Annotated in this window: 50 protein-coding genes, 4 tRNA genes and 1 pseudogene (1 of these 55 running past the window's edge); 47 read left to right on the forward strand and 8 right to left on the reverse strand. The window is 64.5% G+C overall.

All coding sequences use genetic code 11. The annotated features are described in order from the left end of the window. Positions 1-1,172 precede the first annotated feature (1,172 nt). From ACYCAX_RS05130 to ACYCAX_RS05225, 20 genes are all read left to right on the forward strand, one after another. On the forward strand, positions 1,173-1,952 hold the full coding sequence (locus ACYCAX_RS05130; protein WP_015476459.1) for an ABC transporter substrate-binding protein: 780 nt from the start codon (positions 1,173-1,175) through the stop codon (positions 1,950-1,952). Positions 1,953-2,092: 140 nt separating this feature from the next. Further along, entirely contained in the window at positions 2,093-2,782 is a 690-nt protein-coding gene (locus tag ACYCAX_RS05135; RefSeq protein ID WP_015476460.1) for an ABC transporter permease, read from the forward strand. Between the two features lie 16 nt (positions 2,783-2,798). After that, positions 2,799-3,497, forward strand: coding sequence for an ABC transporter permease (locus ACYCAX_RS05140; protein ID WP_015476461.1), 699 nt, complete (start codon positions 2,799-2,801; stop codon positions 3,495-3,497). 10 nt (positions 3,498-3,507) lie between these two features. Further along, positions 3,508-4,620, forward strand: a complete 1,113-nt coding sequence (locus tag ACYCAX_RS05145; protein ID WP_294977936.1) for a succinylglutamate desuccinylase/aspartoacylase family protein — start codon at positions 3,508-3,510, stop codon at positions 4,618-4,620. 17 nt (positions 4,621-4,637) lie between these two features. Next, on the forward strand, positions 4,638-5,402 hold the full coding sequence (gene aotP, locus ACYCAX_RS05150) for an arginine/ornithine transport ATP-binding protein AotP (RefSeq protein WP_015476463.1): 765 nt from the start codon (positions 4,638-4,640) through the stop codon (positions 5,400-5,402). 34 nt (positions 5,403-5,436) lie between these two features. After that, positions 5,437-6,420: a transcriptional regulator ArgR gene (argR, locus tag ACYCAX_RS05155; protein ID WP_015476464.1), complete on the forward strand. Its 984-nt coding sequence runs from the start codon at positions 5,437-5,439 to the stop codon at positions 6,418-6,420. 342 nt (positions 6,421-6,762) lie between these two features. Beyond that, complete coding sequence (locus ACYCAX_RS05160) at positions 6,763-7,983, forward strand: aspartate aminotransferase family protein (protein ID WP_460247527.1); 1,221 nt, start codon at positions 6,763-6,765, stop codon at positions 7,981-7,983. A gap of 155 nt (positions 7,984-8,138) precedes the next feature. Further along, entirely contained in the window at positions 8,139-9,155 is a 1,017-nt protein-coding gene (gene aruF / locus ACYCAX_RS05165) for an arginine/ornithine succinyltransferase subunit alpha (RefSeq protein WP_015476466.1), read from the forward strand. Positions 9,156-9,166: 11 nt separating this feature from the next. Continuing rightward, a complete protein-coding gene (gene astA / locus ACYCAX_RS05170) occupies positions 9,167-10,186 on the forward strand; it encodes an arginine N-succinyltransferase (protein ID WP_460247528.1) in 1,020 nt (339 codons plus the stop codon). Positions 10,187-10,211: 25 nt separating this feature from the next. Further along, the gene (astD, locus tag ACYCAX_RS05175; RefSeq protein ID WP_294977947.1) at positions 10,212-11,678 is read left to right on the forward strand and encodes a succinylglutamate-semialdehyde dehydrogenase; all 1,467 of its coding nucleotides are present in this window, start codon (positions 10,212-10,214) and stop codon (positions 11,676-11,678) included. After that, positions 11,678-13,024: an N-succinylarginine dihydrolase gene (gene astB, locus ACYCAX_RS05180; RefSeq protein ID WP_460247529.1), complete on the forward strand. Its 1,347-nt coding sequence runs from the start codon at positions 11,678-11,680 to the stop codon at positions 13,022-13,024. The genes astD and astB overlap by 1 nt, the downstream gene beginning before the upstream one ends. 151 nt (positions 13,025-13,175) lie before the next feature. Further along, complete coding sequence (locus ACYCAX_RS05185) at positions 13,176-13,457, forward strand: hypothetical protein (protein ID WP_015476470.1); 282 nt, start codon at positions 13,176-13,178, stop codon at positions 13,455-13,457. Between the two features lie 50 nt (positions 13,458-13,507). Next, positions 13,508-14,506, forward strand: coding sequence for a succinylglutamate desuccinylase (astE, locus tag ACYCAX_RS05190; RefSeq protein ID WP_015476471.1), 999 nt, complete (start codon positions 13,508-13,510; stop codon positions 14,504-14,506). 174 nt (positions 14,507-14,680) lie between these two features. Further along, positions 14,681-15,685, forward strand: coding sequence for a low-specificity L-threonine aldolase (gene ltaE / locus ACYCAX_RS05195; RefSeq protein WP_294977953.1), 1,005 nt, complete (start codon positions 14,681-14,683; stop codon positions 15,683-15,685). 121 nt (positions 15,686-15,806) lie between these two features. Beyond that, entirely contained in the window at positions 15,807-18,431 is a 2,625-nt protein-coding gene (alaS, locus tag ACYCAX_RS05200; protein WP_460247530.1) for an alanine--tRNA ligase, read from the forward strand. A gap of 245 nt (positions 18,432-18,676) precedes the next feature. Next, positions 18,677-19,912: an aspartate kinase gene (locus ACYCAX_RS05205; protein WP_294977959.1), complete on the forward strand. Its 1,236-nt coding sequence runs from the start codon at positions 18,677-18,679 to the stop codon at positions 19,910-19,912. 185 nt (positions 19,913-20,097) lie between these two features. Continuing rightward, positions 20,098-20,283, forward strand: coding sequence for a carbon storage regulator CsrA (gene csrA, locus ACYCAX_RS05210; protein ID WP_003085981.1), 186 nt, complete (start codon positions 20,098-20,100; stop codon positions 20,281-20,283). A gap of 60 nt (positions 20,284-20,343) precedes the next feature. Then, positions 20,344-20,434: transfer RNA gene (locus ACYCAX_RS05215), tRNA-Ser, on the forward strand. Positions 20,435-20,544: 110 nt separating this feature from the next. Further along, positions 20,545-20,621: transfer RNA gene (locus tag ACYCAX_RS05220), tRNA-Arg, on the forward strand. Between the two features lie 98 nt (positions 20,622-20,719). Beyond that, positions 20,720-20,796, forward strand: a tRNA-Arg gene (locus ACYCAX_RS05225). A gap of 68 nt (positions 20,797-20,864) precedes the next feature. On the opposite strand, the gene ACYCAX_RS05230 is transcribed toward ACYCAX_RS05225, so the two are convergent. Continuing rightward, the gene (locus tag ACYCAX_RS05230; protein WP_294981212.1) at positions 20,865-21,377 is read right to left on the reverse strand and encodes a DUF4124 domain-containing protein; all 513 of its coding nucleotides are present in this window, start codon (positions 21,375-21,377) and stop codon (positions 20,865-20,867) included. 323 nt (positions 21,378-21,700) lie between these two features. Here ACYCAX_RS05230 and mgtE point away from each other — a divergent pair, with 323 nt between their 5' ends. Beyond that, the gene (mgtE, locus tag ACYCAX_RS05235; RefSeq protein ID WP_015476476.1) at positions 21,701-23,143 is read left to right on the forward strand and encodes a magnesium transporter; all 1,443 of its coding nucleotides are present in this window, start codon (positions 21,701-21,703) and stop codon (positions 23,141-23,143) included. A 139-nt stretch (positions 23,144-23,282) separates the two neighbouring features. On the opposite strand, the gene amrZ is transcribed toward mgtE, so the two are convergent. Then, complete coding sequence (gene amrZ / locus ACYCAX_RS05240; RefSeq protein WP_015476477.1) at positions 23,283-23,615, reverse strand: transcriptional regulator AmrZ; 333 nt, start codon at positions 23,613-23,615, stop codon at positions 23,283-23,285. 479 nt (positions 23,616-24,094) lie between these two features. On the opposite strand from amrZ, the gene phnN reads away from it, so the two are divergent. Next, entirely contained in the window at positions 24,095-24,658 is a 564-nt protein-coding gene (gene phnN, locus ACYCAX_RS05245; protein WP_041711840.1) for a phosphonate metabolism protein/1,5-bisphosphokinase (PRPP-forming) PhnN, read from the forward strand. A gap of 6 nt (positions 24,659-24,664) precedes the next feature. On the opposite strand, the gene ACYCAX_RS05250 is transcribed toward phnN, so the two are convergent. Beyond that, a complete protein-coding gene (locus tag ACYCAX_RS05250) occupies positions 24,665-25,150 on the reverse strand; it encodes a GNAT family N-acetyltransferase (protein WP_460247531.1) in 486 nt (161 codons plus the stop codon). 93 nt (positions 25,151-25,243) lie between these two features. Between ACYCAX_RS05250 and ACYCAX_RS05255 the strand changes: the two genes are divergently transcribed. Next, positions 25,244-25,320, forward strand: a tRNA-Arg gene (locus ACYCAX_RS05255). A 170-nt stretch (positions 25,321-25,490) separates the two neighbouring features. Here the strand turns inward: ACYCAX_RS05255 and ACYCAX_RS05260 are convergent. Continuing rightward, positions 25,491-25,979: pseudogene (locus tag ACYCAX_RS05260) on the reverse strand (UDP-N-acetylglucosamine 2-epimerase); the annotation flags it as partial. Positions 25,980-26,230: 251 nt separating this feature from the next. On the opposite strand from ACYCAX_RS05260, the gene ACYCAX_RS05265 reads away from it, so the two are divergent. The 8 genes from ACYCAX_RS05265 to ACYCAX_RS05300 all read left to right on the forward strand — a co-directional run bounded on the left by ACYCAX_RS05265 (position 26,231) and on the right by ACYCAX_RS05300 (position 37,293). Then, positions 26,231-27,082 (forward strand): LysR substrate-binding domain-containing protein, encoded by an 852-nt coding sequence (locus ACYCAX_RS05265; RefSeq protein ID WP_015476482.1) that lies wholly within the window; start codon positions 26,231-26,233, stop codon positions 27,080-27,082. 589 nt (positions 27,083-27,671) lie between these two features. After that, on the forward strand, positions 27,672-28,727 hold the full coding sequence (locus ACYCAX_RS05270) for a putative 2-aminoethylphosphonate ABC transporter ATP-binding protein (protein ID WP_460247532.1): 1,056 nt from the start codon (positions 27,672-27,674) through the stop codon (positions 28,725-28,727). Between the two features lies 1 nt (position 28,728). Then, positions 28,729-30,432 (forward strand): putative 2-aminoethylphosphonate ABC transporter permease subunit, encoded by a 1,704-nt coding sequence (locus ACYCAX_RS05275; RefSeq protein ID WP_460247533.1) that lies wholly within the window; start codon positions 28,729-28,731, stop codon positions 30,430-30,432. A gap of 95 nt (positions 30,433-30,527) precedes the next feature. After that, positions 30,528-31,553 (forward strand): putative 2-aminoethylphosphonate ABC transporter substrate-binding protein, encoded by a 1,026-nt coding sequence (locus tag ACYCAX_RS05280; RefSeq protein WP_460247534.1) that lies wholly within the window; start codon positions 30,528-30,530, stop codon positions 31,551-31,553. Between the two features lie 131 nt (positions 31,554-31,684). Further along, entirely contained in the window at positions 31,685-32,815 is a 1,131-nt protein-coding gene (locus ACYCAX_RS05285) for a TIGR03364 family FAD-dependent oxidoreductase (RefSeq protein ID WP_460247535.1), read from the forward strand. 162 nt (positions 32,816-32,977) lie between these two features. Further along, entirely contained in the window at positions 32,978-34,000 is a 1,023-nt protein-coding gene (locus tag ACYCAX_RS05290; RefSeq protein ID WP_460247536.1) for a transporter, read from the forward strand. Positions 34,001-34,459: 459 nt separating this feature from the next. Next, positions 34,460-35,698, forward strand: coding sequence for a glutamine synthetase family protein (locus ACYCAX_RS05295; protein WP_460247643.1), 1,239 nt, complete (start codon positions 34,460-34,462; stop codon positions 35,696-35,698). A 260-nt stretch (positions 35,699-35,958) separates the two neighbouring features. Then, positions 35,959-37,293, forward strand: coding sequence for an MFS transporter (locus ACYCAX_RS05300; RefSeq protein ID WP_015476489.1), 1,335 nt, complete (start codon positions 35,959-35,961; stop codon positions 37,291-37,293). 50 nt (positions 37,294-37,343) lie between these two features. Here ACYCAX_RS05300 and ACYCAX_RS05305 read toward each other — a convergent pair whose 3' ends face one another. The 4 genes from ACYCAX_RS05305 to flgA all read right to left on the reverse strand — a co-directional run bounded on the left by ACYCAX_RS05305 (position 37,344) and on the right by flgA (position 39,856). Next, positions 37,344-38,093 carry a flagellar brake protein gene (locus ACYCAX_RS05305; RefSeq protein ID WP_460247537.1) on the reverse strand — a complete coding sequence of 250 codons (750 nt, stop codon included), beginning with the start codon at positions 38,091-38,093 and terminating at the stop codon, positions 37,344-37,346. A gap of 98 nt (positions 38,094-38,191) precedes the next feature. After that, positions 38,192-38,653: a flagella synthesis protein FlgN gene (locus ACYCAX_RS05310; RefSeq protein WP_015476491.1), complete on the reverse strand. Its 462-nt coding sequence runs from the start codon at positions 38,651-38,653 to the stop codon at positions 38,192-38,194. A 48-nt stretch (positions 38,654-38,701) separates the two neighbouring features. Then, the gene (flgM, locus tag ACYCAX_RS05315; RefSeq protein WP_460247538.1) at positions 38,702-39,016 is read right to left on the reverse strand and encodes a flagellar biosynthesis anti-sigma factor FlgM; all 315 of its coding nucleotides are present in this window, start codon (positions 39,014-39,016) and stop codon (positions 38,702-38,704) included. A gap of 132 nt (positions 39,017-39,148) precedes the next feature. After that, positions 39,149-39,856 (reverse strand): flagellar basal body P-ring formation chaperone FlgA, encoded by a 708-nt coding sequence (gene flgA, locus ACYCAX_RS05320; RefSeq protein WP_015476493.1) that lies wholly within the window; start codon positions 39,854-39,856, stop codon positions 39,149-39,151. Between the two features lie 118 nt (positions 39,857-39,974). Between flgA and ACYCAX_RS05325 the strand changes: the two genes are divergently transcribed. From ACYCAX_RS05325 to fliD, 16 genes are all read left to right on the forward strand, one after another. Next, entirely contained in the window at positions 39,975-40,913 is a 939-nt protein-coding gene (locus ACYCAX_RS05325) for a chemotaxis protein CheV (RefSeq protein WP_015476494.1), read from the forward strand. 128 nt (positions 40,914-41,041) lie between these two features. Further along, on the forward strand, positions 41,042-41,863 hold the full coding sequence (cheR, locus tag ACYCAX_RS05330; RefSeq protein ID WP_015476495.1) for a protein-glutamate O-methyltransferase CheR: 822 nt from the start codon (positions 41,042-41,044) through the stop codon (positions 41,861-41,863). A 307-nt stretch (positions 41,864-42,170) separates the two neighbouring features. Next, on the forward strand, positions 42,171-42,578 hold the full coding sequence (flgB, locus tag ACYCAX_RS05335; protein ID WP_015476496.1) for a flagellar basal body rod protein FlgB: 408 nt from the start codon (positions 42,171-42,173) through the stop codon (positions 42,576-42,578). 5 nt (positions 42,579-42,583) lie between these two features. Continuing rightward, positions 42,584-43,027: a flagellar basal body rod protein FlgC gene (gene flgC, locus ACYCAX_RS05340; protein ID WP_460247539.1), complete on the forward strand. Its 444-nt coding sequence runs from the start codon at positions 42,584-42,586 to the stop codon at positions 43,025-43,027. Positions 43,028-43,043: 16 nt separating this feature from the next. Next, positions 43,044-43,736, forward strand: coding sequence for a flagellar hook assembly protein FlgD (flgD, locus tag ACYCAX_RS05345; RefSeq protein WP_015476498.1), 693 nt, complete (start codon positions 43,044-43,046; stop codon positions 43,734-43,736). A 162-nt stretch (positions 43,737-43,898) separates the two neighbouring features. Then, positions 43,899-45,413: a flagellar hook protein FlgE gene (locus ACYCAX_RS05350; RefSeq protein WP_015476499.1), complete on the forward strand. Its 1,515-nt coding sequence runs from the start codon at positions 43,899-43,901 to the stop codon at positions 45,411-45,413. Between the two features lie 330 nt (positions 45,414-45,743). After that, complete coding sequence (locus ACYCAX_RS05355; protein WP_460247540.1) at positions 45,744-46,499, forward strand: flagellar basal body rod protein FlgF; 756 nt, start codon at positions 45,744-45,746, stop codon at positions 46,497-46,499. A 46-nt stretch (positions 46,500-46,545) separates the two neighbouring features. Continuing rightward, positions 46,546-47,331, forward strand: coding sequence for a flagellar basal-body rod protein FlgG (flgG, locus tag ACYCAX_RS05360; RefSeq protein WP_015476501.1), 786 nt, complete (start codon positions 46,546-46,548; stop codon positions 47,329-47,331). A gap of 61 nt (positions 47,332-47,392) precedes the next feature. Beyond that, a complete protein-coding gene (flgH, locus tag ACYCAX_RS05365; protein ID WP_015476502.1) occupies positions 47,393-48,085 on the forward strand; it encodes a flagellar basal body L-ring protein FlgH in 693 nt (230 codons plus the stop codon). 95 nt (positions 48,086-48,180) lie between these two features. Continuing rightward, on the forward strand, positions 48,181-49,263 hold the full coding sequence (locus ACYCAX_RS05370; RefSeq protein ID WP_041712513.1) for a flagellar basal body P-ring protein FlgI: 1,083 nt from the start codon (positions 48,181-48,183) through the stop codon (positions 49,261-49,263). A 10-nt stretch (positions 49,264-49,273) separates the two neighbouring features. Next, positions 49,274-50,473: a flagellar assembly peptidoglycan hydrolase FlgJ gene (gene flgJ / locus ACYCAX_RS05375; RefSeq protein ID WP_460247541.1), complete on the forward strand. Its 1,200-nt coding sequence runs from the start codon at positions 49,274-49,276 to the stop codon at positions 50,471-50,473. Positions 50,474-50,752: 279 nt separating this feature from the next. Then, positions 50,753-52,780, forward strand: a complete 2,028-nt coding sequence (gene flgK / locus ACYCAX_RS05380; RefSeq protein WP_460247542.1) for a flagellar hook-associated protein FlgK — start codon at positions 50,753-50,755, stop codon at positions 52,778-52,780. Between the two features lie 15 nt (positions 52,781-52,795). Beyond that, on the forward strand, positions 52,796-54,067 hold the full coding sequence (gene flgL, locus ACYCAX_RS05385) for a flagellar hook-associated protein FlgL (RefSeq protein ID WP_460247543.1): 1,272 nt from the start codon (positions 52,796-52,798) through the stop codon (positions 54,065-54,067). Between the two features lie 348 nt (positions 54,068-54,415). Further along, the gene (locus ACYCAX_RS05390; protein WP_460247544.1) at positions 54,416-55,852 is read left to right on the forward strand and encodes a flagellin; all 1,437 of its coding nucleotides are present in this window, start codon (positions 54,416-54,418) and stop codon (positions 55,850-55,852) included. A 78-nt stretch (positions 55,853-55,930) separates the two neighbouring features. Further along, entirely contained in the window at positions 55,931-56,293 is a 363-nt protein-coding gene (locus tag ACYCAX_RS05395) for a flagellar protein FlaG (protein WP_460247545.1), read from the forward strand. Between the two features lie 83 nt (positions 56,294-56,376). Next, on the forward strand, positions 56,377-57,671 hold the 5' portion of the coding sequence (gene fliD, locus ACYCAX_RS05400; protein ID WP_460247546.1) for a flagellar filament capping protein FliD. 154 nt of this gene lie beyond the right edge of the window; only the first 1,295 of its 1,449 coding nucleotides appear in the window; it begins with the start codon at positions 56,377-56,379; its stop codon lies beyond the right edge, outside the window.

A 57,671-nucleotide genomic window follows, 5' to 3' on the forward strand; every position in this document is an offset into this window, starting at 1 on the left:
TGGTGCCAACCCTCAGAGGTGTAAACCTATTTCAGGACTAGACACTGTGTTTTTATGCCGGACGGCGGTCCGCGCCGAAATCCTCACGAAGAACAAACGTAGGATGGCGTGGAGCGCAGCGATACCCATCGATCCTCGCGCCGGCAGGATGCGGTTCGCGAGCAAGCTCGCTCCTACGAAAAGCGTACCGGAGTATGGGCTGGGCTGTGTAGGAGCGAGCTTGCTCGCGAACAGACCGTAGGGCGCATAACCCGTGCCGGGTTATGCGCCCTACGCACTGCATGGATGCAGGAGGTAGAGCGAGGCAGGATGCCAAAGTCGAGGGCTGGGGTGAGGGGAAAGCATGGGCAGGGGTTATCCCGGAAGAAGACAGTTGCTCCTGCGAAAAGCCATGCCGCGCTGCTCTGTCTCGAGCTTTGTTTTTTGATGTCTTCCAGCGAAATATCCGCGCACGCCGAGTGCCCCTTTCAGGAGGCCGAAGAGCCGAGGGTACTTTTCGCGAAGCGAAAAGCCGGATGGCAGGGGCGAGCTTTTTGGTTACTTTTTGGGGGCGGCCTTCCGTCGTTTGGAAAGGTAACTCGCCCGAGGGGGCGAAACATGGAGTCCACGCGCAAGCCGCAGCGGCGCAAAAACACCGGATCCGAAGCCGCAGGCCTGTAACACCGAAGCCGAAGCAGGTGCCGGCCTTGCCGGCGGATCGTGGGCATGGGCCAGGCGCCCCCGCCCTTCCTACGGTGTGCTACTCACCCACCGGTAACATTTTCCTGCGACAAAATGAGGCGCCAGGAAACAATTTGCACAGTTTCGGTGCGTCTTTCTTGTCTGTCAGGAGTGGGTCGATATCGCGCACCCCACAAGGTGTCTGGGGTTCGGTATTTGTGGCCCAATTACTGCAGGTAAATTGGGTTTTACTATCCGCTTTCGGATCACGTAAACTCCTCGCCGTCAAGCCGCTGGGGCCCTCTCTCCGGCGCTTCTATAATTACTTGTCGCATTGAAGAAATAACCGCTCAGGGGCTGTCGCTAGAATGCCGCTCACCCCGGTAGGCGTGCTTTTCCACGAGAAAGACGCCGGCAATGCGCAGAAAACAACAACCTTCACTTCTGCACGGGCAGCCTGGGACAACCCCTTTCTCCTGCCAATCGAAGTCCTACCCTCGAAGGAGTTACTGATGAAGAAGTTTGCACTTCTCGGTGCGCTGGCCCTGTCCGCGCTTTCCCTGGTTGCCCACGCTGACGACAAGCCGGTTCGCATCGGCATCGAAGCCGGCTATCCGCCGTTCTCCTTCAAGACTCCCGACGGCAAGCTCGCCGGTTTCGACGTGGATATCGGCAACGCCCTGTGCGAAGAGATGAAGGTCAAGTGCACCTGGGTCGAGCAGGAATTCGACGGCCTGATCCCGGCGCTGAAGGTCCGCAAGATCGACGCCATCCTCTCGTCCATGACCATCACCGACGAGCGCAAGAAGTCCGTCGACTTCACCAACAAGTACTACCACACCCCCGCGCGCTTCGTGATGAAGCAGGGTGTGACCCTGAACGATCCGCTGGTCGACCTCAAGGGCAAGAAGGTTGGTGTGCTGCGCGCTTCCACCCATGACCGCTACGCCACCGACGTCCTGGCCCCGGCCGGCATCGAGGTCGTGCGCTACAACTCGCAGAACGAAGCCAACATGGACCTGGTCTCCGGCCGCATCGACGCGACCATGGCCGACTCGGTCAACCTCGACGATGGCTTCCTGAAAACCGACGCTGGCAAGGGCTACGCCTTCGTAGGTCCGGAATACAACGATCCGAAGTACTTCGGTGGCGGCGCCGGCATCGCCGTGCGCAAGGGCGATACCGCCCTGGCCGAGAAATTCAACACGGCCATCGCCGGCATCCGTGCCAACGGCAAGTACAAGGAAGTACAGGACAAGTACTTCAAGTTCGACGTCTACGGCGAGAACTGATCCACGTCCGGAAGTGGCACAGACCCAGGCTTGAACCTGAAGTTTGTGCCACTTTTTTATTGGGGGCGATCCGGCGTCGGGTGATCGCCCAGCAGCGTCCGTGTGATTGCGAGCCGCTTTCGGTCTAGAGGTACGAAACTATGTTCAATGGCTACGGAGCCACCATCGTCGATGGTGCCTGGCTGACGCTTCAGCTGTCGTTGCTGTCGATGGCTCTGGCGATCGCCCTGGGATTGCTCGGTGCCGCCATCCGCCTGTCGCCGGTGAAGTGGCTGGCCTGGTGTGGCGACCTCTATGCGACCGTGATCCGCGGCGTACCGGACCTGGTGCTGATCCTGCTGATCTTCTACGGCGGCCAGGCCGCGGTGAACTGGATCGCGCCGATGGTCGGCTATGACGACTACATCGACCTCAATCCCTTCGCTTCCGGTGTCGGCACCCTGGGCTTCATCTTCGGCGCCTACCTGTCCGAGACCTTCCGTGGCGCCTTCATGGCCATCCCGAAAGGGCAGGGCGAGGCCGGTTTCGCCTACGGCATGAGCCCGCTTCAGGTGTTCTTCCGCATCCAGGTGCCGCAGATGATCCGCCTGGCCATTCCCGGCTTCACCAACAACTGGCTGGTGCTGGTCAAGGCCACCGCGCTGATCTCCGTGGTCGGCCTGCAGGACATGATGTTCAAGGCCAAGCAGGCTTCGGACGCCACCCGCGAACCCTTCACCTATTTCCTCGCCGTGGCGGCGCTGTACCTGGTGGTCACCAGCGTCTCCCTGCTGCTGCTGCGCATGCTCGAACGCCGCTATTCGGTCGGCGTGAAAGTCGCTGAGCTTTGAGTCCGGGAGCGCCACTATGATTTTCGACTTCTCCGTCATCTGGGACAGCCTGCCGCTCTACTTCAGCGGTCTGTTGGTGACCCTCAAGCTGCTGGCGATCTCGCTGTTCTTCGGTCTCGTGGCGGCCGTGCCGCTGGCGCTGATGCGCTGCTCGAAGAATACGGCGGTGAACCTGCCGGCCTGGCTGTACACCTACGTGATCCGCGGCACCCCGATGCTGGTGCAACTGTTCCTCATCTACTACGGCCTGGCGCAGTTCGAGGCGGTTCGCGAAAGCGCAATGTGGCCGCTGCTGTCCAACGCCACCTTCTGCGCCTGCGCAGCCTTCGCCATCAATACCAGCGCCTACACCGCGGAAATCCTCGCCGGCAGCCTGAAGGCCACGCCCCACGGCGAGATCGAGGCCGCCAAGGCGATGGGCATGTCGCGCCTGAAGATGTACCGCCGCATCCTGCTGCCCTCGGCCCTGCGCCGCGCGCTGCCGCAGTACAGCAACGAGGTGATCATGATGCTGCAGACCACCAGCCTGGCGTCCATCGTGACCCTGGTGGACATCACCGGCGCCGCGCGTACCGTGTACTCGCAGTACTACCTGCCGTTCGAAGCGTTCATCACCGCCGGCATCTTCTACCTGATCATGACCTTCACCCTGGTGCGCCTGTTCAAGCTGGCCGAACGCCGCTGGCTGGCCTATCTCGCGCCGCGCAAGCACTGAGGAGTCGACTGTGGAACGTATCGATCATCTGTTGCCGTGGAGCAGCCTGGGCAGCGAGCGCCGCTTGAGCGTGTTCCGCTACGGCAAGGGCCCGCGCAAGGTCTACATCCAGTCCAGCCTGCACGCCGACGAACTGCCGGGCATGCGCACCGCCTGGGAACTCAAGCAGCGCCTGGCCGACCTGGAATCGCGCGGGCAACTGAACTGCGTCGTCGAACTGGTGCCGGTGGCTAACCCCATCGGCCTGGGCCAGACCCTGCAGGCCAGCCACCTGGGACGCTTCGAGTTCGCCAGCGGGAAGAACTTCAACCGCGATTTCGTCGAGCTGAGTGCTCTGGTTGCCGAGCGCGTCGGCGACCAGCTGGGCGCCGATGAAGCTGCCAACGTCGAGCTGATCCGCCAGGCCATGCGTGACGGGCTCGACGCGCTGCCGCCGGCCTCGTCCGAGCTGCAGGGCATGCAGCGCATCCTGCTGCGCCACGCCTGCGACGCCGAAGTGGTGCTCGACCTGCACTGCGACTTCGACGCTGCCATCCACGTCTACGCGATTCCGCAGCACTGGCCGCGTTGGAAGTCGCTGGCTGCGCGTCTGAAAGCCGGCGTCGCTCTGCTTGCCGAAGATTCCGGCGGCAGCTCCTTCGACGAATCCTGCTCGCTGCCCTGGCTGCGTCTGGCGCAGGCCTTCCCGCAGGCGGCGATTCCGCTCGCGTGCCTGGCCACGACCGTCGAGCTGGGCGGCGTGGGCGATACCCGCGTCGATCAAGGGCAGGCCAATGCCGAGGCAATCCTCGGCTTTCTCGCCGAGCAGGGCCTGATCGCCGGCGACTGGCCGGCGGCACCGGCCGAATGCTGCGAAGGCATGCCCTTCGAAGGCACCGAATATCTCTACGCACCCCACGTTGGCGTGGTGAGTTTCCTGCGCAAGGCGGGGGAGTGGGTGGAGAAGGGCGACGCACTGTTCGAAGTGGTCGACCCGCTGAACGACCAGGTCAGCACCGTTCGCGCCGGGACTTCCGGCGTGCTGTTCGCCATCGAGCGTGGGCGCTACGCCCAGCCGGGGCTTTGGCTGGCCAAGGTGGCCGGGCGTGAGCCGTTCCGCAAGGGCCGGCTGATCAACGACTGAATTCGAGAACCGACACCATGTACAAACTGGAAATCCAGGACCTGCACAAGCGCTACGGCACCCACGAGGTGCTCAAGGGCGTCTCCCTGGCGGCGAAGGCGGGCGACGTGATCAGCATCATCGGCTCCTCCGGCTCGGGCAAGAGCACCTTCCTGCGTTGCATCAACCTGCTCGAGCAGCCCCATGCGGGCAAGATCCTGCTCAACGGCGAAGAGCTCAAGCTCGTGCCGAACAAGGACGGCGCGCTCAAGGCCGCCGACGCCAAGCAGTTGCAGCGCATGCGCTCGCGCCTGTCGATGGTGTTCCAGCACTTCAACCTGTGGTCGCACATGAGCGCCCTGGAGAACGTCATCGAGGCGCCGGTCCACGTACTGGGCGTGTCGAAGAAGGAAGCGCTGGAAAAGGCCGAGCACTACCTGGCGAAAGTCGGCGTGGCGCACCGCAAGGATGCCTACCCGGCCCACATGTCCGGCGGCGAGCAGCAGCGCGTGGCCATCGCCCGTGCCCTGGCGGTCGAGCCGGAAGTCATGCTGTTCGACGAGCCGACCTCGGCGCTCGACCCGGAGCTGGTCGGCGAAGTCCTGCGGGTGATGCAGGACCTGGCCCAGGAAGGCCGCACCATGGTGGTGGTGACCCACGAGATGGGCTTTGCCCGCGAGGTATCCAACCAGTTGGTGTTCCTGCACAAGGGGCTGGTGGAAGAGGCGGGCTGTCCGAAGGAAGTCCTGGCCAATCCGCAATCGGAACGCCTCAAGCAGTTCCTTTCCGGCAGCTTGAAGTAAGCTGTCTGTCATCGTCGCCTGGTGATCTAGCCGCATGACCGCACAACGCATCGGATTCCTCCTCTGGCCGCATACGCGGGCGTTGACCCTGGCGCTGGCCGAGGAGGCCCTGCGGGTCGCCCGCCGGCTGCACCCCGAAGCACTCTACGAACCGGTGTTCATGAGCGCCGAAGCGGTCGCCGAGGCTGATGGCTGGCGTCTGCCGGGGCAGTCCTGGAACGGCGTGCTGGAGCAGTGCCAGCGCATCTTCCTGGTGGCCGACGAGATTCCCCAGCCGGTCTCCGCGCCGCTGGCTGCCGCGCTCAAGCAACTTTCGCGCAGCGGCGTGAGCATCGGCGCGCTGTCCGCCGGCATCTACCCGCTGGCGCAGTTGGGCCTGCTCGACGGCTACCGCGCCGCCGTGCACTGGCGCTGGCACGACGACTTCACCGAGCGTCACCCCAAGGTCATCGCCACCAACCATCTGTTCGAATGGGATCGCGACCGCCTCAGCGCCTGCGGTGGCATGGCCGTGCTCGACCTGTTGCTGGCCGTGCTCTCCCGCGACCACGGCGCGGAACTGGCTGGCGCGGTCTCCGAAGAACTGGTGGTGGAGCGTATCCGCGAAGGCTCCGAGCGCCAGCGCATCCCGCTGAAGAACCGCCTCGGCTCCAGCCACCCGAAGCTCACCCAGGCGGTGCTGCTGATGGAGGCGAACATCGAGGAGCCGCTGACCACCGACGAGATCGCCCAGCACGTGTGCGTCTCGCGCCGCCAGTTGGAACGCATCTTCAAGCAGTACCTGACCCGCGTGCCCAGCCAGTACTACCTGGAGCTGCGCCTGAACCGCGCGCGGCAGATGCTGATGCAGACCAGCAAATCGATCATCCAGATCGGCCTGTCCTGCGGCTTCTCCAGCGGCCCGCACTTCTCCAGCGCCTACCGCAACTTCTTCGGCGTGACCCCGCGCGAAGACCGCAACCAGCGTCGCGGCCAGGGCGCCACCGAAGCCGCTCCGGTTGCAGCCGAGCGCGGCTGAGTCACTGCTCTTCGTAGGAGCGAGCTTGCTCGCGAACCATCTGGCCGGATGTATCGGTGTAGTGCGGTTCGCGAGCAAGCTCGCTCCTACAGCGAATCCTCTTCCTGCCTTATTCCTTTTCCCCTCGTTCGCAACGCGAACAAATTCCACGCCCGCGTGTACCCGCAGCAGCCCGCAGGCCGTACACTGCGCCTTCCCGACGCTTTCTGTCGCATTTCCGTAAAGCTCGGCAATCCGTGGGTTGGCGCTATAACAAGTTGTCGCATGGCGACAATGCCGACCCGACAATCGTCCCTACAATCCTTCCATCGATAGCCGCCTCAACCAGGCAGGAGAACACCGATGTCTGCTCCGCAAGCTCAGGTCCAACGCTCCGACTTCGACCAGGTCATGGTTCCCAACTACTCGCCGGCTGCCTTCATTCCGGTGCGTGGCGAGGGCTCGCGAGTCTGGGACCAGAACGGCCGAGAGCTGATCGACTTCGCCGGCGGCATCGCAGTGAACTCCCTGGGGCATGCGCACCCGGCGCTGATGCAGGCGCTGACCGAGCAGGCCGGCAAGATCTGGCACGTCTCCAACGTGTTCACCAACGAGCCGGCCCTGCGCCTGGCCAAGAAGCTGATCGACGCCACCTTCGCCGAGCGCGCGTTCTTCGCCAACTCCGGCGCCGAGGCCAACGAGGCCGCGTTGAAGCTGGCGCGCCGCTATGCCCACGATGTCTACGGCCCCGAGAAGTACGAGATCATCTCGATGGTCAACAGCTTCCACGGCCGTACCCTGTTCACCGTCAATGTCGGTGGCCAGGCCAAGTATTCCGATGGTTTCGGCCCGAAGATCGAAGGTATCACCCACATTCCGTTCAACGACCTGGAAGCCCTGAAGGCGGCCATTTCCGACAAGACCTGCGCCGTGATCCTCGAACCGGTGCAGGGCGAGAGTGGCGTGCTGCCGGCCGACCAGGCCTACCTGGAAGGCGTGCGCAAGCTGTGCGACGAGAACAACGCGCTGCTGATCTTCGACGAAGTGCAGAGCGGCTTCGGCCGTATCGGCTACCTCTACGCCCACCAGTACTACGGCGTGAACCCGGACATCCTTTCCAGTGCCAAGGGCCTGGGCGGCGGCTTCCCGATCGGCGCCATGCTGACCACCGCGAAGATCGCCGAGCACCTGGTCGTCGGCACCCACGGCACCACCTACGGCGGTAACCCGCTGGCCTGCGCCGTCGCCGGCGCGGCCTTCGACGTGATCAACACCCCGGAAGTGCTCGAAGGCGTGAAAGCCAAGCATGAGCGCTTCAAGGTCCGCCTGGAGAAGATTGCCGCCGAGTACGGCATCTTCACCCAGGTGCGCGGCATGGGCATGCTGATCGGCGCCGTACTGGCCGATGCCTGGAAAGGCAAGGCCAAGGATGTGCTGAACGCTGCCGAGAAAGAGGCCGTGATGGTCCTGCAGGCCGGCCCGGACGTGGTGCGCTTCGCGCCCAGCCTGGTGATCCCTGACGCGGACATCGACGAAGGTCTGGATCGCCTCGAGCGCGCCATCGCCAAGCTGACCCGCGGCTGACGCCTGCGGCTAAGCTGAATCGGCGGCGGAGCGATTTCGCCGCCCCACCGGCCGGGATACCCCGGCCGGTTTTCGAAAATGCCCTGGTGAGTGCGGCACGAGTCGTGTCGCGCCCACGAATCATGAAACTTTTGTCTGGTTAGAGGAGTGACGCCATGTTGGTGATGCGCCCCGCCCAAGTGGCCGACCTGCAGCAGGTGCAGCGTCTTGCCGCGGACAGCCCGGTCGGCGTCACGTCGCTGCCGGACGACGCGGAACGCCTGCGGGAAAAGATCCTCGCCTCGGAGGCCTCGTTCGCCGCCGAAGTGAGCTTCAACGGTGAAGAGAGCTATTTCTTCGTGCTGGAAGACAGCGTCAGCGGCCGCCTGGTCGGCTGCTCGGCGATCGTTGCGTCGGCCGGTTTCTCCGAGCCGTTCTACAGCTTCCGCAACGAGACCTTCGTGCACGCTTCCCGGTCGCTTTCGATCCACAACAAGATCCACGTCCTCTCGCTGTGCCACGACCTCACCGGCAACAGCCTGCTGACCAGTTTCTACGTCGAGCGCGACCTGGTGAACACACCCATCGCCGAGCTCAACTCCCGTGGCCGCCTGCTGTTCATGGCCAGCCATCCGGAACGCTTCGCCGATGCGGTGGTGGTGGAGATCGTCGGCTACAGCGACGACCAGGGCCAGTCGCCGTTCTGGAACGCCATCGGGCGCAACTTCTTCGACCTCGACTACTCCGCGGCCGAGAAGCTCTCGGGTCTGAAGAGCCGGACCTTCCTCGCCGAACTGATGCCGCATTACCCGATCTACGTACCGCTGCTGCCGGACGAGGCGCAGGAGTCTATGGGCCAGGTGCACCCGCGTGCGCAGATCACCTTCGACATCCTGATGCGCGATGGCTTCGAGTCCGACAACTACGTCGACATCTTCGACGGCGGCCCGACCCTGCACGCGCCCACCTCCAGCATCCGCTCCATCGCCCAGAGCCGGCAGGTACCGGTGCGTATCGGCGCGAGCGGCAAGGGCAACCGTGGTTATCTGGTCACCAACGGCCAGTTGCAGGACTTCCGCGCCATCGTCACCGAACTCGACTGGGCACCCGGCAAGCCGGTGACCCTGAACCAGGAAACCGCCGACGCCCTGGGTATCGGCGAGGGCGCCAGCGTGCGCCTGGTCGCGATCTGAGGGGAGAGAGCATGATCGTCCGTCCCGTAACCAGTGCCGACCTTCCGGCCCTGTTCGACCTGGCGCGCAGCACCGGCACCGGCCTGACCACGCTGCCGGCCAACGAGCAGCGCCTGCAGCACCGCGTGAGCTGGGCCGAGAAGGCCTTCCGTGGCGAGGCCGAGCGCGCCGATGCCGACTACCTGTTCGTCCTCGAGAACGACGATGGCAAGGTGGTGGGGATTTCCGCCGTGGCCGGCGCGGTCGGCCTGCGCGAGCCCTGGTACAACTACCGCGTCGGCCTGACCGTCAGCGCCTCCCAGGAACTGGGTATCCACCGCGAGATTCCCACGCTGTTCCTGGCCAACGACCTCACCGGGCAGTCCGAGCTGTGCTCGCTGTTCCTGCATGCCGACCACCGCGCGGGCCTGAACGGCCGGTTGCTGTCCAAGGCGCGCTTCCTGTTCATCGCCGAATTCCGCGAGCTGTTCGGCGACAAGGTGATCGCCGAAATGCGCGGCATGTCCGACGAGGACGGTCGCTCGCCGTTCTGGGAAAGCCTGGGCCGGCACTTCTTCAAGATGGAGTTCAGCCAGGCCGACTACCTGACCGGCGTGGGCAACAAGTCCTTCATCGCCGAGCTGATGCCCAAGTTCCCGCTCTACACCTGCTTCCTCTCCGAGGATGCGCGGGAGGTGATCGGCCGCGTGCACCCACACACCGAACCGGCGCTGGCCATGCTCAAGGCCGAGGGCTTCAGTTACCAGGGGTACGTCGACATCTTCGACGCCGGCCCCGCCATCGAGGCGCCGACCGAGAAGATCCGTGCCATCGCCGACAGCCAGAACCTGGTGTTGGCCATTGGCACACCGGGCGACGACGCCGAGCCCTACCTGGTCCACAACCGCAAGCGCGAGGAGTGCCGCATCACCGCGGCGCCGGCGCGCGTGGCCGCCGGCTCGCTGGTGGTCGATGCGCAGACCGCCAAGCGCCTGCGCCTGTCCGCCGGGGCTTCGGTCCGCGCGGTGCCCCTCTCCGGAAAACGCAACTGACGCCGCGAGGCGTCAGGGGAGCCTGATGATGAATACCCACTACATTGCCGGCCAGTGGCTGGCGGGCGAAGGCGAGCTGCTGGAATCCCTCTGCCCGGTTAGCCAGACCGTGGTCTGGAGCGGTCACGCCGCCTCGGCCGCGCAGGTCGCCGCCGCCGTCGCCGCCGCGCGCAGCGCCTTCCCGGCCTGGGCGCGCCGCCCGCTGGAAGAGCGCATCGCCGTGCTGGAGCGCTTCGCCGCTGCCCTCAAGGGCCGTTCCGAGGAGCTGGCCCGTGCCATTGGCGAGGAAACCGGCAAGCCGCTGTGGGAAGCTGCCACCGAAGTGACCAGCATGGTCAACAAGATCGCCATCTCGGTCCAGGCTTTGCGTGAACGCACCGGCGAGAAGAGCGGGCCCCTGGCCGACGCCACTGCCGTGCTGCGCCACAAGCCCCACGGCGTGGTCGCGGTGTTCGGCCCGTACAACTTCCCCGGCCACCTGCCCAACGGCCACATCGTGCCGGCCCTGCTGGCGGGCAATGCCGTGGTGTTCAAGCCCAGCGAGCTGACCCCGAAGGTCGCCGAACTGACCCTGCAGGCCTGGATAGAAGCCGGCATCCCCGCCGGTGTGATCAACCTGGTGCAGGGCGCCCGCGATACTGGCGTGGCATTGGCTGGCAACGACGATATCGATGGCCTGTTCTTCACCGGCTCCAGCCGCACCGGCAATCTGCTGCACAGCCAGTTCGGCGGCCGCCCGCAGAAGATCCTGGCGCTGGAGATGGGGGGCAACAACCCGCTGATCGTCGACGAGGTGAAGGACCTGGACGCCGCCGTCTACACCATCATCCAGTCCGCCTTCATTTCCGCCGGCCAGCGCTGCACCTGCGCCCGCCGCCTGCTGGTGCCGCAGGGCGCCTGGGGCGACACGCTGATCGAGCGCCTGGTGGCCGTGGCCGCGACCATCAAGGTCGGTGCCTTCGATGAACAACCGGCGCCCTTCATGGGCTCGGTGATCTCGCTGGCCGCCGCGCAGCACCTGATCAAGGCCCAGGAACAATTGCTGGCCAAGGGCGCCAAGCCGCTGCTGGCGATGACCCAGCCGCTGGCCACCGCCGCGCTGCTGACCCCCGGCATCCTCGACGTGAGCGCCGTCAGCGAGCGCCCGGACGAAGAGTTCTTCGGCCCGCTGCTGCAGGTGATTCGTTACTCAAGCTTCGACGCCGCCGTGCGTGAAGCCAATGCCACCCAGTACGGCCTCGCCGCCGGCCTGCTGTCGGACTCCCGCGAGCGCTTTGAGGACTTCCTCATCGAGAGCCGCGCCGGCATCGTCAACTGGAACAAGCAACTGACCGGCGCCGCCAGTAGCGCGCCGTTCGGCGGCATCGGCGCCTCCGGCAACCACCGCCCGAGCGCCTACTACGCAGCCGACTACTGCGCGTACCCGGTCGCCTCGCTGGAAAGCGACAGCCTGAGCCTGCCTGCAACCCTGACTCCGGGAGTGAGCCTGTGATGACCGCCTATGAAATGAACTTCGACGGTCTGGTCGGGCCGACGCACAACTACGGCGGCCTGTCCTACGGCAACGTGGCTTCGCAGAGCAACAGCCAGGCGGCCTCCAACCCGCGCGAAGCGGCAAAGCAGGGCCTGTCGAAGATGAAGGCGCTGATGGAAATGGGCTTCAAGCAGGGCGTGTTCGCCCCGCAGGAGCGTCCGGCCGTTGCCTCGCTGCGGGCCCTGGGCTTCTCCGGAACCGACGCCGAAGTGATCGCCAGGGCGGCGAAAGAAGCCATGCCGCTGCTCGCCGCCGTCAGCTCTGCATCCTGCATGTGGACCGCCAACGCCGCCACTGTCAGCCCCGGTGCCGACACTGCCGATGGCCGCGTGCACTTCACCGCCGCCAACCTGAACTGCAAGTTCCACCGTTCCATCGAGCATCCGCAGACCAGCCGCATCCTCGCGGCGATGTTCAATGACGAGCAGCACTTCGCCCACCACGCCGCCCTGCCGGCAGTCGCCCAGTTCGGCGACGAGGGCGCGGCCAACCACACGCGCTTCTGCAAGTCCTATGGCGAAGCCGGCGTCGAGTTCTTCGTGTTCGGTCGCAGCGCCTTCGACAGCCGCTTCCCGGCACCGCAGCGCTACCCGGCGCGGCAGACCCTGGAAGCCTGCCAGGCGGTCGCCCGCCTGCACGGCCTGAGTGACGACGGCGTGGTCTACGCCCAGCAGAACCCGGCGGTAATCGACCAGGGCGTGTTCCACAACGATGTGATCGCGGTCGGTAACGGCGAAGTGCTGTTCCACCACGAAGACGCCTTCCTCGACACCGAGCGCGTGCTCGCCGAGCTGCACGACAAGCTGGGCCGCCGTGGCGGTCGCTTCCGCGCCGTGTGTGTGCCGAGCGACCAGGTCACGGTCGAGGACGCGGTGAAGTCCTACCTGTTCAACAGCCAACTGCTCACCCGTGCCGACGGCAACATGCTGCTGATCGTCCCGGAGGAGTGCCGCAAGAACGAGCGCGTGTGGCAATACCTTTCGCGCCTGACCGCCGAGGACGGGCCGATCCGCGAGGTGAAGGTGTTCGACCTCAAGCAGAGCATGCAGAACGGTGGTGGCCCGGCCTGCCTGCGACTGCGCGTGGCGCTCAATGACGCCGAGCTGGCAGCGGTGAATCCAGGCGTGATCATGACCCCGACCCTGCACGACACCCTGGTCACCTGGGTCGACAAGCACTACCGCGATCGCCTGGCCGAAGCCGACCTGGCCGACCCGCAATTGCTCGTTGAGTGCCGGACGGCGTTGGATGAATTGAGCCAGATCCTTAAACTGGGCTCGGTTTATCCGTTCCAGCAGATCTGATGACCCGTTCACTGCCTGCCTGCGCTTGCTCATGCAGCGTTAAAAACAGGCTCAAGATGCTCATTTACAGCGCGTAAACTGCGCTCTTTCGCCTGTTCTTGCCTCGCCTGAGCTGCGCTCGGCGAGGCATTGAACGGGTCAGGTGACTGACATGACCGAAAGCCTCCCGCTGATTCTCGAAGACAACCAGGGCGAGCGCCGCGAGACCCACACCGCGCGCCTGGCCATCCGCCTGGAAGGGCGCGAGCTGTGGCTGGAGGCCGATGGCAAGGGCGGCCTTACGATCTACGCCGACTCCCATGAGGACGACGCCGAGATCCCGCTGCTGGTGGTGCGTCCGCAGGCGGTGAACCAGTTGGGCCTGAGCCTTGAACTGGAAGCCGCCGAAGTCCACGAACATGGTCCAGACTGTGGATGTGACCACCACCACTGATCGCGGAGCCCGCGGCCGCTCCGGCCGCGGGGAATGATGGAGGCGTCCGCATGCTAGCCCTGGGCAAACTGCTCGAACTGACCCTCGCCGGCCGTGAGCCGACGGAAAAGATCCAGCTCACCGCGGATGGCACCCGCCTGCACTGGCTGGCGGAAGGCGCGCTGGAAATCACCCCTTCGACCACCCGCGACCAGGGTCGCGACCTGCTGCTCTCGGCGGGCATCCACGGTAACGAGACCGCGCCCATCGAACTGCTCGACCGTCTGGTGCAGCGCATTGCCCGTGGCGAGCTCAAGCCTGCGGCGCGCACCCTGATCCTGCTGGGCAACCCCGAGGCCATGCGTCGCGGCGAGCGCTACCTGGAGCAGGATATCAACCGCCTGTTCTGCGGTCGTCACGAGGAGGGCAGCGGCAACGAAGCCTTGCGCGCCGCCGAACTGGAGCGTCTGGCTGCCGCCTTCTTCGCCCGTGCCGGGCGTACCCGCCTGCACTACGACCTGCATACCGCCATCCGTGGGTCGAAGATCGAACAGTTTGCCCTTTATCCCTGGAGCGAGGGTCGCCAGCACTCCCGCGATGAACTGGCGCGCCTGCGCAGTGCCGGCATCGATGCGGTACTGCTGCAGAACAAGCCGGGCATTACCTTCAGTGCTTACACCTACAGTCGCCTCGACGCCGAAGCCTTTACCCTGGAACTGGGCAAGGCGCGGCCGTTCGGACAGAACCAGGTGGTCAACCTCGATCGTCTGGAAGCCATGCTGCAGAGCCTGATCCGTGGCGACGCCGCCGTCGTCGATGGGGCGCCACTCGATGGCCTGAAGCTGTTCGCCGTATCCCGCGAAGTGATCAAGCACAGCGACCATTTTCGCCTGCACCTGGACGACGCGGTGGATAACTTCACCGAACTGGACCAGGGCTACCTGCTCGCCGAGGACATCGGCGGCACCCGCTGGATCGTGGAAGAGCAGGGCGCACGAATCATCTTCCCCAACCCGCGGGTGAAGAACGGCTTGCGCGCCGGAATCCTGGTCGTCCCCACCGAGCTTTGACGGCGTTTGTAGGAGCGAGCTTGCTCGCGAACCGCCCGACGCCGAAGTCGCCGGGAAAATGGGTTCGCGAGCAAGAACTGGTCGTCCCCTCGACCCTGCGCACTCAACCCTTGTTCCTCCTCTGGTGAGCGCTTAGCATCGGCGCTTTCCGCCTGATGCCCGAGGAGCCTTGCCATGTCCATCATCGACCTTCGCAGCGACACCGTGACCTTGCCCACCACCGGCATGCGCGAGGCGATGGCGCGGGCCGAACTGGGCGATGACGTCTACGGCGAAGACCCGACGGTGAACCGCCTGGAAGCGACCCTCGCCGAGCGCCTGGGCTTCGCCGCCGCGCTGTTCGTGCCCACCGGCACCATGAGCAACCTGCTCGGCCTGATGGCCCACTGCGGCCGGGGCGACGAGTACATCGTCGGCCAGCAGGCGCACACCTATAAATATGAAGGCGGCGGCGCCGCGGTCCTGGGCTCGATCCAGCCGCAGCCCATCGAGGGTGAAGCCGACGGCTCGCTGGACCTGGCCAAGGTCGAGGCGGCGATCAAGCAGGACGATTTCCACTTCGCCCGCACCCGCCTGCTGGCGCTGGAAAACACCATGCAGGGCAAGGTCCTGCCGCTGACCTACCTGGCTGCCGCGCGGGAGATGACCCGCCGTCGTGGCCTGGCGCTGCACCTGGACGGCGCGCGCCTGTACAACGCGGCGGTGAAGCTGGGCGTGGACGCCCGCGAGATTACTCGCCACTTCGACTCCGTCTCGGTGTGCCTGTCCAAGGGCCTTGGCGCGCCGGTAGGGTCGGTGCTCTGCGGCGATGCCGAGCTGATCGGCCGTGCGCGTCGCCTGCGCAAGATGGTCGGCGGCGGCATGCGTCAGGCCGGTGGCCTCGCGGCGGCGGCGCTGTATGCGTTGGACCATCAGGTCGAGCGCCTGGCCGAGGACCACGCCAACGCCGAAGCGCTGGGCCGTGGCCTGGCCGAACTGGGCTACGCCATCGAGCCGGTGCAGAGCAACATGGTCTACGTTGGCATCGGCGAGCAGGCCGGTGCCCTGGGCGAGCACCTTGCCAAGCAGGGCATCCGCGTCAGCCCGGCGGCGCGCCTGCGCCTGGTCACCCACCTGGATGTGAAAAACGCCGATATCCCGCGTATCGTCGAAGCTTTTGCCGCCTTTCGTCGTTCCTGACAGAAATTATTGCGCGATAGGGGTTAACTATCGCGCAAAGACACTACAACCTTGATGCGGGGCCGATATAATGCGGCCCTTTGCCGGCGATTCGTGGCCGCATTTTTCCGTGGAAGAACCTATGAAAAGCGCTGAAATCCGTGAAGCCTTCCTCCGCTTCTTCGAAGAGAAGGGGCACACCCGCGTAGCGTCCAGTTCGCTGATCCCCGCGAACGACCCGACCCTGCTGTTCACCAACGCAGGCATGAACCAGTTCAAGGATTGCTTCCTGGGCCTGGAAAAGCGCGCCTACACCCGCGCCACCACCAGCCAGAAGTGCGTGCGTGCCGGCGGCAAGCACAACGACCTGGAAAACGTCGGTTACACCGCGCGCCACCACACCTTCTTCGAAATGCTGGGCAACTTCAGCTTCGGCGACTATTTCAAGCGCGACGCCATCACCTACGCCTGGGAATTCCTGACCTCGGACAAGTGGCTGAACCTGCCCAAGGAAAAACTCTGGGTCACCGTTTACGCCAGCGATGACGAGGCCTACGACATCTGGACCCAGGAAGTCGGTATTCCCGCCGAGCGCATGGTCCGCATCGGCGACAACAAGGGCGCTCCCTACGCGTCGGACAACTTCTGGGCGATGGGCGATACCGGCCCGTGCGGCCCGTGCACCGAGATCTTCTTCGACCACGGCGCCGACATCTGGGGCGGCCCGCCCGGCTCGCCGGAAGAAGACGGCGACCGCTACATCGAGATCTGGAACAACGTGTTCATGCAGTTCAACCGCACCGCGGACGGCGTCATGCACCCGCTGCCGGCGCCGAGCGTGGACACCGGCATGGGCCTGGAGCGCATCAGCGCGGTGCTGCAGCACGTCCACTCGAACTACGAGATCGACCTGTTCCAGAGCCTGCTGAAGGCTTCGGCCGACGCCATCGGCTGCGCCAACGACGACGCACCGTCGCTGAAAGTGGTGGCCGACCACATCCGTTCCTGCGGCTTCCTGATCGCAGACGGCGTGCTGCCGTCCAACGAAGGCCGTGGCTACGTGCTGCGTCGCATCATCCGTCGTGCCTGCCGCCACGGTAACAAGCTGGGTGCCAAGGGCACCTTCTTCCACAAGATCGTCTCCGCCCTGGTCGGCGAGATGGGCGAGGCCTTCGTCGAGCTCAAGCAGCAGCAGGCGCACATCGAGCGCGTGCTGAAGACCGAGGAAGAGCAGTTCGCCAAGACCCTGGAGCAGGGTCTGAAGATCCTCGAGCAGGACCTGTCCGAGCTCAAGGGCAGCGTCATTCCCGGCAACGTGGTGTTCAAGCTGTACGACACCTACGGCTTCCCGGTTGACCTGACCAACGACATCGCCCGCGAGCGCAGCCTGACCCTCGACGAGGAAGGCTTCGAGCGCGAGATGGAGGCCCAGCGCGAGCGCGCCCGCTCCGCCAGCGCCTTCGGCATGGACTACAACAGCCTGGTTAAAGTGGAGGGCGACACCCGCTTCCTCGGCTACCAGGGCGTATCCGGCGCGGGCCAGATCATCGCGCTGTTCAAGGACGGCAAGGCCGTCGAGCAACTGGGTGAAGGCGAGGAGGGCGTGGTCGTCCTCGACCAGACCCCGTTCTACGCCGAATCCGGCGGCCAGGTCGGCGACTGCGGCTACCTCGCGGGTGCCGGCGTGCGCTTCGACGTGCGCGACACGACCAAGGCGGGCGGCGCCCACCTGCACCACGGCGTGGTTGCCCAAGGCAGTCTGAGCGTTGGCGCTGCTGTGAAAGCCGAGGTCGACGCCACCGTGCGCCAGGCCACCGCGCTGAATCACTCCGCTACCCACCTGCTGCACGCTGCGCTGCGCCAGGTGCTGGGCGATCACGTCCAGCAGAAGGGCTCGCTGGTCGACAGCCAGCGCCTGCGCTTCGACTTCAGCCACTTCGAGGCGATCAAGCCCGAGCAATTGAAGCAGCTGGAAGACATCGTCAACCGCGAAATCCGCAAGAACTCCGAGGTCGAGACCGAGGAAACCGACATCGACACCGCCAAGGCCAAGGGTGCAATGGCACTGTTCGGTGAGAAGTACGGCGACCAGGTACGTGTGCTGAGCATGGGCGGCAAGTTCTCCGTCGAGCTGTGCGGCGGCACCCACGTGTCCCGTACCGGTGATATCGGCCTGTTCAAGATCACCAGCGAAGGCGGTGTGGCTTCCGGCGTTCGCCGTATCGAAGCGGTCACCGGCGGCGCTGCGCTGGCTTATCTCAACGGTGCCGAAGAGCAGCTCAAGGAAGCGGCCGGCCTGGTCAAGGGTAGTCGTGACAACCTGCTGGACAAGCTCTCCGGCCTGATCGAGCGCAATCGTCAGCTGGAGAAAGAGCTGGAACAGCTCAAGGCCAAGGCTGCCAGCGCGGCCGGGGATGACCTGGCGGGCTCCGCCGTGGAAGTCGGCGGCGTGAAGGTGCTGTCCTCCCGTCTCGACGGCCTGGACGGCAAGGCGCTGCTGGCGCTGGTCGACCAGCTCAAGAACAAGCTCGGCAGCGGTGTGATCCTGCTGGGCGGCGTGTTCGAGGAGAAGGTCGTGCTGGTTGCCGGTGTGACCCAGGACCTGACCGCCAAGCTGAAAGCTGGCGATCTGATGAGGCAGGCCGCTGCGGCCGTGGGCGGGAAGGGCGGTGGTCGCCCGGACATGGCCCAGGGCGGTGGCGTCGATGCCGGCAAGCTGGACGAGGCTCTGACGCTGGCGCGTACATTTGTCGAACAGGGCCTCTAAGAACCTGCTTACGATCTGCTGCGCGTCGGCATAACGGCGTTGAAATCGGTTTCGGGATGCTCATTTACTGTGTGTAAACTCCGCTCCCTCAACCGATTTCGCCTTGTTCTGCTCTAGCTCGCGAGATCGTAAACAGGCTCTAAAGGCCCTGAAATACCGGGGTCCGCAGCGCGTCCGGCGGTCCTTGGCAGCATGCGGTGATGCATGTTAAATGGGCGCCCTTCAGGAATCAGGCGGCTTTTGAAATGGCTTTGATCGTACAGAAGTTTGGAGGGACCTCCGTCGGCACCGTCGAGCGAATCGAGCAGGTGGCCGAGAAGGTGAAGAAATTCCGTGAAGCGGGCGATGACATCGTCGTGGTGGTATCCGCCATGAGCGGCGAGACCAACCGCCTGATTGGTCTGGCGAAACAGATCATGGACGTGCCGATTCCGCGCGAGCTGGACGTGATGGTATCCACCGGCGAGCAGGTGACCATCGCGCTGCTGAGCATGGCGCTGATGAAGCGCGGCGTGCCGGCGGTGTCCTACACCGGCAATCAGGTTCGTATCCTGACCGACAGTTCCCACACCAAGGCGCGTATCCTGAGCATTGATGATGCGAATATTCGTGCAGATCTGAAAGCTGGCCGTGTTGTAGTGGTCGCAGGCTTCCAGGGGGTGGACGAGCACGGCAACATCACCACCCTCGGCCGTGGCGGTTCCGACACCACTGGCGTGGCCCTGGCCGCGGCGCTGAAGGCCGACGAGTGCCAGATCTACACAGATGTCGATGGCGTCTACACCACCGACCCACGCGTCGTGCCGCAGGCGCGCCGCCTGAGCAAGATCACCTTCGAGGAGATGCTGGAAATGGCCAGCCTCGGCTCCAAGGTCCTGCAGATCCGTTCGGTCGAGTTCGCCGGCAAGTACAACGTCCCGCTGCGCGTGCTGCACAGCTTCCAGGAGGGTCCGGGCACCCTCATTACCCTTGATGAAGAGGAATCCATGGAACAGCCGATCATCTCCGGCATCGCCTTCAATCGCGACGAAGCCAAGCTGACCATCCGTGGCGTACCGGATACCCCCGGCGTTGCTTTCAAGATTCTTGGCCCAATCAGTGCCGCCAATGTAGAAGTCGATATGATCGTGCAGAACGTTTCGCACGATAACACCACCGACTTCACCTTCACCGTGCACCGCAACGACTACCAGGCCGCCCTGGAGATCCTCAAGCAGACCGCCATCAGTATCGGTGCGCGCGAAGCTACCGGCGACACCAACATCGCCAAGGTTTCCATCGTCGGTGTCGGCATGCGTTCCCATGCCGGTGTTGCCAGCCGCATGTTCGAGGCGCTGGCCAAGGAGTCCATCAATATCCAGATGATCTCCACCTCGGAAATCAAGGTTTCCGTGGTCATCGAAGAGAAGTACCTGGAGCTGGCGGTGCGTGCCCTGCACACGGCGTTCGAGCTCGACGCCCCGGCCCACCAGGGCGAATAAGGGGAGTGGACCCAGAAAGGCGCGGCTAACCCGCGCCTTTTGTCGTTTTTGACTGGCCGTTAGGAACTTTCATTCCGACAAGACTGGTCAATACTTGGGTGAAGGATTCGCGCACTTGAACTGCGCGAATCTGCCACCATTTCTTTTTTGCAGACTGTTTATCCGTAATTCGTAAGGAGAAAGGAATGCTGATTCTGACTCGCCGGGTCGGAGAGACCCTGATGGTCGGTGATGACGTCACCGTGACTGTGTTGGGTGTCAAGGGAAATCAGGTGCGTATCGGTGTGAATGCGCCGAAGGAAGTCGCTGTGCACCGTGAGGAAATCTACCAGCGCATCCAGAAAGAGAAAGACCAAGAACCAAACCATTAATTTTTCTAAAAATTTTCTTTGCAAACGGGGAAAACCTGGATATTATGCGCCCCGTGTTGCGGAGAGGTGGCCGAGTGGCCGAAGGCGCTCCCCTGCTAAGGGAGTACATCTCAAAAGGGTGTCGGGGGTTCGAATCCCCCCCTCTCCGCCATTGCATCTCCTGGTGCAGTGAGTTGTCCAGTTACGTAAGTGACTGAAAAGATTGAAAAAATCTTGTTGACAGGTCAGAAAGATAGCACTAGAATTTGCGCCCTCATCAGCGCACTCATAGCTCAGCTGGATAGAGTACTCGGCTACGAACCGAGCGGTCGGAGGTTCGAATCCTCCTGAGTGCGCCATATACGAAGTAGCGCGAAAGCGGGGCTTCAGTGGCGAAAGGGCTGAAAAGCCATTAGCTGCAACCAGTTGGTGAATCTGGTTAAACTTTACCGACGACGCACTCATAGCTCAGCTGGATAGAGTACTCGGCTACGAACCGAGCGGTCGGAGGTTCGAATCCTCCTGAGTGCGCCATATACGAAAGGGCCTGCAGCAATGCAGGCCCTTTTTCTTTGTCCCGTGAAAAACCGACGCCGCGAATCTCAGCGTTTCGCCTTGCCTGCCACGCAGCCGTCCTCGTCGAAAGTCACGGTGCGCGCACCATGCTGCCTGTCCGCTTTGTAGTGGTAGCGCAGTGTTCCATTGTTCTGGCTGACCTTGTCCGGTCGCCCCAGCGTGCTTTCCACATCGCCGCGGGTCATTCCGCTCCTGATCCTGCCTTCGATGATCGCTTTGCGTCTGGCTGAGCCGGTCACGCGATTGCCGCAGCCATTCTGCTGCTCTCCCACGACGACGATGGCCTTGTCGTTCTCTTGGCCCTTCTCGCGCGCTACAGGGCGGGTTCGCGGTGTGGGCATGGGGTTCGCCAGGGGGACCGGCTTGTCGCCTCCTGGCGTGGGATTTGAGGCTTCCTGATTGCTCTGCAGCCGGTCGCCGGGGCAGCCATACTGGCTGAAGAGTACGCTGCCGTCCGCGGCAGTGCAGCGGAACACCGCTGCCGCCTCAGCGGTCGGTAGCAGAAGCAGGATTGAAAACAGCGTGACGGGCAGGCGCATGATGTCCTCCATGACGGCGGGCCTGCCAGCAGCCTAGGAGGGGAATTTGTAAGCCGGTGCCGGGTGTCTTGTCGGGGATTTCGCGCGTCGAACCGTGCGATGAGCCGACGCTGAGCTTTCGGGCGCAAGCGATTGTTCTAGCCGTGATTTTGTAACGCCTATTGCACCCCGGAGTGTTATCATTTCCCGCATCTGCCCTTGATGGGCGCATGGGACAACCACCATGGACTTACCCAGTAGTTACTCAGAACCCCGATTGCGTACACACGACCTGATGTACTGATCCCCAATGGCGCGTTCTGCCACTGGGGGTGGAGCGTGCTATGACCGAAGTAGAAGCCAAGAAGCCGCAGGAAAGCCTGCAGGACCGCCTCAACCAGGTGGTCGACCTGCTGCACAAGCACAAGCTGGTGGAAGACCTGACGCACCGTCAGGAAGGCCAGCATCAAGACCTCGTCGAAAACCTCGTGCACCGCCAGAACCTGGCGGAACTCCAGCGCAAGCTGGAAGAGCTGCACCCGGCCGACATCGCCCACATCCTCGAATCCCTTCCGCTGGACGACCGCCTGACGGTCTGGCAGTTGGTCAAGGCCGAGCGCGACGGCGACATCCTCCTCGAAGTCTCCGACGCCGTGCGGGAAACTCTGATCGCCGACATGGACGATCACGAGATCCTCGCCGCCGCCAAGGACATGGACGCCGACGAACTCGCGGATCTGGCGCCGGAGCTGCCGCGCGATGTAGTCCACGAACTGATGGAAAGCCTCGATCAGCAGCAGCGCGAACGTGTGCGTTCGGCGCTGTCCTACGAGGAAGACCAGGTCGGCGCGCTGATGGACTTCGAGATGGTCACCATCCGCGATGACGTCAGCCTGGAGGTGGTGCTGCGCTATCTGCGCCGCCTCAAGGAACTGCCCGGCCACACCGACAAGCTCTTCGTGGTCGACTATGACGGCGTGCTCAAGGGCGTACTGCCGATCAAGCGCCTGCTGGTGAATGACCCGGACAAGGACGTGGCCGAGGTCATGGCGACCGATCCGGTGACCTTCACCCCCGACGAGGACGGCTACGACGCCGCCCAGGCCTTCGAGCGCTACGACCTGATTTCCGCCCCGGTGGTGGACAAGAACGGCAAGCTGATCGGTCGTCTGACCATCGACGAGATGGTCGACCTGATCCGTGAGGAGAGCGAAAGCGAAGTACTGAGCATGGCCGGTCTGCGAGAAGAGGAAGACATCTTCGCCTCGGTCTGGAAGTCGGTGCGCAACCGCTGGGCCTGGCTGGCCACCAACCTGATCACCGCCTTCATCGCCTCGCGGGTGATTGGTCTGTTCGAAGGCTCCATCGAGAAGCTGGTGGCGCTGGCCGCGCTGATGCCTATCGTCGCCGGCATCGGCGGCAACTCTGGCAACCAGACCATTACCATGATCGTCCGCGCGATGGCGCTGGATCAGATCCAGACCAACAGCGCCAACCGCCTGCTGCGCAAGGAGCTGGGTGTGGCGCTGGTCAACGGCCTGGTGTGGGGTGGGGTGATCGGTTTCGTCGCCTTCTACCTGTACGGCAACTGGGAGCTGGGTGCGGTGATGACCGGCGCCATGACCCTGAACCTGCTGCTGGCGGCATTGATGGGCGTGTTGATTCCCATGACCCTGTTGCGTCTGGGGCGCGATCCGGCGATGGGCTCCAGCGTGATGATCACCGCCATGACCGACAGCGGCGGCTTCTTCATCTTCCTCGGGCTGGCCACGCTGTTCCTGATGTAGTCCCGGCTCCGCCAGAGACGCCGAAAAGGCCCGCCCGGGAGGCGGCTTTTTTGTGCCTGTTGCGAGTCGCTGTTGGAAACGAAACTGCAGACATGAAAAAGCCGGCTCGAGGCCGGCTGTTTTCGGTACTGCTTACGACTCAGGCGTCGTTCTGCGCCATCTCGGCGTCGTGCGCGATCAGGGCGATCAGGGCATTCTGCTGGCGATGGGTCAGTTGGCGGAAGCGTTGCAGCAACTCGCGCTCGTGCAGGCTCAGCTCCGGGCTGTCCAGACGAATGCCGAGATTGTCCTGCAGTGCGCCTTCCTGAAGCAGGCTCTGCTCCAGGCGCGCGATGATCTCGGAGTTCATGCTGCGATGGTGGCTGCGAGCGACTTCAGCGATACGCTCGCGCATGCCTTCCGGCAGACGTACGACGAATTTGTCAGCGGTGCGGCTGGAGTAGGTAGGAGTTGCCTGTTTCAGTGGGCGCATACATTAAACCTGTAAGTCAGGGAGGCCGATGCCAGGGGTCAGCGTTCGTTCAGGCCCTTTGACAGCAATTTCCGTTGGCCGTTCAGCGTGTCGTCAATGGTTTTTGAAAAACACCAATAACTTGACGTCAAATCTGCGACTCATTGTGGCTCGGATGGAGGCTAAATGCCAGCACCAATCATCCGAAATGCGATGCCCTCGGCAGACCGCCCTTTCGATGGGTTCAGGTGACGTCAGGCCCGATGTTGGCAGCGTAGCCGAGGCGCAGAGGGCCCCGCGCCATCATCGCGACAGGGGGCGGTGTGCATCCGATGGAGGGCGGGCGCATGATGGCACAGTGAGCTGGCCGCGTGCAGGGCCGGTCGATCTTAAGGCCATTTCCGATAGCAATTCTTCTGATCTCCTGCGCAGCGGACGGTATCATCTGGCCTGCGGATCAGAAACGACGTAATGCCGAGCCGCCGGCTCCAGAGAGTGTCATGACCCCAGGCAGACTCATTTATCTGATGGGCCCTTCGGGCTCCGGCAAGGACAGCCTGTTGCAAGCCGCCGCCGTCCCCCTGGCCGCGCGGGACTGCCGTATCGCGCGGCGGGTGATAACCCGTTCGGCGGAAGCCCGGGGAGAGGATGCACGCCCGGTGACGGGCGAAGAATTTGAACGCCTGGAACAGGCGGCCGCCTTTGCCATGAGCTGGCGTGCCAATGGCCTGTACTACGGCATCCCCCGTGAAATCGATGACTGGCTGGCGGCGGGGCACGATGTGCTGGTCAATGGCTCGCGCAAGTACCTGCCTCGGGCCAGGGAGCTTTATCCACAGCTGCTGGCGGTGCTGTTGCGGGTTTCGCCGGATGTCCTGCGGGCGCGCCTGCTGGCGCGAGGGCGGGAGAGCCTGCCGCAGGTCGAGGCACGACTGGCGCGCAATGCGCACTTCGCCGATGGCCTGCCGGGGCCGCTGGTCGAACTGGACAATTCCCTGTCGCTGGATACGACGGTGCGCGATTTGCTCGAAGTGCTGGATGGCCCTACCGCCGAGGCGGTCTGAGTCCGGTCAACCCAGTTGCAGCGAGAGGCTGACGCCGTGGGGCGCGAAGCCCATCGCCGCGTAGAATCGGTGGGCCATTTCCCGATCCTGGTGGCTGGACAGCGCCAGTTTGTAGCAGCCCCAACCGCCGGCCCACTCCACGGCGCGTCGGATCAGCGCCTGGCCGATGCCCTGGCCACGGGCGCGATTGTCCACCACCATGTCTTCGAGGATCGCCGAGCGCGCGAAGCCGTGGGCGATGTGCTCGATGAGATGCAGGGTGCAGGTGCCCAGCAGGGTGCCGTCGCGTTCGGCCACCAGCGTGACCCGCGTCGGGCGCTGATTGCCCAGTTCCAATGCCAGCAAGGCGACATCCGGGCTGGGGTCCTGGGCGCCCAGTTGCCGCAGCAGCAGCGCGAGGGTCGGGGCGTCGTCCGGCGTGGCGACGCGTACGTCGAATGTGGCGAAAGGCGAGTCGGGCGTCGCCTGGTGGTCCGGTGGGCTGTTGTTCACGGTATTCCTCCCCTGTCGAAAAAATTATGGGCCCGCCCGGTGGCAGCGGCATGACAAATTCGCCACCGCTCGTTAACATGCCGACCCGATCGTGTCCCGGTAGCTCAATTGGATAGAGCGTCCCCCTCCTAAGGGGAAGGTTGGAGGTTCGACCCCTCTCCGGGACACCACGTTTTCCGCTGCATCGAGCCTATTCGGCTTTCTCTTCGCTCTTCGTTTGACAGCACGCTACCAGCAGCAGGCAATTACGGTGCCTTGCTGGACTTCCGCGGGATGGGGTCTGGCTCTTTGCTGTGTTCGCCTGTTACGGCGTGAGCAGTCAGCCCGGGACAGACCAGTTCACCCCTTCGCGCAGCAGGTTGTCGCGGGACTTCTTGGTCGGCGGGAGGTGCGGGTCGGCGATCACCGCGATGAGCCGGCGGTTGGCTTCTTCCGGCCACGGCTGGCGGATGTTGCCGCTGCGCAGGCCCGACTCGACGTGGGCCACCGGAGTCTGCCGGTGGAAGGCGGTGAGGGCGGCGATGAAGCTGGTGGTGGGGTCGCCATGCGCCAGCACGATGTCGGGGTGGTGGCGGTCGTAGCTGTCCTCCAGGCGTGCCACCAACTGCTGCGACAGGCCGTTGAGCGTCTGGCCCTGGGTCATCACGTCGAAGTCTTCGTCGACCTCCAGTTCGAAGGATTCCAGCACTTGCTGTAGCATCTCCCGGCGCTGGCCGGTGGAGCAGATGCGCAGCTCGATCTCCGGGGTGCGTCGCAGGACCCTGGCCAGCGGCGCCATCTTGATGGCCTCGGGGCGTGTCTCGAAGACCATTGTGACCTTGTACTTCATCAGTGCTCCCTGAGCGGCCCTCGTGAGGCCTCGATTGATTTCCGTGTGGAAATTTTCCAAAGGGCAATGAAAGTCGTTGAGGCCCGTGCTGCCCAGGCCCAAGGGCCTTTGTCAGTCATATAGGTCATGTATGTTGACCTTTCTGGACGCTGCGGACAGACGGCCAGGCCCGTGGCCAGAGGGCTGGCGTCGGATTGCCGGCGGCGCTTGGAAAAATGTTGATGAATTTTACGAACCAGCGGGTCTAGCGGATGCTGAGTGCAGAACTGAAAGCGTTCTATCGGGTGGCGAAGCTGGGTAGCATCACCCAAGCGGCAAAGAAGCTCGGCCTGAGCCAGCCCACCGTCACCACCCAGATCCGCAACCTGGAAAGCCAGTACGCGGTGGAGCTGTTCTACCGTGGCGGTCGCCGCCTGACCCTGAGCGACGAGGGCGCGCGCCTGCTGCCGATGGTCGAGGCGCTGCTGCGGCAGGAAGCCGACATCGAGTTCTACCTGCGCAATTGCGGGCAGATGCAGGGGGCGCTGCGCATCGGCGCCACCTCTCCTTACTACGTGCTCGGGCTGATCAAGAGCTTCCGCGAGCGTCATCCGCAAATCGAAGTGTCGGTGGAGATCGGCAACTCCCAGCAGGTGCTCGAAGCGCTGGTGGAGTGCCGGGTCGACCTGGCGGCGTCCTCGCAGCAGGTGGACGATGCGCGCCTGACCCGCGTGGTGCTCGGCAGCGATCCGCTGGTGCTGGCGGTGCACCGCAGCCATCCGCTGGCGATGCAGGCGTCGGTGGCCCTGGGTGATCTGCGCAATCACTGCCTGCTGATGCGCGAGGCGGGTTCGACCACTCGCGAACTCACCGAGGCGATGTTGCAGGAAGCCGGGGTGACGCCGGCCTCGATGCTGGAAATCGGCAGCCGCGAATCGATCCGCGAGGCGGTGATCCGCAACCTGGGCGTGAGCATCATTTCTCGCCAGGAGGTGCCGGATAATCCGCAACTGAGCGTGCTGGAGATCGTTGGTGCGCGGCGGATCGATGAGTATCTGTATTGCCTGAAGGATCGGCGGCAGGCGCGGTTGCCGAGTGCGTTCCTGGGGTTGGCGCAGGTGTAGGAGCGAACTCTGTCCGCAGTGCTTTTCTTTTGGGTTTAGGGGTTTCCGCGCCGCTTCGGCGTGTGTTGGTAGATTTTGTTTCGCCCTCTCGGGCGAGTCACTTTCTCAAACGCGAGAAAGTAACCAAAGCGCTTGCCCCTGCATCCGGCCCCGGCTTCGCCGGGGTTCCCTCGCTCCATCGAAGTTTCAGGGGCCCGCGTCGATGGGCCATCCATGGCCCAACGACGCTCTCGCGACATCCATGTCGCTCAACCCCTGAAACTCCGATTCCACTCGGCCTCCTGAAGGGGCGTTCCGGCGTGTGCGGAGGTTTCTCTGGAAGCCTTATAAAGCGAGAGCCAGAGCGGAAGCTGTGCTCTCGTAGTAGCGGACTCCGTCCGCGATCCGCTTGACGACTAGGCCGCAGACCAAACCATTCAATCCCGCCGTTTCGCAAAATTTTTCACCCTCATACCAAAATTTGCCTATGGATCTATCGGTGCACTTTTCATCATCGCAATAGAGCCGTCGCATTCGCTCCCTAGCATGAGCCTCGTCAAGTCACGCCGCTGCCCACGGCGCGTGAGCCACAGGAGCACGAGGTACCGCCATGCATCCCACCCTCGCCGGCACGCCGCTCAGCGTGCGCCACATCCGTAAACGCTTCGGCCAGTTCGTCGCCCTCGACGGCGTGTCGCTGGACGTCAAGGCCGGTGAGCTGGTCTGTCTGCTCGGCCCCTCCGGTTGCGGCAAGACCACGCTGCTGCGCTGCATCGCCGGCCTGGAGCGTCAGGACGAAGGCAGCCTGCACCTGGGCGAGCGCGATGTCTCGCTGCTGCCGCCGCAGGCGCGGGACTACGGCATCCTGTTCCAGTCCTACGCGCTGTTCCCCAACCTGACCGTCGAGCAGAACATCGCCTACGGCCTGGCCAATGCCAGCAAGGGCGAATCCCGCCGCCGCGTTGGCGAGATGCTGGAACTGGTCGGCCTGGCCGGCAGCGAGAAGAAGTATCCCGGCCAGCTCTCCGGTGGCCAGCAGCAGCGTGTGGCGATGGCCCGCGCGCTGGCGCCGAGCCCGTCGCTGCTGCTGCTCGACGAACCGATGTCGGCGCTGGACGCCCGCGTCCGCGAGCACCTGTGCGGCGAGTTGCGCCAGTTGCAGAAGAGCCTGGGCATCACCACCGTGATGGTCACCCACAATCAGGACGAAGCCATGCTGATGGCTGATCGCATCGCGGTGATGAACCACGGGCGCATCGAGCAGTACGGCACCGCCCAGGAGATCTACAGCGCCCCGAGCACGCCCTTCGTCGCCGAGTTCGTCGGCCAGGGCAACTGGCTGCCGTTCGAGCGTGGCAGTGACGGCCAGGTTCGCGTCGGCACTCTCAGCCTGTGCCTGCAGGACCAGGCTGCGAGCGCCTCGGGCCGACTGTTCTGCCGCCCGGAGGCGATCAGCGTGAACCCGGCGGTGCACCAGGAGAACCTGTTCCGCGCGCAGATCCGCGAGATCACCTTCCTCGGCAACCGCTGCCGCATGAGCTTCGAGCTGGAGCAACTGCCGGGATATGCGCTGCTGGCGGAGCTGGCGCCGGAAGACATGCCGCGCCTGGGCACCCCGGATATCTGGGTGTCGCTGCCTCCGCGCAGCCTGCAGGTGTTCGCCTGAGATGGAGGCCGTGGTGAATCGCAGTCCGGCGCTGGCCGCCGACAAGCTCCGTGGCGATCTGGGCGATCGGCTGTTCGTGCGTGGCGGCAAGTGGCTGCTGCTGGTCCTGCTCATCCTCGCCGTGCTGTTGCCGCTGTTGGCGATCTTCTGGCGCGGCTTCAGCGGCGAAGCGGGGCAGGGCGGTGGTCTGGCCGCCATGAGCGAGTTGCTGCGCAGCGACAACTTCCACTGGTTGCTGGGCAACAGCCTGAAGGTTTCCCTGGGCGTGGCGGCCATCGTGGTGCCGGCCGCCTACCTGTTCGCTTATGCGCTGCAACGCACGCTGATCCCGGCCAAGGGCCTGTGGCGCGGGATCTCCCTGCTGCCGCTGCTGGCGCCGTCGATGCTGCCGGGCATCGCGCTGATCTACCTGTTCGGCAACCAGGGCCTGCTGCGCGGTTGGATACCGGACAACATCTACGGCTTCTGGGGCATCGTCCTGGGCGAGGCCATCTACACCTTCCCCCATGCACTGATGATCCTGCTGTCGGCCCTGTCGCTGGCCGATGCGCGGCTGTTCGACGCCGCCTCCAGCATGGGCGCCAGTCCCTGGAAAGCCTTCCGCAGCATCACCTGGCCGGGCTCGCGGCAGGGTGTGTTCGCCGCCTTCTGCCTGGTGTTCACCCTGACCATCACCGACTTCGGCGTGCCGGTCGTGGTGGGCGGCGATTACCAGGTGCTGGCGCTGGAAGCCTACAAGGCGGTGGTCGGCCAGCAGCAGTTCGGCCGCGGCGCGCAGATCGGCATGGTCCTGCTGCTGCCGGCGCTGCTCAGTTTTGCCGTGGACGCCTGGCTGCGCCGCAGCCAGCGCGACGCCATGAGCGGCCGCGCGCAGGTCTACCACCCGAAGCCGTCGCGTCGTCGCGATGCCGCCTTCCTCGCCATCGTCGTGCTGATCTGCGCGGTGCTGCTGGGTGTGCTGGGCATGGCGGTGTACTCCTCGCTGGTGAAGTTCTGGCCCTACAACCTGTCGCTGTCGCTGCGCCACTATGACTTCGACGCCACCGCCGGCGGCGGCTGGCTGGCCTACCGCAACAGCCTGACGATGGCCGCCTGCACGGCGATCATCGGCAGCGCGGTGATCTTCACCGGCGCCTACCTGATCGAGAAGACCCGCGAGCAGCAATGGCTGAACCAACTGCTGCGCATGCTCTGCTTCGTGCCGATGGCCGTGCCGGGCCTGGTGCTGGGCCTGGGCTACGTGTTCTTCTTCAACCTGCCGGGCAACCCGCTGCATGTGTTCTACGGCAGCATGGCGCTGCTGGTGGTGTGCACCATCGCCCACTACCTGACCACCGCGCAGATGACCGCCACCGCCGCGCTGCGCCAGCTCGACGGCGAGTTCGAGGCCGCCGCGCTGTCGCTGAAGATGCCGCTGTGGCGCCACTACCTGCGCATCACCGTGCCGATCTGCCTGCCGGCGCTGCTGGACATCATCCGCTACCTGTTCGTCTCGGCGATGACCACCGTCTCGGCGGCGATCTTCCTCTACAACCCGGACACCATCCTCGCCGCCGTCGCCGTGCTGAACATGGACGACTCCGGCAACGTCGGCGGCGCCGCCGCCATGTCCACCCTGATCCTGCTCACCTCCGCCGCCGTGTCGCTGCTGCTGGCCGGCGCCTCGCGAGGGCTGCTGCGCCGCTCCCAGGCCTGGAGGAAGTGACCACCGGTTTTCCGTTGCACCTCGTTGAACTCTCACCGTTGTACTGATCGTCATCCCCGCGAAGCCGGGGGCCCCAGGAATAAAAGGAGCTCCACATGTTCAAACGTCTTGCCCTCGCCGCCGCCGTGGTTGCTGGTTTCGCCGCACAGGCGCACGCCGCCGACACCGAGCTGACCGTCTACACCGCTCTGGAACCGGAACAGCTGAGCGCCTACAAGCAGGCCTTCGAAGCCGAGAACCCGGACATCAGGATCAAGTGGGTGCGCGACTCCACCGGTATCGTCACCGCCAAGCTGCTGGCCGAGAAAGACCGTCCGCAGGCCGACGCCGTCTGGGGCCTGGCTGCTTCCAGCCTGGCCATCCTCGACCAGCAGGGCATGCTCGAGCCCTACGCGCCCAAGCACCTGGACGCCATCGGCAAGAACTACCGCGACGCCGCCAATCCGCCGACCTGGGTCGGCATGGACGTGTGGGCCGCGACCATCTGCTTCAACACCATCGAGGCCGAGAAGCTGGGCCTGGAAAAACCCATCAGCTGGCAGGACCTGACCAAGCCCGAGTACAAGGGCAAGATCGTCATGCCGAACCCGGCGTCCTCCGGCACTGGCTTCCTCGACGTCTCCGCCTGGCTGCAGACCTTCGGCGAGAAGCAGGGCTGGGCCTACATGGACGCCCTGCACGAGAACATCGGCCAGTACGTCCACTCCGGCTCCAAGCCGTGCAAGCTGGCCGCCGCCGGCGAGTTCCCGATCGGCATCTCCTTCGAGTACCCGGCCGTGCAGCTCAAGCGCCAGGGTGCGCCGCTGGACATCGTCCTGCCCAAGGAAGGCCTGGGCTGGGAGATCGAAGCCACCGGTATCGTCAAGGGCACCCAGCATGAAGCCGCCGCGAAGAAACTCGCCGACTTCTCCGCCAGCCCCAAGGCGATGGAGCTGTACAAGGAAAACTTCGCCGTGCTGGCACAGCCGGGCATCGCCAAGCCGCAGACCGAACTGCCGGCCGACTACGAGCAGCGCCTGATCAAGAACGACTTCGCCTGGGCCTCGAAGAACCGCGACAGCATCCTCGCCGAGTGGCGCAAGCGCTACGACGGCAAGTCGGAGAAGGTCGCGCAGAAGTAAGCGCGCAAGCCCTCTTCGCGCACCGGAAGAGGGCGCCGCGCCGACGACGGCGCGGCCACATCGTTGAACCCTCGCGCCTGCCGCCATCCGTGCGGCAGGCGCGACGGGCACCTCGCAAGAAGGATTCCTCCATGAGCCAGACCCACTGCGACGTCGCCATCGTCGGCGCCGGCATCCTCGGCCTTTCCCACGCCTACGCCGCCGCCCGCCGCGGCCTCTGCGTGCGCGTCTTCGAGCGCTCCGCCACGCCCCTGGGCGCCTCGGTGCGCAACTTCGGCCAGGCGCTGGTCACCGGCCAGCCGCCGGGCGTGATGTCGGACCTGGCGCGGGCCAGCCGGTCGATCTGGGCGCACTGGGCCGAGCGGGCCGGGTTCTCCCTGCGCCGCAACGGCTCGCTGCTGTTCGCCCGCACCGAGGCCGAAGAAGCGCTGCTGGAAGCCTTCTGCGCTGGCCGCGCGAAGGAGCAGGAGTACAAGGTCGAGCTGCTGCGCGGCAGTGCGCTGAACGACCTCTACCAGGGCCACTTCCGCCATCACCGCGCGGCGCTGCACGGCTTCGACGACCAGCAGCTGTACTCCCGCGAGGCACTGCCGACGCTGATCGAATACCTGCGCCGCGAACTGGGCGTGCGGTTCCATTTCTCCACCCTGGTCCGCGACGTCGATACCGGCGTGCTGCGCACCACGGCGGGCACCTTCACCGCCGGGCAGGTGATCGTCTGCTCCGGCCACGACTACCAGACGCTGCTGGCCGAGGCCATCGCGCCACTGGAGCCGCAGGTGTGCCGCCTGCAGATGCTGCGGGCGCGTCCGCAGTTCGACTTCGGCCTGGGTCATGCGCTGCTCACCGGGCTGAGCTGCGTGCACTACGGCGCCTTCGCCGACCTGCCGGAAGCTGAAGCGATCCGGGGGCAGATTCGCCGCGAGACGCCGGAGCTGGAAGCGCAGGGCATCCACCTGCTGATCAGCCCGACGCCTTATGGCGAGCTGATCATCGGCGACTCGCATCATTACGGTAGCGATGCCGCGCCGTTCAATGCAGAGGCTGTGGACACGCTGATGCTGGCGCTGGCCGAGGACACCCTGGGCATGCGCGTGGAGGTGGTCGAGCGCTGGCAGGGCGTCTATGGCTCGCGCGGGCCGGGTCCGTTCTCGGTGCTGCAGGCGGCGGACGGGGTCACTGCGGTGTTGATGCATACGGGCGTGGGCATGAGCGTCGGGCCGGAGCTGGGCGAGCGGACCGTCGCGGCCCTGTTTGGCTGACATGTAGCTGTCACCTGACTTTCATGGGCATCTGATAACACCAAGGGGCGGGTGTGATCTGCTCTTCGTAGGAGCGAGCTTGCTCGCGAACAGTCCGTGCCGTGCGGGTTCGCGAGCAAGCTCGCTCCTACAAGGTTGGACATACGTCCGCAGCGGAGTCCCATGAACCACAGCATCGTCCAGAGCCATCAGGATTCCGACCTGTTCGGCCTGCTCTATGGCTTCAGCTTCCGTCCCGGCCAGCCTGGCCTGGAAATCGATTCGTCCACCGCGCTGCAGCGCCTGCGGGAGCCGCGCGCGGCGGACGAGTTTCTCTGGCTGCACCTGAACCTGGCGCACGCGGCTTGCGAGCGCTGGATGAAGTCGTACCTGGAGCTGCCGGACTACTTCTTCGAAACCCTGCGCGAAGGCTCGCGTTCGACCCGCATCGAGCATGTGGATGGCGCGTTGCTGGCGGTGGTCAACGATGTGGTGTTCGACTTCGGCAGTCGCATGTCCTCGGACGTCTCCACCTTGTGGGTGTGCGCCCGCGGCCGCCTGCTGGTCACCGCCCGCGCCCAGCCGCTGCGCTCGGTGGATACCCTGCGTTCCTCGGTTAAGCACGGCGAGTGCTTCCACTCGCCGCTGGAGTTGCTGATCCATCTGCTGCGCGACCAGGCTGAGATCCTCACCCGCATCGTCCGCGAGACCAGCACCAGCGTCGATCGCATCGAGGACCAGCTGTTGTCCTCGCGCCTCTCGACCAGCCGCGCCGACCTGGGTGCCATGCGCCGTGTGCTGGTACGCCTGCAACGCCTGCTGGCGCTGGAGCCGGGCGCGCTGATGCGCCTGCTCAACCGTCCGCCGGAGTGGTTGAAGGACGACGACGTGCGGGTGCTGCGCGAGGCCACCGAAGAGTTTTCCCTGGTGATCAACGACCTCACCGCGCTGGGCGAACGCATCAAGCTGCTGCAGGAAGAGATCGCCGCGAAGATCAACGAGCAGAGCAACCGCACGCTGTTCACCCTCACCGTGGTCACGGTGCTGGCGTTGCCGATCAACATCATCGCCGGCTTCTTCGGCATGAACGTCGGCGGTATTCCGTTTTCCGGCGATCCGGAGGGGTTCTGGATCCTGGTGGTGCTGGTGGCCAGCTTCACCGGCCTGGCGGGACGCTGGGCGTTTCGCAAGCGGGATGATTACTGAGCGCCCGGCAGCTCTTCTGTCGAGGGGAATGCCCCTCGGGTTCGCGAGCAAGCTCGCTCCTACAAGGTCGGGCTGACCCATTGGCGGATCTTCCTGTAAGCGGGCCATGCCTGCGAATCGCGCGCAAGGCGCGCTCATACGGTGGTGCGGGTCCCGTAGGCGCGGACGGTATGGCCTTTCCTGCAGGAGCGGACGCTGTCCGCGATTCGGCCGCCAAGCCGACAGAAGAGCATCGCGGACGACGTCCGCTTGTACGGAAACTTCCTTCTCCTCGCTGCTTGAAATATCGAACGAGTGGTGCGTATTTTGTACAGGCCACGCACCGTGCGCGGCCTCGTATTACAAGGATAAGAAGTCATGAGTAGCGATCTGCGCAGCCTGCTCGCCGAGCGTCTGGCTGGAGTCGAAGAGATCGAGTGCGTCACCCCCGACCTCAACGGGGTGCCGCGTGGCAAGGTGATGACCGGGGAAGGTTTCCTCACCGGCCGCCGCCTGCAACTGGCGCGTGGCGTCCTGTTGCAGTGCATCATGGGCGGCTACCCGCCGGCGAAATTCTATGGCAGCGATGACGGCGACCTCGCCCTGGTCGCCGAGCCGACCCAGATCCACCGTCTGCCCTGGAGCGACGAGCCACGCGCCTTCGCCATCTGCGACGCGGTGGAACTCGACGGCCAGCCCTCCGGTCTGTCCACCCGCGGCCTGCTCAAGCGAGTGCTGGCGCGCTATGCCGAGCGTGGCTGGAGCCCGGTGGTGGCGACCGAGCTGGAGTTCTTCGTCTTCGCGCCCAATCCCGACGCCAGCGAAGCCTTCCAGGCGCCGGTGGGCCTCGACGGTCGCCGCGAGATCGGCCACTCGGCCTTCAGCGTGTCTTCCAACAACGGCCTGCGCCCGTTCTTCCAGGACGTCTACCGCTGCATGGCAGCGGTGGGGCTGGAACGCGACACCTTCATGCATGAGATGGGTACTACCCAGTTCGAGATCAACTTCCTGCATGGCGACCCGGTGCTGCTGGCCGACCAGACTTTCCTGTTCAAGCATCTGCTCAAGGAAGTGGCGCTCAAGCACGGGCTGATCGTGGTCTGCATGGCCAAGCCGCTGGCGCACACGCCGGGTAGCTCGATGCACATCCACCAGAGCATCGTCGACGGCGAAGGGCGCAACATCTTCACCGATGCCAACGGCGAGGCGACGCCGGCGTTCCGTCACTTCATCGGCGGTCAGCAGGCGTGCCTGGCGGACTTCACCCTGCTGTTCGCGCCGAACGTGAACTCCTTCCAGCGCCTGTGCCACCCGTACGCGTCGCCGAACAACGCCTGCTGGTCCCACGACAACCGCGCCGCCGGCCTGCGCATTCCGGCCAGCGCGCCGGTGGCCCGCCGCGTGGAAAACCGCCTGCCGGGCGCCGACGCCAACCCCTACCTGGCCATCGCCGCCAGCCTGGCGGCCGGCCTGCACGGCATCGAGCGCGAACTGGAGCCGACCGAGGCGATCCAGGGCGAGTTCGAGGTCCCCGAGGAACTGTTGCTGCCCTGCACGATGTACGACGCCCTGCAGCGCCTGAAGCGCAGCGAGCTGGCCCGCGAGGCGTTCGGCAACGAGTTCATCGACGGCTACGTGGCGACCAAGTCGATGGAGCTGACCAGCTTCTTCGACGAGATCACCCCGTGGGAGCGCCGCGTGCTGGCCGCCCAGGCCTGACCGCTGCGCGGGCACGCCGACACAGTCGCGCCGAAACACTGGTGCGGCTGCGATCGGCGGGCATTTCTCCAGCATCCTCGCGCATCCCGCCGCCATCCTCCAGGATGCTCCGCAACACGCTTCGCGACCCCCTCTGTTCCACGCCCGGCAGGGCTCTCGACGCGCCCTCCGGCACGCTCTAAGGTGTCATCGCACGTCCCGCTTTCCGCTGTCCGGGCGCCGCCAGCCGCGCTCGGGGCCGTTCTGGACCAGGAGGTCCGATGCACCGGATTTTCACCGCCTTCCGCGCACTCTATTTCGCCACCGTGATGTTGTTGACCGGCTCCGGCCTGCTCAGTACCTACCTCGCCCTGCGCCTGGCGGAGGCGAAGGTGGATGGGCTGTGGGTGGGCGCCATGATGGCGGCCTATTACCTGGGGCTGGTGCTGGGCGGCAAGATCGGCCACCGGCTGATCGCCCGCGTCGGCCACATCCGCGCCTATGTCGCCTGCGGCGGGGTGGTCACCGCGGCGGTGCTGGGCATCGGCCTGCTGCCCTGGCTGTCGGGCTGGCTGGTGCTGCGGACGCTGATCGGCCTGGGGATGATGTGCCAGTACATGGTCATCGAAAGCTGGCTCAACGAGCAGGCGGAGGCGCGCCAGCGCGGCGCGGTGTTCGCCGGCTACATGGTGGCGTCCTACCTCGGCCTGGTGGCTGGCCAACTGGTGCTGGTGGTGCATCCGACCCTGGGCCAGGAACTGCCGATGATGATCGCGCTGAGCTTCGCCCTGTCGCTGGTGCCGGTGGCTATCACCCACAAGGTTCACCCCGCGCCGCTGCGCCCGGCGCCGCTGGAGCCGCGTTTCTTCATCCAGCGTGTGCCGCAGTCGCTGACCACGGTGCTGGTGTCCGGGCTGGTGATCGGTTCCTTCTACGGCCTGGCCCCCCTGTACGCCACGCGGCAGGGCCTTTCCAACGAGCAGGTCGGCCTGTTCATGGGCGGCTGCATCTTCGCCGGCCTGCTGGTGCAGTGGCCGCTGGGCTGGCTGTCTGACCGCTACGACCGCGCCGTGCTGATCCGCAATGCGGCGATCCTGCTGCTGCTGTTCGCCTTGCCGCTGGCGCTGCTGCCGATGTTGCCGCTGCCGGAGATGTCGTTGTCCCTGGCGCTGCTGCTGCCGATGGGGTTCCTGGTCTGCCTGGTGCAGTTCACCCTCTATCCGCTGGCGGTGGCGTTCTCCAACGACCACGTCGAGGGCGATCGCCGCGTGTCATTGACGGCGATGCTGCTGGTGACCTTCGGTGTCGGCGCCTGCATCGGGCCGCTGGCGGCCGGTGCGCTGATGAAGGTGTTCGGTGCGAACATGCTGTATGCCTTCGTCAGCGCCTGTTCGCTGATCCTGATCTGGCGCGTGCAGCCGGAGAAGGTCAGCGGCGTGCACCGGGTCGACGAGGCGCCGGTCAAGCACGTGGCCACGCCGGACAGCCTGGCGTCCTCGCCGCTGTCCGCCGCACTCGATCCGCGGGTCGATGAAGCGGCGGTGGAGGAGCAGATGAAGGGCAACGACAGCAGCGTGTCGGCGCCGGAAGCCGAAGAGGAAAGCCGGCCCGCCTGAGGGGCCGTGAGGAGGGCGGCAAACGCTTGCCGCCCGGCGTCAGGTGCGGGTCAGAACAGCTCGTCCTTCTCGAAGCGCCGGGCTTCGCGCTGCAACTGGTAGACGAAGCGCTCGATGTTGCGCTGGACCAGGCCGCTGACCTGCAGGAAGCGCAGGCCGGCGAAGCTGACGCCGACCTTTTCCTCGAAGTGCACGTGGCGCAGTTCCACTTCCAGGGTGATGGCGCCGAAGGGCAGGCGGGCGGTGAAGCGCTCGTAGACCTGTCCCGGTTGCAGGCGGTCGCTGGCGTTGCCGTCCAGGCGAATCTTGCAGCCGGTGGCGGAGATGTCGATCAGGTTGCCCTTGATCGGGGCCTTGAGCTTTTCGCCGGCGATTTCCACCGCCACCGGCTGGCCCTGGCTGACGCTGGCGCGGAAGGCATTGCGGCGCTGGTGGTAGAGCACTTCGTCCGGCACGGGCAGCCAGTAGCAGCGGGCGCCGTCGATCTCGGCGAAATAGGCGTTCTGCCGGCATTCCCAGGCGATGCGCACGCCCTCGTGGAAGGCTTCGATGCGGAACGCTTCGCCGTTCTGCAGGAAGCGCTCGCCGTCGTTGGGGATGAGTTCGTCCAGGGCGATCAGGTTGCGCTCGCGGTTGACCGCGACGACGAAGCTCTGGAAGCGCTGGTTGCGGTCGTCGAAGGTGATCACCAGGGGATCGTGGCTGTCCATGAGCATCCGCAGGCTGGCATGGATCTCCACCGGGGCCTTGAGCCGCTTCGGTGGTTGAGGGCCGTTTTCCTCGACAAACAGGTTGGCCACGGTCCGCGGATCTCCATCTTGATTGTGTTTGTTATGGATAGGGCATGGGATATGCCGATGATGGCATTGTGCCCAAAGGCCGGCCGCCAGGCCAGTGCTCAGGCCTGGCTGAGCGGACGCTGTCGGCTGCCCTGAGTCGAGCTGCCGCGACGGTCGTAGAGATTGGGAGTGTCCTGCCCGCGCAGAATGTCGAGCAGGCGGCCGGTGCTGGCCTGGCCGGCGCGGATGATCCGGCCGTTGCGCTGGCTGGCGTCCTGGCATCGTTCGAGCAGCGCGCCCAGCTCATCGCCACGCGCCAGCAGTTCGGCGTTGCCGCTGCGCTCGGCGAGTTGCGTCAGTCCCTGGCGATCCACGCTGACACCCGCTTGCTGCAGCGCGGTGGCGCGCTCGCGGCCATTGCGTTCGAGCTGCTGCATCAACGGCACCTTGCGTTCGAGCAGCTGTTGCAGCTGCGCCAGATCGCGCGCTTGCAGCGCCTGGTACTCGTCATCGATCAACTGCAGCAACTGACGGGCTGCGTCGATGTCGCCGTCGATCAGGGAAAGCAGGGCATCGGACATCTTGGGCTCGGCACTCGGGCTAGCGGGTTACCCAGCGCGACGCAGGCGTCAGCGCTGGGACTCGAAATCGAGCAGCTTGCTGGCGACTTTCTGGCTGTCGACCTGATAGCTGCCATCGGCGATCGCCTGCTTGATGCGGGCCACCTTTTCCTTGTCGACCACGGGCTGGTCCTTCAGTTGATCGCTGACTTTCTGCAACTGCTGGGCGGTATCGCTGAGCTGTACCGATTCGCCGCTCTTGGGCGGAGCGTTGGCGGTGGCGGGCTCGGCCGGGGCTTCGCTGCGACCGTTCTGCGCAGCACCGCTACGGCCAGCGGTGGCTGGCGTAGAGGCCGGGTTCAGCCGGTTGAAGTCGATAACCATGTTGGAAACCTCTGGAGGTATTTGGACGCTTGCCAAGCTTTTCGGCCGGCAGGCGGAAAACTTTAGGCCGATTTTTTGCGCACCCGAGCACAGTTTAGTGAAGGCTGCGCCCATCATGCCAGACTCGGCGCACTACAGGTTGACTTCGACGGCTCCGGGCTCCACCACGCGCGCCTTGACGATACGCTGCGAACGCAGGTTGCGCACGCGGATCTGTTGGCCGGGCACGCCGTCGGAGAGGGCTTCGCCGGGCATCATCACGTGGATGGCGCTGGTGCGGGCGCGGATCACCACCTGGTCGCCCTTGCGGATCGCCTCGGCCTGTTCCAGGAAGACCGGTGCGAGCACCTGGTCGATCATTGCCGGGCGCCGGAGCTTGAAGCCGATCACCCGCTCGGGGTCGGTCAGGTAGCCCTGGGTCAGCGGGCCGACGTCGCGCTCCACCATCGAGATGTCGGCGGCTTCGATGACGTGGTCGCGCTTGAGCGGAAGGGTGGTGACGACCACCTGGCGGAACAGCTTCACCGTGGCCGGTACGAATACCGTCCACGGCGAACTGCCGTCGCAGCGCACCCGTACGGTGACGCGGCCGACCGGCTGGGCCGGGCTTTCCAGGGCCTGCGTCAAGTCCTTGTCGCATTGCACCAGGCGCAGGCGGGGGTCGATGCGCGCCACTTCGATTTCATAGCGCGCGTCGATTCCGCTGGTCCGCAGATAATCTTCCACTTTGAACTCAAGAAAGCCCTGGGTGGAGCCGATAAGGATTTCAGGCGCGGTGAAGCCGCCGGCCCTCGTGGGGCCGGCGGCCAGTGCGGCACATACACCGAGCAGGGCGGCCATGAGGTCGCGCGCGCTTCGGAACTGTCGGAAAAATGTCGTTGCCTGTTTCATGCAACGGGTTAAGCAATGGTCGTGCCGCCTGACGGGGTCGGGCGGCGTTGCGTGCAGGGGAGGCTCAATGGCCGGAGTCATGGATTCAGTCAACCAGCGGACGCAGCTGGTCGGCCAGAATCGTCTCGAGCTGCTGCTGTTCCGGCTGAACGGCAGCCAGTTGTACGGGATCAATGTGTTCAAGGTGAAAGAGGTACTGCAGTGCCCGCGCCTGACCGTGATGCCCAAGTCCAGCCAGGTGGTGCGCGGGGTGGCGAACATCCGTGGCGGCACCATTCCGATCCTCGATCTGGCGCTGGCCACGGGGCGTCACGCCCTGCGGGACATCGGCAACAGCTTCGTGATCATCACCGAGTACAACACCAAGGTGCAGGGCTTCCTGGTGCACTCGGTGGAGCGCATCGTCAACATGAACTGGGAGTCGATCCACCCGCCGCCCAAGGGCACCGGCCGCGACCACTACCTGACGGCGGTGACGCGAGTCGATAACCAGCTGGTGGAAATCATCGACGTGGAGAAGATCCTCGCCGAGGTGGCGCCAACCCCGGAAGACATCTCCGAGGGCGTGCTGGATGCCGACACCCAGGCCCGCGCGGTGAGCAAGCGCGTGCTGGTGGTGGACGATTCCTCGGTGGCGCGCAAGCAACTGGTGCGCTGCCTGGAGACCGTCGGCGTCGAGGTGCTGGCGCTGGGCGATGGCCGCCAGGCGCTGGACTACCTGCGGCAGATGGTGGAGGCGGGCGGGCATCCGGGCAGCGAGCTGCTGATGGTGATCTCGGACATCGAGATGCCGGAAATGGATGGCTACACCCTGACCGCGGAAATCCGTCACGACCCGCGCATGCAGGATGTGCATATTCTCCTGCATACTTCGCTGTCCGGGGTGTTCAACCAGGCGATGGTGAAGAAGGTCGGCGCTGACGACTTCCTCGCCAAGTTCCGTCCCGACGACCTGGCCGCCCGCGTGGCGGACCGGATCAAGGCGGTGGACGGCACGGCGGCCTGAGTAGGCCCGTGCGGGTCAATGGGGCGGCGCCGGTGCCGCCCCCCGGTCTTCGGCTATGGTTTTTGAACACCGGTCAGGCAGTTGCCGCCGTGTCGACGGCAACCGTCCATGAGTAAAGAGGCGTATCTGTGACATCCACCAATGCTGATTTCGAGCTGTTCCGGGATTTCCTGGAGAAGACCTGCGGCATCCTTCTGGGCGCCAACAAGCAGTATCTGGTCGCCAGCCGCTTGAACAAGTTGATGGAGCAGCAGGGCATCAAGTCCCTCGGGGAACTGGTGCAGAAGGTCCAGGGCCGCAGCCAGTTGCGCGAGCAGGTGGTGGACGCCATGACCACTAACGAGACCCTGTGGTTTCGCGATACCTATCCCTTCGACGTGCTGAAAAGCCGGGTGCTGCCGGAGATGATCAAGGCCAGCCCCGGCCAGCGCCTGCGCATCTGGTCGGCGGCCTGCTCCTCGGGACAGGAACCCTATTCGCTGTCGATGTCCATCGACGAATTCGAGCGCACCAACCTCGGCCAGCTCAAGGCCGGCGTGCAGATCGTCGCCACCGATCTTTCCGGCTCCATGCTCACTGCCTGCCGCGCCGGCGAGTACGACAGCCTGGCCATCGGCCGCGGCCTGTCGCAGGAGCGCCTGGCCCGCTACTTCGACCAGAAGACGCCGGGGCGCTGGACGGTCAAGCCGGCGATCAGGAGCCGCGTGGAGTTTCGCGCGCTGAACCTGCTGGACAGCTATGCCACGCTGGGCAAGTTCGACATGGTGTTCTGCCGCAATGTGCTGATCTATTTCTCGGCGGAGATGAAGCGCGACATCCTGCTGCGCATCCATGCCACGTTGAAGCCGGGCGGGTACCTGTTCCTCGGTGCGTCGGAAGCGCTCAATGCGTTGCCGGACCATTACCAGATGGTCCAGTGCAGTCCGGGGATCATCTACAAGGCCAAGTGATGGGGGGGCGGGGGCTTGATGGTTTTTCAGGATGAATGACGTTTCAAGCGTTATCCGCCGTCTTGGTCGGTGTTTCTGCGTCGCTCCGCCCCTACGAAAGGCAACCAGAAGCGGCAGCGGTGCAGAAGGGCGGCGCGCTTGCCGCCTTGCTCCCGGCGGCAAGGAAACCGGTTGCCGCTTGCCGCTGTTTGCCGCCCCTTGCCGCTCTCGATATGCACTCAAGCCATTGATATTAAAGGATATGTAAATCTGGCACGCACCTTGCTGAAGTGTTGGCAAGCCCACACCGGCAAACAGGTTCGCGACCATGAGCATCAGCTTCGACAAAGCCCTCGGCATCCACCAGCAAGCGCTGAGCTTCCGCTCCCAGCGCGCTGAAGTCCTGGCCAACAACCTGGCCAACGCCGACACGCCGAACTACAAGGCGCGCGACCTGGATTTCGCCTCGGTGCTGGCGGCCCAGTCCGACAAGCTCAAGAACGGTACCTTCAACGCCACCCGGACCAACGCGCACCACATCGCCGCCGAGGGTTTCGGCATGGGCGACGAGTCGCTGAAGTACCGCAACCCGACCCAGCCGTCGATCGACCAGAACACCGTCGATGAACAGATCGAACAGTCCAACTACGCGGAGAACTCCGTGCAGTTCCAGGCCTCCTTCACCTTCCTCAACAACAAGTTCAAAGGGCTGATGAACGCCCTGCGCGGGGAGTAATCGCCATGTCGCTCGCCAGTGTCTTCAACATCGCCGGTACCGGCATGAGTGCCCAGACCACCCGTCTGAACACCACCGCGTCGAACATCGCCAACGCTGAGACCGTCTCCTCCAGCGTCGACCAGACCTACCGTGCCCGCCACCCGGTGTTTGCCACCCTGTTCCAGCAGGCCTGGGGCGGCGACCAGGGTTCGCTGTTCGGCGAGACCGACCAGGCCGGCACCGGCGTGCAGGTGCTGGGCGTGGTCGAGGACAAGAGCTCGCTGATCCCGCGCTACGAGCCCAACCACCCGGCCGCCGACAAGGATGGCTACGTCTACTACCCCAACGTCAACGTGGTGGAGGAGATGGCCGACATGATCTCCGCCAGCCGCGCGTTCCAGACCAACGCGGAAATGATGAACACCGCCAAGCAGATGATGCAGAAGGTCCTGACCCTGGGTCAGTAAGCGCTGAGGAAGCACGATGAGCATCGACAACAGCAGCATCAATGGCACCGGCTCGGTTCTGGACCAGTACTCGATCCAGAACGACAGCAAGGGCACGACCGGCAAGAACAACCTCGGCAAGGATGAGTTCCTCAAGCTGCTGGTCGCGCAGATGAACAACCAGGACCCGATGTCGCCGCAGGAAAACGGCGAGTTCATCGCCCAGCTGGCGCAGTTCAGTACCGTGGAAGGCATCCAGTCGCTGAACAGCAGCATGGACAGCATCCTCTCCAACTACCAGTCGTCCCAGGCCCTGCAGGCCTCGTCGCTGGTGGGGCGCAAGGTCATCGTGCCGACCGACAAGTCGATGGTCGACACCGCCGAAACCTTCAAGGGCACCTACACCCTGCCGGTTTCCACGGCCAACAGCTGGGTCAACATCTATGACGACAAGGGCACCCTGGTGAACCGCATCGAGATGGGCCAGCAGACCGCCGGCAACGTCAACTTCATGTGGGACGGCAAGGATTCGAGCGGCAATCTCATGCCGCCGGGACGCTACAAGTTCGAGGCGCAGACCAACTACGAAGGCCAGACCTACGGCCTGACCACCTTCCTGCCGGCCAACGTCGACAGCGTGACCCTCGGGCAGAACGGCGGCGAGCTGACGCTGAACCTCGCCGGGCTGGGCAGCATCGGCCTGTCCAAAGTGCAGATCATCGGCCAGTAACGGACCAGACCAGGAGCCATCGAGCTGGCGCTGGGCAAGGCTGAAGTGGACGAGGACGCGGTTTGCAAATGAGCCGTCCGAGCCCGCTTCCAACACCGCCCAGCCGACGCGCAGAGGCTCCTGAACAGATTCGCGTCGGCGATACCGACAAGGAGATTAGAGATGTCTTTCAATATCGGACTCAGCGGCATCAAGGCCGCCTCCAGTGACCTGAACACCACCGGCAACAACATCGCCAACGCCAGCACCGTCGGCTTCAAGCAGTCACGTTCGGAGTTCTCCGATGTCTATGCCGCCTCCGTGCTGGGCTCCGGCAGCAACCCGGTCGGCAGCGGCGTGCTGCTGTCCAACGTCTCGCAGCTGTTCAACCAGGGCACCATCGATTCCACGCAGAACGCGCTGGACATGGCCATCAACGGCAACGGCTTCTTCGTCACCAGCAACAACGGCGCGATCAGCTACACCCGTGCCGGCTACTTCGGTACCGACAAGAACGGCTATGTGGTCGACAACAACGGCTACCGCCTGCAGGGCTACCCGGTGAACGGCCAGGGCCAGTTGCAGAACGGCGTGGTCGGAGACCTGCGCATCGAAACCGGCAACCAGGCGCCGAAGGCCACCAGCCAGATCGCCCAGACCTTCAACCTGAACTCCACCAACACCACGCCGACGGTCACCCCGTTCAACGCCAACGACCCGACCACCTACAACTCCTCGACCTCGGTGAACGTCTACGACAGCCAGGGCAATGCCCATGTGCTGACCCAGTACTTCACCAAGACCGGTCCCAACGACTGGACCATGAACGTGCTGGTTGACGGCCGCAACCCGGGCAATCCGACCGACGATACCGCCGCCATCACCGCTGCGACCAATGCGGCGGGTGCGACGGGGGCCGATGCGGCGAGCGTTCTTGCGGCGGTCAGCGACCCTGCCGCCGGTGCCTCGGCGGCTGCCGTCGCCGCCGCCACCGCAGCGGCCAATGCTCCGGGCGCCACCGCCGCCAGCGTGCTGGCCGCGGTCAACGGCATGGGCAGCAGCCCGTACCAGGTCAACCTGACCTTCAGCGCGGCCGGCCAGTTGCTGACCCAGACGCCGGTGAACAACCTCACGGGCGATGGCTTCACCCCGAACCCAAATGGCGACGGCACCCTGGTGCTGGGGGACTGGATCCCGGCGATCTCCGACGGCAAGACCCCGCCGACCTGGAACGCCAACGGCGCCACCCCGAACACGGGTGGCATCACCCTGGACGTGCGCAAGTCCACCCAGTACGCCACGGCCTTCGCGGTGAACAGCGTCAACCAGGACGGCTACACCACCGGCCAGCTATCGGGCCTGGAAATCGACGACCAGGGCAACATCTTCGCCCGTTACACCAACGGCCAGTCCAAGGTGCAGGGCCAGGTGGTGCTGGCGAACTTCGCCAACGTCCAGGGCCTGAACCCGATCGGCAAGACCTCCTGGGTGCAGTCCTCGGAGTCCGGCGAGCCGGTGATCGGCACCCCGCGTTCGGGCACCCTTGGCGCGTTGCAGTCCGGTGCGCTGGAGGCGTCCAACGTCGACCTGTCCAACGAACTGGTGGACCTGATCGTCGCCCAGCGCAACTACCAGGCCAACGCCAAGACCATCCAGACCGAGGATGCGGTCACCCAGACCATCATCAACCTGCGCTAAGGCCCTGCTCGCTCCTGCAACTGGCCACCTGCGCCGACGTTCAACTGTAGAGTGGACTTCGTCCGCAATGCTTTTCGTAGGAACACAACGTTATCCGCCGCGCTGGGTACCGCTTCGCTCGGCGCCATCCTGCAGAGAGCGGCAAGTCCCCTTGCCGGTGGCGGCAGGGCATCGCCGCCGCCGGCTTCGAAAGGCTCCTTCGGGAGCCTTTTCTTTTTAAAAGCACTTGTAAATCAATCTCTTGGACTCGATATCCAGTTCTGGCACGTCCCTTGCTGAATAGCCTTCAAACGCCCGCGAGCGGCAATCGACGCGGGCCTGGAGGATTCGATGGACAAGATGCTGTACGTGTCGATGAGCGGGGCGAGCCAGAACACCCTGGCCATGCGCGCTCACGCCAACAACCTGGCGAACATTTCCACCAACGGCTTCCGCCGCGACTTCGAGCAGGCGCGTTCGATGCAGGTGTTCGGCGACAGTTTCCCGTCGCGGGTCTACGCCATGAGCGAGCGCCCGGCCACCGACTTCTCCGCCGGCAGCCTGCAGGAAACCGGTCGCGACCTCGATGTCGCCGCCAGGGGCGACGCCTGGATCGCCGTGCAGGCGCCCGACGGCAGTGAAGCCTATGTGCGCACCGGCAGCCTGGAAATCGACGCCCTCGGCCAACTGCGCACCGGCGACGGTTTGCCGGTGATCGGCAATGGCGGGCCGATCGCCGTGCCGCCGCAGGAAAAGATCGACATCGGCGAAGACGGCACCATCAGCATCCGTGGCCTGGGCGACAACCCCAGCGTGGTGGCCGAGGTGGACCGCATCAAGCTGGTCACCCCGGATCCCAGGCAACTGGAGAAGGGCCTCGACGGCCTGGTGCGGGTCAAGCAGCAGCCGGGCCAGCCGGCGCCGCAGGCCGACGCCAACGCCAACGCCACGATCGAGTCGGGCTTCCTCGAAGCGAGCAACGTCAACGCGGTGGAAGAGATGACCTCGATCCTCTCGCTGTCCCGCCAGTTCGAGCTCCACGTAAAGATGATGCGCACTGCCGAAGACGATTCGGCAGCGATGGCGCGGGTTTTGCAATTCAGCTAATCACCTGATCGAGGCGCCATGAATCCGGCGCCCGAGGAGAACGACGATGCTTCCGGCACTGTGGGTCAGCAAGACGGGTCTTTCGGCCCAGGACATGAACCTGACCACCATTTCCAACAACCTGGCGAACGTTTCGACCACGGGCTTCAAGCGCGACCGCGCGGAGTTCCAGGACCTGCTGTACCAGATCAAACGTCAGCCGGGCGCCAATTCCACCCAGGACAGCCAACTGCCGTCGGGCCTGCAACTGGGCACCGGCGTGCGCATCGTCGGCACCCAGAAGAACTTTACCGAAGGCAGCCTGCAGACCACCGACCAGCCGCTGGACATGGCGGTCAACGGCCGCGGCTTCTTCCAGGTCCTGATGCCGGACGGCACCGTCGGCTACACCCGCGACGGCAGCTTCCACCTGGACTCCGACGGCCAGATCGTCACCGCCAACGGCTACGCGCTGGAGCCGGCCGTGGTGGTGCCGAACGAGACCCAGACCTTCACCGTCGGCCAGGACGGCACCGTCTCGGTGACCACCAACGCCAACCCGCAGCCGCAGATCATCGGCAACATCCAGACCGCCGACTTCATCAACCCGGCCGGCCTGCAGGCGATCGGCAACAACCTGTTCCTGGAGACCGGCTCCAGCGGCGCGCCGCAGGTCGGCACGCCGGGGCTGAACGGCCTGGGCACCGTGCAGCAGAACACCCTGGAAAACTCCAACGTCAACGTGGTCGAGGAACTGGTGAACATGATCACCACCCAGCGCGCCTACGAGATGAACTCCAAGGTGATCTCCACCGCCGACCAGATGCTCTCCTTCGTCACCCAGAACTTGTAGTGAATGACGGAGCCCCAGGCTCCCGTGAGTCGTAATCGCTCTCCCCGAGAGGTAGCTGTAAATGAACCGTTCCCACCTTCTTCCGCTGCTGGCCATCGCCGCGCTGGCCGGGTGCGTCAGTCCTCCGCCGAAACCGGACGACCCCTATTACGCCCCCGTGCTGCCGCGTACCCCGGTGCCCGCCGCGCAGAACAACGGTTCGATCTACCAGGCCGGTTTCGACAACAACCTCTATGGCGACCGCAAGGCCTTCCGCGTGGGTGACATCATCACCATCACCCTCAACGAGAAGACCCAGGCCAGCAAGAAAGCCAACTCGGACATCTCCAAGGACAGCAACACCAAGCTCGGCCTGACCTCGATGTTCGGCAGCGGCCTGACCACCAACAACCCCATCGGCGGCGGCGACCTCAGCCTGAGCGCCGAGTACGGCGGCTCCCGCGATGCCAAGGGCGACAGCCAGGCCGGGCAGAGCAACAGCCTGACCGGCTCGGTGACCGTCACCGTGGCCGACGTCATGCCCAACGGCATCCTCGCCGTGCGCGGCGAGAAGTGGATGACCCTGAACACCGGCAACGAGCTGGTGCGCATCGCAGGGCTCATCCGCGCCGACGACATCGCCACCGACAACACCGTGCCGTCCACTCGCGTGGCCGATGCGCGCATCACCTACTCGGGCACCGGTGCGTTCGCCGATGCGAGCCAGCCGGGCTGGTTCGATCGCTTCTTCCTCAGCCCGCTGTTCCCGTTCTGAACAGGGTGAATGTCATGCTCATCGTAGGAGCGAGCTTGCTCGCGAAATTCTCTGCCAAAGGTGTTCGCGAGCAAGCTCGCTCCTACATCTTCCTGATGCTCTGTGCGCTGCTGGCCGTGCCGGCCGCCCATGCCGAGCGGCTCAAGGACATCGCCAGCATCCAGGGCGTACGCAACAACCAGCTGATCGGCTACGGCCTGGTGGTGGGCCTCAACGGCAGCGGCGACCAGACCACCCAGACGCCGTTCACCCTGCAGACCTTCAACAACATGCTGGCGCAGTTCGGCATCAAGGTGCCGGCCAACGTCGGCAACGTGCAGCTCAAGAACGTCGCGGCGGTGTCCGTGCACGCCGACCTGCCGCCCTTCGCCAAGCCGGGCCAGGCCATCGACATCACCGTGTCCTCCATCGGCAACGCCAAGAGCCTGCGCGGCGGCAGCCTGCTGATGACCCAGCTCAAGGGCATCGACGGCCAGACCTACGCCGTGGCCCAGGGTAACCTGGTGGTCGGCGGCTTCGACGCCGAAGGCCGCGACGGCTCGAAGATCACCGTCAACGTGCCGTCGGCCGGCCGCATCCCGGCGGGCGCCATCGTGGAACGCGCGGTGCCCAGCGGCTTCGACCAGGGCAACAGCCTGACCCTGAACCTCAACCGCCCGGACTTCACCACCGCCAAGCACATCGTCGACCGCATCAACGACCTGCTCGGCCCGGGCGTGGCCCAGGCCATCGACGGCGGCTCGGTTCGCGTCAGCGCGCCGCTGGACCCTAACCAGCGCGTGGACTACATGTCGGTCCTGGAAAACCTCGACGTGCAGGCCGGCGAAGCCGTGGCCAAGGTCATCATCAACTCGCGCACCGGCACCATCGTGATCGGCCAGAACGTGCGCGTGTCGCCGGCCGCCGTGACCCACGGCAGCCTCACCGTGACCATTACCGAAGACCCCATCGTCAGCCAGCCCGGCCCCTTCTCCAACGGCCAGACCGCCGTGGTGCCGCGCTCGCGGGTGAACGCCGACCAGGAAGCCAAGCCGATGTTCAAGTTCGGCCCGGGCACCACGCTGGATGAAATCGTCCGCGCCGTTAACCAGGTGGGCGCCGCGCCCAGCGACCTGATGGCGATCCTCGAAGCCCTGAAACAGGCCGGCGCGCTGCAAGCCGACCTGATCGTGATCTGAGGACGCCAGCGTGGACGCCAAACTCTTCTCTGCCGGCACCTCCGGCGGCAACTCCGGGGCCTACACCGACCTCAACCGCCTGGCGCAGCTGAAAAGCGGCGCCGGACGCGACAGCGAAGGCAACATCCGCAAGGTCGCCCAGGAGTTCGAATCGCTGTTCATGAACGAAATGCTCAAGTCGATGCGCTCGGCCAACGACGTGCTCGCCGAAGGCAACTTCATGAACACCTCGACCACCAAGCAGTACCAGGAAATGTACGACCAGCAACTGGCCGTCAGCCTGTCCACCAAGGGCCACGGCATCGGCCTGTCGGACGTGCTGACCCGCCAGTTGTCGCAGATGAACGGCGGCAAGCGCAGCGCGGCGGCGAACCCCTTCGCCAAGGTTGCCGAGACGTCCACCTGGCCGTCCACCCAGGGTGTCAACGCCAGCGGCAAGACCTTGCCGCAACCGGCGCAAGGCCGCGACGACTCCAGGCTGCTCAATGCCCGTCGCCTGTCCCTGCCGGGCAAATTGGCCGACCGCGTGATGGCCGGCATCGTGCCGGGCGCCGCCAGCGCGGAAGGGCCGGGCAAGCCGCTGGCCAGCAACGATTGGCAGACCGCCAAGTCCTACGCCAGCGCCGTGGACGCCATCGACGCCGCCGCCGGCGCCCAGGACCTCAGCGGCCGCCGCTACGCCCAGCCGCCGCTGGCGCCGGGCAAGTCGGCGTTCGGCTCGCGGGATGAGTTCATCTCCACCATGCTGCCGATGGCGCAGAAGGCTGCCGAGCGCATCGGCGTCGACCCGCGCTACCTGGTGGCCCAGGCCGCGCTGGAAACCGGCTGGGGCAAATCCATCATCCGCGACCAGGACGGCTCCAGCAGCCACAACCTGTTCGGCATCAAGTCCGGTTCCAGCTGGGACGGCGACTCCGCGCGGGCGGTGACCAGCGAATACGTGAACGGCAAGAAAGTGAAGGAAGTCGCGGCGTTCCGCTCCTACGACTCCTTCGAGCAGAGCTTCAACGACTACGTGAGCTTCCTGCAGAACAACGACCGCTATTCGGACGCCCTGGATTCCACCCAGCGCCCCGAACAGTTCATGAAGGAACTGCAGCGCGCCGGCTATGCCACCGATCCGAACTACGCCCGCAAGGTTGCGCAGATCGCCAAGCAGATGCAGGTGTACCAGGCGGTCGCCGCGGCGGACACCCCGCCCCTGGGTTAGTAGGGCCTGTCGATGCTCCGTTGTGGCCTCGACGGTTCCCGTTTTGCGCAGGGTAGGGCGCAAGGAGAAGTTTTAGTGATTTCAAATAGACAACCCAGCAGCGCACGCTGCGCAAAACAGGAACCGTCCCTTCGGGTTGCGCGGCAAATCGCGCCATGCTGCGTTGCGGGACTTGCCAAGGGACTGACCATTGCCTGCGTCCCGCGTCTGGCCTGGCGCGATTTGGCGCAGCAACGCGGCTCACAACGAAACACCGACAGGCCCTAAGGAAAACAAGCAATGAGCGATCTACTGTCCATTGGCCTGTCCGGCATCCGGTCCAACCAGACGTCGCTGGGGGTGACCGGCCACAACATCGCCAACGTCAACACCCCCGGCTATTCCCGCCAGCAATCGGTGCAGCAGACCGGTATCCCGCAGTACAGCGGCGCCGGCTACATCGGTTCGGGCAGCCAGGTGGTGGACGTGCGCCGGCTGGCCAGCGACTTCCTGTTCTCCCAGGTGCGCACCGCCACCAGCCAGTCCAACGAGCTGAGCGCCTTCCAGGGACAGATCGAACAGCTCGACGCCTTGCTGTCGGACACCACCACCGGCATCAGCCCTGCGCTGCAGAAGTTTTTCGCCGCGCTGCAGACCGCCGCCGCCAACCCCTCCGCCACCGAGGGCCGCGAGGCGCTGCTGGCGGAAGCGCAGGGGGTGTCGAAGTCCTTCAACACCCTGTACGACCAGCTCGACAAGCAGAACAGCCTGATCAACCAGCAGCTCGGCTCGCTGGCCAACCAGGTCAACGCCCTGGCGACCAGCGTCGCCAGCTACAACGATGCCATCGCCAAGGCCAAGGCCGCCGGCGGCCAGCCCAACGACCTGATCGACGCCCGCGAGGAGACCATCCGCAAGCTCTCCGAGCTGATCGGCGTGCAGGCCGTGCCCCAGGACGACAGCAGCGTCAACCTGTTCATCGGCACCGGCCAGCCGCTGGTGGTGGGTACCACCACCTCGGCGCTGCAGGTAGTGCCGGGCAAGGACGACCCCACCCGCTTCCAGGTGCAACTGGTCAGCGGCAGCGCCGTGCAGACCATCACCAGCCAGGTTTCCGGCGGCCAGATGGGCGGCCTGCTGGCTTATCGCGATACCGCGCTGGACGCCTCGTACAACAAGCTCGGGCAGATCGCCGTGACCTTCGCCGATGTCGTCAACAAGCAGCTCGGCCAGGGCCTGGACCTGTCCGGCAATGCCGGCAGCAAGCTGTTCGGCGACATCAACGACCCGACCATCACCGCGCTGCGGGTTGTTGCCCTGTCCGGCAACACTGGCACCGTCAGCCCCAGCCTGAACATCACCGACACCAGCAAGCTCGGCGTCAGCGACTACCGCCTGGAATACGACGGCACCAACTTCACCGCGCGGCGCCTCTCCGACAATGCACCGATCAACGTCACCGTGACCGGTACCGGCCCCTACACCCTGAGCTTCGCCGACGGCAGCGGTGGCGACCAGGGCTTCCAGGCGACCATGAACAGCCTGCCGCCGGCCGGTGACGGCTTCACCCTGCAGCCCACCCGCCGCGGCGCCTCGGACATCAATACGGCGCTGACCAAGGGCGACCAACTGGCCTTCGCCGGCACCGCCCGCAGCGAGGCCACCACCAACAACCGGGGCACTGGCGCCATCGGCCAGCCCAAGCTCACCAGCGGCCCCTCGCCGGTGGTGATCGGCGATCTGCAGAACCTGTTCGGCGCGGGCGGCCTGAGCCTGAGCTTCGACGCCACCGGCAATACCCTGACCGGTACGCTGCCGGCGGGCGCCACGCTGAACTACGTTTCGCCCGCGACCACCGTCCTGACCTCCGGGCAGACCAACACCCTGCGCCTGGACTACACCGACCCGGGCACCGGCAATAAGTACAGCTACGAGTTCACCCTGAGCGGCGTGCCCCAGGCCGGCGATACCTTCACCCTGGGCATGAACACCAAGGGCATCTCCGACAACAGCAACGCCCTGGCGCTCTCCGGCCTGCAAAGCAAGCCCACCGTCGGCGGCACCGGCAGCACCGGCGCCAGCTTCAACGACTCCTACGGCGGCCTGGTGGAGCGCATCGGCACCCTGACCGCGCAGGTGCGCAACAACGCTGACGCCAGCGCCACCGTGCTCAAGCAGGCCCAGGACAACCGTGACTCGCTGTCAGGCGTGAACCTGGACGAAGAGGCGGCTAACCTCATCCAGTTCCAGCAGTACTACAGTGCGTCGGCCCAGGTGATCCAGGTCGCTCGTTCCCTGTTCGACACGCTGATTGGCGCGTTCCGCTGATAGAGGAAGTTGACCATGCGCATCTCCACCATCCAGGCATACAACAACTCGGTCGGCGGCCTGCAGAAGAACTACGGCAACGTCACCCGCACCCAGGAGCAGATCAGCACCGGCAAACGCATCCTCACCCCGGCGGACGACCCGGTGGCGTCGGTGCGGCTGCTGCAGCTGAGCCAGGAGCAGTCGCTCAACGACCAGTACAAGAGCAACATTACGGCGGCGAAGAATAGCCTGACTTCCGAAGAAGCAGTGCTGCAATCGGTGGGCAACGTCATCCAGCGCATACGCGAGATCGCTGTCGAGGCCGGCAACGGCGCGCAGGATTCCTCCGACAAGAGCTCGCTGGCCACCGAACTCGCCCAGCGCGAGGACGAACTGATGAACCTGCTCAACAGCAAGGACGCCAGCGGCAAGTACCTGTTCTCCGGGAGCCAGGGCGACACCCAGCCCTTCGTGCGCAACCCGGACGGCACCTATACCTACCAGGGCGATGAGAGCCAGCGCCAGGTGCAGATCGCCAGTAGCACCTTCCTCGGCATCAGCGACAGCGGCAAGCTGCTGTTCGACAGCGCCAACAACGTCAACCGCGTGACCACCGGCAGTGGCGGCACCAACACCGGCACCGGCCGTATCTCGCTGGGCCTGGTGAACGACAAGCAAGCCTACGACGGCACCTTCCCGTCGAGCGTGCCGCCGGCCGCCACCGATGGCATCGGCATCCGCTTCCTCGACGACAAGAACTACGAGGTCTACGACCTCAACGACCCGGCCCTGCCGGGCAGCTACACGCCGCTGAAGACCGGGGCCATCGACGACAACCCGCAGACCAACGACTTCATCGAGTACGGTGGCGTGAAGGTGCAGATCGACGGCAAGCCCGCGACTGGCGACACCTTCACCATCAACCGAGACCCGTCCACCGAGAAGAAGGGGCTGCTCAACGTCGTAGCCGACCTGCGCAAGGCGCTGTCGAGCGCGACCGACGACCAGGAAGGCAACTACCGGATCCGCGACGCCACCGCCGTGGCCATCTCCAACCTCGACTCGGTGAACACCCAGGTGCTTTCCGGGCAGGGCAAGATCGGCGCGCGGCTCAACGTGATCGACTCCACCGAGACCTTCATCGACGACGTGAAGCTGGTGAACACCGGCGTGATCTCCGACCTCCAGGACCTGGACTACGCCGAAGCGCTGTCGCGCCTGTCGATGCAGTCCACCATCCTCCAGGCGGCACAGCAGAGCTACGTGAAGATCAGCGGGCTGAGCCTGTTCAATTTCCTCAACTGATCGCTCGCCGATGATTAAAAGCCCACGCGCCTAAAGCCGTGGGCTTTTTTGTCGAAAACATTTTGCACGGAACCTGCTTTTCGTAGGAGCGAGCTTGCTCGCGAACCGCCTCGGCTCCGGAGTCGCCAGTGAATCCGTTCGCGAGCAAGCTCGCTCCTACAGGTTCGTTTGGCGGGATTGATCTGCAAGTGACTGATTCAAAAGATGAAAAAAATCTCTTGAATTTTCTCTAAAGCTCACTGGATCAGCGCCGATACATAAATCGAATGCGAATTCTTGGTGTCCCTGAGCAAGCAGGCCGAGATATCGCAAGCTCAGGAACGAACAGGACCTCTGAAGGAGACCATCATGGCCCTTACCGTCAACACGAACATTGCTTCCCTCAACACCCAGCGTAACCTCAATGGCTCGTCCAACGCGCTGAGCACCTCGCTGCAGCGTCTGTCCACCGGTTACCGCATCAACAGCGCCAAGGATGACGCCGCCGGCCTGCAGATCTCCAACCGTCTGACCAACCAGATCAACGGCCTGAACGTTGCCACCCGCAACGCCAACGACGGTATCTCCCTGGCGCAGACCGCTGAAGGCGCCCTGCAGCAGTCCACCAACATCCTGTCGCGTATCCGTGACCTGTCCCTGCAGTCCGCCAACGGCTCCAACAGCGATGCCGACCGCGCTGCCCTGCAGAAGGAAGTTGCTGCCCAGCAGGCCGAACTGACCCGTATCGCCGATACCACCACCTTCGGCGGCCGCAAGCTGCTGGACGGCTCCTTCGGTACCTCCAGCTTCCAGGTCGGTTCCAACGCCTACGAAAACATCAATGTCAGTCTGAATGATGCATCTGCGGACTCCATTGGTTCTTACCAGGTTGGTTCTAAAACCGGTACTACCAAGACCGCCGGCCTGGTGGCGGATCCGGCCGCCGCGTTCACTGCTGGAACTATCACTGTCGTTGGTGGTGGTGCTACCAAAGACGTTGCGGTGGTAGCAGGCGATAGCGCCAAGACCCTGGCTTCAAAGTTCGATGGTGCTATCCCTGGGCTTTCCGCCACTGCTCGGACAGTATTCAAGGCCGACATTTCTGGCGCGAACGCCGCAGGCCTGACCTTCGACGTATCGGTTGGTAGCTCCACTGTAAAACTAGTTGGCGTGACTGATACCAAGGATCTGGCTGATCAGCTCAAATCCAACGCTTCCAAGCTGGGGATTTCGGTCAACCTGGATGACACTGGCGTATTGACGGTGGAATCGGCTACCGGCGAAAACGTCAAATTTGGTGTGATCACCGGTACTGGAGCTTTGAACGTCAATGCCCAGGATGCCTCCGGTAACTTTGCAGCTGCTGCTTCGCCAGTTGCCGCTGCCACGGGGGGGGCGGTTGTTGGCTACCTGCAGCTGAACTCCTCGAGCGCGTACTCTGTGAGCGGTACTAGCGTGGCTGAAGTCTTCGGTCAAACCAAAGCGGTCCAAAGCAAGGTATCTGACGTGGATATCTCGACCGTCGACGGCGCTCAGCGCGCGATCGCTGTGATCGACAACGCCATGGCCGCGATCGACTCCCAGCGTGCCGACCTCGGTGCCGTGCAGAACCGCTTCAGCAACACTATCGACAACCTGACCAACATCTCGGAAAACGCCACCTCCGCCCGTAGCCGTATCAAGGACACCGACTTCGCCGCGGAAACCGCGTCGCTGTCGAAGAACCAGGTACTGCAGCAGGCCGGTACCGCGATTCTGGCCCAGGCCAACCAGCTGCCGCAGTCGGTACTTAGCCTGCTCCGCTAATACCGGAACGAGTTTTAAGGCAGCCACAGGAGGAGGGGGAAACCCTTCCTCCTTTTTGCCTTTTGCGAGGGGATGCAGATGGACATCATGAATATCGCTTCGACTACGCTGCTGGGTAGCGGCAAGTCTCCGATGGCCACCGCGCCTGCCGGGGCTGTGCGTGCTGCAGGTGCCCCGACGGAAGCACAGCAGGATGCCGCCAGCTCTGCGCAGGACCAGCGTGGACAGCTGGATACTGCAGTTGCCAATATTCAGTCCTATGCACAGTCGGTTACGCGAAACCTGAATTTCAGCATCGATGACTCCACCGGCGACGTGGTGGTCAAGGTCATCGATGGCGAATCCGGAAAGGTTGTGCGGCAAATTCCTTCCGAGGAAGTGCTAAAGCTTGCCGCCCAGCTCGATGATATTCGCAGTCTGATGTTCGAAGCCCACGCCTGACACGGGTTGGATGTATTGGCATGGTGCTTGCCTTATCGATACGGCAAGGACTATTGCTCGCGGAATTTTGACGGAGGTGGAAGATGGCAGGTGTAACCGGGATCGCGACAGGGAATGACTACACAGCCCTGATCACGTCGATCGTCAATCTCGAGAGGGCTCCCAAGCAGTCGCAATTGGATACGCTCGAGAAGAACACCACCACCAAACTCACTTCCCTGGGGCAACTCAAGAGTGCCATCAGTGATTTCCAGGCGGCACTGACAGCACTTAACAGCCCATCGTCATTTCTGGCGCGTACCGCCAAGTCTTCCGACGAAACCATTTTCAAGGCTACTGCTACACAGAGTGCCGCTGCAGGCAGCTATCAGATCCAGGTCCAGCAGTTGGCTGGCACAAGCAAGGTAGCTCTTCAGTCGGTTTCCAACAGCGCTGATGCCAAGTTCAATAGCGGCACGCTGAAGATATCCCTGGGCGACAGCGAGGTAGTGTCGATTGATATCGACCCCTCCAACAACACCTTGGCTGGCGTGCGGGATGCAATCAACAAGCAGTCTTCCACTTCAGGCGTCACAGCCACGGTTATTTCGGACGCGTCCGGCTCCCGCTTGGTGCTCAATAGCACAAAATCCGGTGATGGCAAGGACATCAAGGTCGAGGTTTCGGGAGAGGGGACTGATGGCGATACCAGCCTGAGCAAGCTGGCTTTCGACCCTGCCACTGCCAGGAGCCTGGCCTCGCTGACGGATGCCGAGAAAGCGGCAGGGCTTGGCGGCTATGTGAGTAAGGCGCAAAGCGCGAAGCTGACCGTGGATGGCCTCTCGGTCGTGAGCGAGACAAATACCGTGACCTCCGCGATTGAGGGCGTCAGCATCAATCTGACCAAGGTCACCGCAGTCGACACACCTGTCACCCTGACCGTTGGCCGTGACGAGGATGGTGTCAAGGCGAACGTGCAGAAATTCGTCGATGCCTACAACAAGCTCATCACCTACACCAATGCGCAAACCAAGGTGACTTCCGTTGGCGAGGACAAGGCTCCCGTCACCGGCGCGTTGGTGGGTGACGCTTCGGTCCGCTCGATGCTCAATGCCGTGCGCAATGAAATGGTCGCTCCCAATGCCAATGGCGGCAGCTTCAACAGTCTGGCCAGCCTTGGTGTGACCACGAAGAAAGACGGTACCCTGGAAATCGACAGCGACAAGCTTGCCAAGGCAGTCAGCGCCGACTTCGAAGGCGTTTCGGCCTATTTCACCGGTGATAATGGGCTGGCCAACCGGCTGGGCAACAAGCTCAAGGCCTATAGCGACGCCGATGGCATCCTCGATCAACGTACGGACATCCTGCAGCGCACGCTGACCAGCGTCGACAAGCAACA

It is taken from the genome of Pseudomonas sp. MT3 (assembly GCF_054720805.1).

Coding starts and splice junctions, on each gene's coding strand:
- ACYCAX_RS05285 (WP_460247535.1), top strand. CDS start 31,685: ATGAGCCAGACCCACTGCGACGTCGCCATCGTCGGCGCCGGCATCCTC.
- ACYCAX_RS05310 (WP_015476491.1), bottom strand. CDS start 38,653: ATGTCCGATGCCCTGCTTTCCCTGATCGACGGCGACATCGACGCAGCC.
- ACYCAX_RS05300 (WP_015476489.1), top strand. CDS start 35,959: ATGCACCGGATTTTCACCGCCTTCCGCGCACTCTATTTCGCCACCGTG.
- phnN (WP_041711840.1), top strand. CDS start 24,095: ATGACCCCAGGCAGACTCATTTATCTGATGGGCCCTTCGGGCTCCGGC.
- ltaE (WP_294977953.1), top strand. CDS start 14,681: ATGTCCATCATCGACCTTCGCAGCGACACCGTGACCTTGCCCACCACC.
- ACYCAX_RS05355 (WP_460247540.1), top strand. CDS start 45,744: ATGGACAAGATGCTGTACGTGTCGATGAGCGGGGCGAGCCAGAACACC.
- ACYCAX_RS05295 (WP_460247643.1), top strand. CDS start 34,460: ATGACCGGGGAAGGTTTCCTCACCGGCCGCCGCCTGCAACTGGCGCGT.
- amrZ (WP_015476477.1), bottom strand. CDS start 23,615: ATGCGCCCACTGAAACAGGCAACTCCTACCTACTCCAGCCGCACCGCT.
- ACYCAX_RS05185 (WP_015476470.1), top strand. CDS start 13,176: ATGACCGAAAGCCTCCCGCTGATTCTCGAAGACAACCAGGGCGAGCGC.
- ACYCAX_RS05350 (WP_015476499.1), top strand. CDS start 43,899: ATGTCTTTCAATATCGGACTCAGCGGCATCAAGGCCGCCTCCAGTGAC.
- ACYCAX_RS05130 (WP_015476459.1), top strand. CDS start 1,173: ATGAAGAAGTTTGCACTTCTCGGTGCGCTGGCCCTGTCCGCGCTTTCC.
- aruF (WP_015476466.1), top strand. CDS start 8,139: ATGTTGGTGATGCGCCCCGCCCAAGTGGCCGACCTGCAGCAGGTGCAG.
- astA (WP_460247528.1), top strand. CDS start 9,167: ATGATCGTCCGTCCCGTAACCAGTGCCGACCTTCCGGCCCTGTTCGAC.
- aotP (WP_015476463.1), top strand. CDS start 4,638: ATGTACAAACTGGAAATCCAGGACCTGCACAAGCGCTACGGCACCCAC.
- flgK (WP_460247542.1), top strand. CDS start 50,753: ATGAGCGATCTACTGTCCATTGGCCTGTCCGGCATCCGGTCCAACCAG.
- flgL (WP_460247543.1), top strand. CDS start 52,796: ATGCGCATCTCCACCATCCAGGCATACAACAACTCGGTCGGCGGCCTG.
- mgtE (WP_015476476.1), top strand. CDS start 21,701: ATGACCGAAGTAGAAGCCAAGAAGCCGCAGGAAAGCCTGCAGGACCGC.
- flgC (WP_460247539.1), top strand. CDS start 42,584: ATGTCGCTCGCCAGTGTCTTCAACATCGCCGGTACCGGCATGAGTGCC.
- flgB (WP_015476496.1), top strand. CDS start 42,171: ATGAGCATCAGCTTCGACAAAGCCCTCGGCATCCACCAGCAAGCGCTG.
- astB (WP_460247529.1), top strand. CDS start 11,678: ATGACCGCCTATGAAATGAACTTCGACGGTCTGGTCGGGCCGACGCAC.
- ACYCAX_RS05390 (WP_460247544.1), top strand. CDS start 54,416: ATGGCCCTTACCGTCAACACGAACATTGCTTCCCTCAACACCCAGCGT.
- flgA (WP_015476493.1), bottom strand. CDS start 39,856: ATGGCCGCCCTGCTCGGTGTATGTGCCGCACTGGCCGCCGGCCCCACG.
- csrA (WP_003085981.1), top strand. CDS start 20,098: ATGCTGATTCTGACTCGCCGGGTCGGAGAGACCCTGATGGTCGGTGAT.
- ACYCAX_RS05135 (WP_015476460.1), top strand. CDS start 2,093: ATGTTCAATGGCTACGGAGCCACCATCGTCGATGGTGCCTGGCTGACG.
- flgD (WP_015476498.1), top strand. CDS start 43,044: ATGAGCATCGACAACAGCAGCATCAATGGCACCGGCTCGGTTCTGGAC.
- ACYCAX_RS05395 (WP_460247545.1), top strand. CDS start 55,931: ATGGACATCATGAATATCGCTTCGACTACGCTGCTGGGTAGCGGCAAG.
- ACYCAX_RS05265 (WP_015476482.1), top strand. CDS start 26,231: ATGCTGAGTGCAGAACTGAAAGCGTTCTATCGGGTGGCGAAGCTGGGT.
- ACYCAX_RS05325 (WP_015476494.1), top strand. CDS start 39,975: ATGGCCGGAGTCATGGATTCAGTCAACCAGCGGACGCAGCTGGTCGGC.
- ACYCAX_RS05160 (WP_460247527.1), top strand. CDS start 6,763: ATGTCTGCTCCGCAAGCTCAGGTCCAACGCTCCGACTTCGACCAGGTC.
- astD (WP_294977947.1), top strand. CDS start 10,212: ATGATGAATACCCACTACATTGCCGGCCAGTGGCTGGCGGGCGAAGGC.
- flgG (WP_015476501.1), top strand. CDS start 46,546: ATGCTTCCGGCACTGTGGGTCAGCAAGACGGGTCTTTCGGCCCAGGAC.
- flgH (WP_015476502.1), top strand. CDS start 47,393: ATGAACCGTTCCCACCTTCTTCCGCTGCTGGCCATCGCCGCGCTGGCC.
- flgM (WP_460247538.1), bottom strand. CDS start 39,016: ATGGTTATCGACTTCAACCGGCTGAACCCGGCCTCTACGCCAGCCACC.
- ACYCAX_RS05140 (WP_015476461.1), top strand. CDS start 2,799: ATGATTTTCGACTTCTCCGTCATCTGGGACAGCCTGCCGCTCTACTTC.
- ACYCAX_RS05370 (WP_041712513.1), top strand. CDS start 48,181: ATGCTCTGTGCGCTGCTGGCCGTGCCGGCCGCCCATGCCGAGCGGCTC.
- ACYCAX_RS05290 (WP_460247536.1), top strand. CDS start 32,978: ATGAACCACAGCATCGTCCAGAGCCATCAGGATTCCGACCTGTTCGGC.
- alaS (WP_460247530.1), top strand. CDS start 15,807: ATGAAAAGCGCTGAAATCCGTGAAGCCTTCCTCCGCTTCTTCGAAGAG.
- ACYCAX_RS05205 (WP_294977959.1), top strand. CDS start 18,677: ATGGCTTTGATCGTACAGAAGTTTGGAGGGACCTCCGTCGGCACCGTC.
- ACYCAX_RS05275 (WP_460247533.1), top strand. CDS start 28,729: ATGGAGGCCGTGGTGAATCGCAGTCCGGCGCTGGCCGCCGACAAGCTC.
- ACYCAX_RS05280 (WP_460247534.1), top strand. CDS start 30,528: ATGTTCAAACGTCTTGCCCTCGCCGCCGCCGTGGTTGCTGGTTTCGCC.
- astE (WP_015476471.1), top strand. CDS start 13,508: ATGCTAGCCCTGGGCAAACTGCTCGAACTGACCCTCGCCGGCCGTGAG.
- argR (WP_015476464.1), top strand. CDS start 5,437: ATGACCGCACAACGCATCGGATTCCTCCTCTGGCCGCATACGCGGGCG.
- ACYCAX_RS05230 (WP_294981212.1), bottom strand. CDS start 21,377: ATGCGCCTGCCCGTCACGCTGTTTTCAATCCTGCTTCTGCTACCGACC.
- ACYCAX_RS05270 (WP_460247532.1), top strand. CDS start 27,672: ATGCATCCCACCCTCGCCGGCACGCCGCTCAGCGTGCGCCACATCCGT.